This window comes from Actinoplanes solisilvae, assembly GCF_003999975.1.
GTDB lineage: Bacteria > Actinomycetota > Actinomycetes > Mycobacteriales > Micromonosporaceae > Actinoplanes > Actinoplanes solisilvae.
The window spans coordinates 1-56,516 of the sequence record NZ_RJAC01000002.1; the positions used below are offsets into that span (position 1 = coordinate 1).

A 56,516-nucleotide genomic window follows, 5' to 3' on the forward strand; every position below is an offset into this window, starting at 1 on the left:
CCGAAGACCGGCTTGCGGCTGAAGACCGGGATGACCTCGGTGATGATGCCGAAGAACGGCAGCGCCACGATGTACACCTCGGGATGGCCGAAGAACCAGAAGAGGTGCTGCCACAGCATCGGCCCGCCCGTGTCCACATCGAAGACGTGGGCGCCGAGCACACGGTCGGCGGCGAGGGCGAACAGCGCGGCCGCCAGGAACGGGAAGACCATGATCACCAGAAGGCTGGTGACCAGGATGTTCCAGGTCATGATCGGCATGCGGAACATCGTCATGCCGGGGGCGCGCAGGGTGAGCACAGTGGTGATCAGGTTGACGCCACCGAGGATCGTGCCGAGACCCGAGAGGGCCAGGCCGACGACCCACATGTTGCCGCCGACGCCGGGCGAGTGCAGCCCGTCGCTGAGCGGGGTGTAGGCGAACCAGCCGAAGTCGGCCGCACCACCGGGGGTGAAGAACCCGCTGATGGTGATCGTGCCGCCGAACAGGTACAGCCAGTACGCGAACGCGTTCAGACGCGGGAAGGCCACGTCGGGCGCGCCGATCTGGATCGGCACCACGAAGTTCGCGAACGCGAACACGATCGGCGTCGCGAAGAACAGCAGCATGATCGTGCCGTGCATGGTGAAGAGCTGGTTGTACTGCTCGGGCGAGAGCAGCTGCATGCCCGGGCGCGCCAGCTCGGTGCGCATCAGCAGGGCCATGAGCCCGCCGAGCATGTAGAACACGAAGGCCGTGATCATGTACATGATCCCGATCTGCTTCGCGTCCGTCGTGCGCAGGATTCGGGCGAGTGCCGAACCCTTGACCTGCCGCCGGACCGGATATGGCCGGGTCACGATCGGCTTAGGCGCAACGGTCGTCACGAATAGCCTCCGTCGTCTCGTTCGTCCCGCTCAGTACGCCGGAAGTGAAAGGCGTACCTCGCAGGCAGAATAGTCCCCCGTCGGGCTACCGCGGGCGGGGGGTGTCGAAACAGGTCAGCCCGTGTTTGTGCCGACGCTCAGACGGGTTGGATCAAGGGACGGTAGTGATCCGCGAAGATCCGCAGGCCACGCCTGCGAAGCATGGGGTCACGCAGAGCGGGCGGCACGTCGCGGGTGCGGTCGCGCTCGCGGGTGCGGTCGCGCACCTCGGTGCAGCGAGGGCGGCGGCGAACTTCCCACGCCCGCAGGGCGGCGGGAATGTCGGAAGGCTGTTTGCGCAGCTCTTCGCCGAGCACGACGGCGTCTTCAAACGACATGGCGGCGCCCTGCGCCAAGGTTGGAGCGGTGGCGTGGGCAGCGTCACCCATCAGCACCACGGGACCGCGTGACCAGGAGTCGAGAACGACCTCGTCGGTGCGCGCGACCTGCACTTTCTCGATCGCGGCGAGGATCGCGGGGGCCGGGCCGCCGAACGGGGCGAACAGCTCGCGCACCCGGGCGATGGGATCGTCGGGGTTCGGGGCGTCGGGGGCGGTCTCGTCGGCGTGGAAGTAGAGCTTGCGACCGCCCATCGGCATGGCCACGAGGCTGGAGCGGCGCCCGAGCAGGGCCGTCCAGTCGCTGAGCGGCGGGCCGCCGGTGATCACCGAGCGGTAGACGATCTGGCCGGTGGGCACGGCCGCGCCGCCCAGGCCGGCCTTGGCCCGCACCGTGGAGCGCCGGCCGTCGGCCCCGACGACCAGGTCGTATTCCGCCACGGTGCCGTCGCCGAACTCGACCTTGGCGGTGGCGTCGAAGATCTCGAGGTCGCGGACGACCGTGTCGTAGCGGACCTCGCCGCCGACCCCGGTGAGCAGCACCTGCTGCAGGTCGGCACGGGACAGTGCCCGCGACTCGCCGACCCCGGCCCAGAGACCGGCCACGTCGAGCTCGAACAGCTCGCGGCCGCGGGCGTCGAGGAAGACCTGCCGGAAGATGAGGTCACCGAGCGGGCGCAGCGGCGCGTCGAGGCCGAGCTGGCGCAGGGCGCGCGACGCGTTGCCGGGCAGGTAGATGCCCGCGCCGGGCAGCATGGTGGCGGGAAGTTCCTCGACGACGTCGGGCCGGAAACCGGCGAGCCGCAGGGCCCGCGCGGCGGCCAGCCCGGCGATTCCGGCGCCCACCACCAGGATGCGCAACGTCATCGCAGCCTTGCCTCCCACCCGTCGGACACGCGTCGGAGCCAAGACACTACCCCGAGCCACCGCCGGACGAAACCCGTGATCATCGAGAGACCCGAATTGTTCGCCCGGCTTCCATGCCCTCACTCTCGCACACACGTATGACGAATTACGCGCGTGTATTTTCGCCCCGGCCGGGCAGACAATGGGGTCATGGCGGACCGTCTGACGGAGTACCGGCGTAAGCGGGATGCGGCCCGCACGCCGGAACCCGTACCGGAGAAATCACCGGAGAAGACGGATCAGAACAGGTTCGTCATCCAGCAGCACCACGCACGCAGCCTGCACTGGGACGTGCGCCTGGAACGCGACGGCGTACTGGTCTCGTTCGCCGTCCCGCGCGGACTCCCCCGCGACCAGGGCCGCAACAACCTGGCCAAGCACACTGAGGACCACCCGCTCGAATATCTCGAGTTCTCGGGCGAGATCCCGGCCGGCGAGTACGGCGGGGGCCGCATGACGATCTTCGACAGCGGCACCTACGAGACCGGCAAGTGGCGCGACGACGAGATCGGCGTGACCTTTCACGGCGAGCGCACCACGGGGCGATACGTCTTCTTCCAGACCGGCGGCAACGACTGGATGGTCCGCCGGATGGACCCGCCCGAGCCGGGCTGGGAGCCGATGCCCAAGTTCGTGGCCCCGATGATCTCGACCAAGGCCGCGAAACTGCCGGGGGACGACGCCGAGTGGGGCTACGAGCTCGCCTGGGGCGGCCGGCGCGTCATGACGTACGTCTCGGGTGGCCGCGTGCGTCTGACCGATGACAGCGGCGAGGACGTGACGAAGTGGTATCCCGAGGTGCGCGGCCTCGGCCCGGCCCTGGCCCCGACCGAGGCGGTCCTCGATGGCGAGATCGTCGCCTTCGACGGCCCGGCGCCGATCGCGACCCTTCTCGATCGGCGCAAGCAGCCGAAGGACGCCGCCGCGGCCAAGCGGGCGTCGGAGCGGACTCCCGTGCACTTCCTGGCGTACGACCTGTTGTGGCTGGAGGGGCACAGCACGGTCGAGGCACTGCGCTACGCCGAGCGGCGCGAGCTTCTGGAGGGTTTGGCGGTGGCCGGAGACCACTGGCAGACCCCGCCCTATTTCCCCGGCGGCGGCGAGTTCGCCCTGGAGACCGCCCATGCCCAGGGCCTGACGGGCGTGGTGGCCAAACGGCTCGACTCGCCCTATCTGCCGGGCCGCCGGAGCCGCCTATGGCTGAATATCTCGCGGTAACGGGAAATCCGGACGTTGCGTCCGTGCCCCCGCCGCCGTGGAACGGTCTTCTGATTAGATGCACGCCGACTGTCCCAGCACACCGAACCGATGGCACCCATGACCGAGATGTCCGCCGAACTCTGGAACTCCGCCGCCCGCGTCCTCGAGAGCAACTGGGCGGGCGACCACATGGTCCCGTCCCACCGTCTCTACCCCCATCAGTGGAGCTGGGACACCGCCTTCATCGCGATCGGGCTGGCCTACGTCAACCCCGCCCGCGCCTGGCGTGACCTGCGCAGCCTCTTCGAGGCGCAGTGGCCGGACGGCCGGGTGCCGCACATCGTCTTCGACCCCGCCCTCGCCGAGACCGATTACTTCCCGGGGCCCGCTTTCTGGGGCGTTCCCGCGTACGGCACCAGGCCCGTCCACGGAAGCAGTGGGATCGTCCACCCTCCGCTGCACGCCGTCGCCGTGTGGAAGGTCTATCGGCGCGCTCTCACGCACGGGGCGTCGGGCATCCACCAGGCCCGTACCGAACTCGAATGGCTCTATCCCCGCCTGGTCGCCCAGCAGCAGTACCTGAGCACCCGCCGCGACCTGGGCGGCGCCGGGCTGGCGAGCATCGTGCACCCGTGGGAGTCGGGGCTCGACAACAGCCCGGCCTGGGACGCCGCGATGGCCAACGTGCCGGCCGACATGTCGCTGCTCACCACGCACCGCCGGCACGACCTCGACGTCGTCGAGGCAGCGCACCGCCCGACCGATCACGACTATGCCCGGTACGTCGGCCTGGTCCTCAGCTATCAGGCCGCCGGCTATTCCGACACCGGCCTGCTCGACCGTCATGCGTTCGCCGTCGAGTGCCCCTCGTTCAACGCCATTTACGGTACGGCGGAGCTGGCCCTGGCCCAGATAGCCGGGGTGCTCGGGCACACCACCGAGGCGACCGCCCACCGCGAGCGCGCCCAGCACATCACCGCCGCGATCGTCAGCCGCCTGTGGAACCCGCGGACCGGCATGTTCCACGCGCGCGACGTTCGCACCGGCACGCTCAGCCCGGCCCGGTGCGTGAGCGGGTTCCAGCCGCTTTTACTGCCCGACCTGCCGGCCGAGCAGGTCACGGGGGTCCTCGCCGAGATGCGCTCCGAGCGTTTCGGGCTGCCGTCGCCGAGCTATGACCGTACGGCGCCCGACTTTGACACTCTGCGCTACTGGCGCGGCCCTGTCTGGATCAACATGAACTGGCTGCTGCGTCGGGGCCTGTTGGTGCACGGCCGTCGCGCCGAGGCCCAGGAACTGCGCAAAGCAATGGTGCGTCTGGTGCACGACAACGGTCACTACGAATACTTCGACCCCGACACGGGCAAGGGCCTGGGCGCGCCCACCTTCAGCTGGACCGCCGCCCTGGCCCTCGACCTGCTGGCCGACCGTTCCGTCCCGGCCTATGCCCGCGCCACCTGAAACGCCTAGAAAACGACGACCGAGCGCAGCACCCCACCGGTGTGCATCTTCCCGAAGGCCTCCTCGACCTGGCCCAGCCCGATCTCCTCGGTGACGAACGCGTCGAGGTCGAGCCGGCCCTGCAGATAGAGCTCGGTGAGCATCGGGAAATCGCGGCTCGGGAGGCAGTCGCCGTACCAGCTCGACTTGAGGGCGCCACCACGACCGAAGATCTCCAGCAGGGGCAGCTCGATCTTCATGTCCGGGGTGGGCACGCCGACCAGCACCACCGTTCCGGCCAGGTCGCGGGCATAGAACGCCTGCTCGTAGGTCTCGGGCCGGCCGACCGCCTCGATGACCACGTCGGCGCCGAATCCGCCGGTCAGCTCCTTCACGGCGGCGACGACGTCGGTCCCGCGGGCGTTGACCGTGTGGGTCGCCCCGAAACCGCGCGCCCACTCGAGTTTCTGGTCGTCGGTGTCGATCGCGATGATCGTGGTGGCGCCGGCCAGCGCCGCTCCGGCCACCGCGCCGTCGCCCACTCCGCCGCAGCCGATCACCGCGACCGAGTCGCCCCGGGTCACGCCGCCGGTGTTGATCGCGGCGCCGATGCCGGCCATCACGCCGCAGCCGAGCAGCCCGACCGCGGCGGCCCGGGCCCGGGGGTCCACCTTTGTGCACTGTCCCGCATGGACGAGCGTCTTCTCGACGAAGGCGCCGATGCCGAGCGCGGGCGACAGCTCGGTGCCGTCCTCGAGCGTCATCTTCTGGGTGGCGTTGTGGGTGTTGAAGCAGTACCACGGCTTGCCCTTGTTGCAGGCCCGGCAGTTGCCGCAGACGGCGCGCCAGTTCAGCACGACGAAGTCGCCGGGCTCGACCCCGGTGACGCCCGCGCCGACCGACTCGACCACGCCGGCCGCCTCGTGCCCGAGCAGGAACGGGAAGTCGTCGTTGATGCCGCCCTCGCGGTAGTGCAGGTCGGTGTGGCACACCCCGCACGCCTGGATCGCGACGACGGCCTCGCCGGGGCCCGGATCAGGAACGACGATGGTGGTGAGCTCGACGGGGGCACCCTTGCTGCGGGCGATGACGCCCTGCACTCGCTGACTCATCAACACAGCGTAGGGCCGCGCGGTGTCGGCGTCAGCGGTCGGCCGGAACGCGGACCTCGAGCGGCTCTTCGAGCAGGGTGTCGGCCAGCTTCGCGAGCTGGCGCACCTGGGCCGGGGAGAGCCGGTCGAAGACGAGTTGCTGCACCGCCTCGACGTGGCCGGGCGCCGATTCCCTGATCTTCTCGAACCCCGCGTCGGTGAGCACGGCGATCTGCACGCGGCCGTCCTCGGGGTCGCGTTCGCGGTACACCCAGCCGTGCCCCTCGAGCCGGGCGACGACGTGGGACAGACGGGAGAGCGAGGCGGTCACGGCCTTGGCGAGCTTGCTCATCGAGAGCCGCCGGTCGGGCTGCTCGGAGAGCCGGACGAGCACGATGTAACCCATGTGCGTCAGGCCGGCGTCGCGTTGGAGCTGGGCCTCGAGCGCCGCGGGCACCTTGATCAGCACCTCGATGAACCGCCGCCACGCGTGCTGCTGTTCGTCGGTCAACCACCGTGGCACAGCCAGGTCAGCGGGCTCTGTCATGAAGGAAGGTTAGTGGCGGTTCGCCGTCAGGTCACGATCCGGGTCCAGGTTGCCCCGGACGGGTACTCAATCGATCGACGAGTGACGTTGTCCCTAGTACGCTGCGCTGGAACTTCCATCCGGGGCCGTCCAATAGCGGCATGGCGCCGGCACCGATTCGGCTGGGGGGCCACGTCCGGTGCCGGCGTCGTGCTCAAAGACGCGTCGTACTCAAGAATCAGGCGGGCGGCTCGTCCTTGCCGGCCTCCTCGGCCGCGTCGGCCTCCTTCTTCGTCTTGTGCACCGCGCCGTCGGCGTGCTCCGGCGGGCCGTAGACGGTGTAGAGGACCAGCGGGTTGGGCCCCGAGTTGACGAAGTTGTGCTTGTGCCCGGCCGGGACCACGACCAGGTCACCCTGGGCCACGTTGCGGGTCTGCCCCGACACGACGGCCTTGCCCGTGCCGCTGACGAAGGTGAGGATCTGGTCCACCTCGTGGACCTCCTCACCGATCTCCCCGTCCGGCGGGATCGTCATGATGACGAGCTGGGTGTGCTTCCCGGTCCAGAGCACGCGGCGGAAATCCGGGCTCTTCTCGGCGACAGTGGCGATCGTGAAGTGCTCCATGCCAGCCGTATACCCCGGTTACGACGTACGCAACCGGCCTTCGACGACCGGCGCCGGGCGCCCGATCAGGTAGCCCTGCACATAGTCGACGCCCAGCTCGCGCAGCAGCCGCAGGGTCGGCTCGTCCTGCACGAATTCGGCCACGGTGTGGATCCCGTACGCCTGGCACACCTGCACCAGCGCACGTACCAGCACCTGGTCCTGGGGGTTGTCGACCAGGTCGACGACGTACTCCCCGTCGATCTTGACGAGGTCGATCGGGAAGATCCGCAGGTAGCGGAACGACGCGTAGCCGGAGCCGAAGTCGTCGAGGGCCAGTTCGCAGCCGAGGTCGCGGACCCGGTCGGCGAACCGGCGGGCCTCGCTCAGGTTCCCGATCAGCGCGGTCTCGGTGATCTCGAAGGTGAGCTGCTGAGGCTTCACCCCGTAATGGTCGATGAGCCGGACGACCTCGTCGGTGAGCCGAGGGTCGCCGACCGAGCGGCCGGACAGGTTGATCTGGAAGCAGGTGCCAGGCCGGTCGGCGGCGAGCTGCATGGCCCGCTCGACCACCCACAGGTCGATGTCGAAGACCGCGTCGAGACGCTCGGCGATGTCGAGCACCTGGATCGGCGACTGCGGCCCGTCGGCCTCGTCGAGCACCCGCAGCAGGAGCTCGTGCCGGGTGATCTCGTTGGTCTGCAGCTCGAGGATCGGCTGGGCGTAGAGCGTGAACCGGTCGGTGTCGAGCGCGTCGGCGACCCGGCTGCGATAGGAGCCCTGCCGGTCGCGGGCCGGCACCGGGTGGGCGATCACGGTCACCGGCGCGCCGCTCTCGCGCGACTGCCGCCAGGCGTGCTCGGCATCGATCAGCAGCTCGTGACTGCCGGCGTCGCCGTCCGGGGTGAACCGTACGAGGCCGCCCCACACGTGCGCGCGCAACCAGGTGTCGGGCAGCACGAAGGTCTGCGAGCGCAACGCCTCGACCAACAGCTCGGACTCGCGGCGGGCCATCGGCCAGGAGGTGCCGGGCAGCAGCACGGCGATCTCGCTGGGCCCGACCCGGCCGAGCAGCGCGCCCTGCTGCATGACCCCTTCGAGCACGCGGGCCGCCCGGTGCAGCAGGTCGGCGTTGCGGTCGGGCCGCACGCCCTCGCCGTCCACGCCGGACTGCTCGGGCTGCACCCGCACAACCAGCACCGCCCCGCCGCCGCGGCGCTGCTCCCGGTCTATCTCGTCGGCGAAGCGCGGGCGGGTGAGCAGGCCGGTCGCCGGGTCGGGCTCGACGATCGTGGCCTGCACGGTCTCGCCGCGCCGCACCAGCCGGTCGGACTCGCGGCGGGCGCGCTCGCGATCGGACACATCGGTCACCGCGCCGCGGATGCCTCGAACCGTACCGTCGGGGCTCTTGACCGGGTCGAGGCGAACGTCCACGTCGAACCAGCCGCCGTCGGCGCGCATGAGCCGGATCGTCATGCGTACCTGGGCGCGGCTGGTCCACGACTTGGTGATGGCCGAGAGCGCCTCGGCGTGGTCGTCGCGGTGCACGTAGCGGGCGAGGACCTTGCGGCTCACCTCGTCGCGGGCGGGCGGGGCGCCGAGCATCTCGCGCAGGGCGGCCGACCAGACGATCCGGTCGCCGGTGGCCGTGTAGGAGAACCAGGCGTCGCGGTCGTCGACGGGGGCACGCTGCCCGGGCAGGCGCGGCAGAGGGCCGCGCTGATGCTCCTCGGGTGCAGCCATGCGCCCGCCACCTCCCCCCAGAGTGTCCCCACGCCCCTGGACTATTACGACCCGTCACGGGGTCGAGATAACAGTGGACGTCCGCCCCAATGTTTCGGCCGGCCGTGCCCCAGAGCGTGGAGCAGCGAGTGCTCCTCTGATCAGACTAGGGAATTACCTGATCGGTTGACCACCGCGCTGCGTAGTTCCTCCCCGGAAATAGCGTCTTTTCCATGACGGACAGTCACTACCCGTACTGATAGTGAAACCTTCCGCGATTTGTACCCAGCCGGACAGTGCCCCATGCACACCGGGCCGCGCTGTGCTTCCGGATCAGTAACGGCTGGATATGGTGACGATTGGAACAGCGAGCTAGCGAGGATGAGGCATGGGGATCATTCGGGACATGCAGCGCGTGCACGCCACCCAGGCGGCCGCGGGCCAGCGGGCCAACACGGCCGCCGCGCAGCAGCGCGACCTGATCCGGCGCAACGCGGATCTGGCGATCGCCGCCGCTCAGCAGGCCGCGAACGACGCCGACCGGCGACGCGAGCACCAGCGGCTCTACGTCGAGGCCAAGACGGCCGGCGCGGCCGCGTCCAACGCCGAGATCCGCGCGCGGCTGAGCGACCTCGACACGCTGCTGCACTCGTCGCTCGACGTCGACGACCACATCGACCTCCAGCTCTTCAAGAAGCCGGTCGAGGCGCCCTCGTTCGACCCGGGACCGCTGGGCCGGCCGACGCCCGAGCCCCGGTGGGAAAGCTACGTGCCGCCGCAGCCGCGCGGTGTGGGCAAGATCCTCGGCGGCGACCGCCTGCGGCAGCAGCAGGCGGCGGGCGCTCAGCGGGCGTTCGACGACGCGCGGTCGCGATGGGCCGAGGCCGAACAGCGCCGCAAGCACCAGCTCGTGGTGCGCCAACGGGCCTACGACGAGAGCCTTCGCAAATATGAGGAGCGGATCGCCGCCTACAACGCCGAGGTGGACCGTTTCGCCGCCGCGGTGGCCGGCGCCGACCCGGCCGCGGTCGTCGAGTATTTCGCGATGGTGCTCGGCAACTCCGTCTACCCCGACGACTTCCCGCAGCACTTCCGTCTGGCCTACCTGCCGAAGCAACGCCACCTGCTGGTCGAGTACCACCTGCCCCCGATCGAGGTGGTGCCGCACGTCAAGGAGTACCGCTACGACCGGTTCCGTGACGACCTGACGGCGACCCCGCGCGACGAGGGCGAACTCCGCAGCCGCTACGTCGAGGTGATCGCGCGGGTGACCCTGCGGACCATCCACGAGATCGTCGAGGCCGACCGCGGCGGCCTGGTCCAGCAGATCTCGTTCAACGGCATCGTCGACACGATCGACCGTCGCACCGGCCGTTTCGTGCGTCCCTGCCTGGTGTCGATCCAGACCACGCGCGACACGTTCGCCGCGATCAAGCTGCGCCGGGTCGACCCGGTCGCCTGCGTGAAGCACCTGGAGGGCGCGATCTCGGTGGCGCCCGACGAGCTCACCGCGGTCCCCGAGAAGATCGACTTCGAGCGCGACGCCGACCGGGACTTCACCGAGGAGTTCAACGTGCTCGCCGAGATCGACGAGCGGCCCAACCTGCTCTCGCTGACCGACGCGGCGTGGGAGCAGCAGCTGGCCGACCTCTTCGGCATCATGGGCCTCGAGATGGGCGCGGCCACCCGCGGCGACCTCGGCACCCGCTGGCAGGCCACCGACCCGCGGCCGATCTTCGGCGGCCCGGTCGTGATCTTCGCGGTGCGGGGCGGGTCGTCCGGCTCGGCGGCGGTGCACGCGCTCGCCGGCGCGGTGTCGGCGGCCGGGGCGACCAAGGGCATCCTGGTCTCGCTCGGCGGCATCGACTCCGAGGCGTACGACGCGGTGGCCGGCCGCCCACTCGAACTGATCGACGGCCCGGCCCTGGTCACGCTGCTCTCGAACTACTGCCGCGTGAAGGCCCGCATCGAGCGCACCGGTTAGAAGATCTCGCGGATCAGGCCGACCAGCACGTCGCGGTCGGCCGGATCGCCGGGCTGATATTCGGTGATGCCCAGCCCGGCCAGGGGGAAGCGGTCGGTGAGAGCACGGACCGCGGCGGCGAGCCGGTCCGGGCGTACGCCGTCGGGCTCGGGAAAGCCCAGCGAGCTGAACCAGGCCGGGTCGAGGACGTCCAGGTCGATGTGGACATAGACCGCCCGGGCGCCCGCCGCCGCGACCACCGACGGCAGCGAGTCGAGGTCGGCCACCTCGACGGCGTTGTCCGAGATGTATTCCTTCTCGGCCGCGTCCAGGGCCCGTACGCCCGAAAGCACCACCTGGGCCGGCCGAAGCGTGCGGCGCGGCGCCAGCTCGGGCGGCCCCTCGCCGAGCAGGGTGCGCAACACCATGCCGTGGAAGGCGCCGGACGGGGACGACTCGGGCGTGTTGAGGTCGCCGTGGGCGTCGAGCCAGACCACGACCAGCCCGTCGCCGTGCCGTTCGAGCGCGGCCTCGATCGGCGCCAGCTCGACGCCGCAGTCGCCACCGACGGTCACCGTCGACGGATCGGTCATCGCCGAGCGGATCGCCGCGAGGTTGCCGGCCAGCGTCTCGATCGAGGGCGGCCCGTCGGCTATCGGCACCCGCACCCGGCGGTCGGCCGGGACCAGCGAGGCCAGCGCGGCCGCACCCTCGATCAGCCGGCGGGCGTCGGGCGAGCCGGAGCCCTGCCACTGCCCGATCTCGAGCACGGTGCGTCGCGGCGGCGGGACGATGCCCAGCTCGCCGATGCGCTGCCAGACCGGGTGCATGGCCGCCTCGGGCTCGCGGGCGTAGATGCTGCCCCGGATGCGCACGAACACGCAGTTGCCGACCCGTTCCAGCACCGCCTGGCGGCGCATGTCGCTCTCCCACTGCTCGGGCCCGTGATAGGCGTCGCCGTCACACTCGATGGCGAGGCGCCGGCCGTCGGGGGCGTTGAGCACGAAGTCGATGCGGTAGGCGCCGATCCGGAACTGCGGGATCGGCCGGAACCCGCGGTCCAGCAGCCGCTGCAGGACGTCGCGCTCGAAGTCGCTCTCGCAGCGCCCGGCCAGGTCGGCGGCCTCTTCGGCCGGGGTGAGGTTCAGGGCGTACGTCAACAGGAGCGCCCGAGCGTCGTCGGCCAGCAGCGATCCCGGCCGCACCGAGTGGAAGATCCAGAGCTGGTCGCGGGCCCGCGAGGCGGCGACGTTGATCCGCCGGTGGTACTCGCGCTTGGTGAACGCCGCGACCCGCGGGTCGTTGTCGGAGACCACCATCGTCACCAGCACGATGTCGCGCTCGTCGCCCTGGAACGTGTAGGCGTCACCGACCCGCAGGCGACGGGCCTGGATCTCGTCCTCGCCGATCGTCTCGCGCAGCCGGTGCAGCAGGTAGCCGGCCTGGCCGCTGGTGCTCAGCAGCGAGATGACGCCGAGGGTGCGGCCGTCGTAGCGCGGGTCGCGCACGATCTCGGCGACCTGGCCGACCAGCGCCTCGGCCTCGGCCCGGTTGACGTCGCCGAAGCCGGAGAGCGGTTGCCGCACGCCGTCGGGCAGGAACACCGTCCGGATCGGGGTCAGCGCCGGCCGGTCGGCCCGCAACGGCATGATCTTGCCGTCGTAGTAGTGCCGGGACGAGAACTCGATGATCTGCGGGACGCAGCGGAAGTGCTCGGTGAGCAGGATACGCTCGGGCGAGCGGCGTACCGCGTGGTCGTAGAGCGAGGATTCCGGGTCGAAGTGCTCGGCCGACGGCACGTCGCCCAGGTGACTGTGGATCAGGCCGGCGACCGAGCCGACGAAGCCGAGCTGCGGACCGATCTGCTGGTCGTCGCCGACCACCACGGCCCGCTCGGCCAGCGACAGCACGGGCAGCGCGAACAGGTCGGCCTGCGACGCCTCGTCCACGATCACCACGTCGAAGCGGGCGCCGCCGGCGAACTGCTCGATCGCCCGGTCGACCGACATGACCCAGACCGGCACCGCCTCGACAGCCGACTCCATCGCACGCTGCGCATGCGCCTGCCAGGCGGCCGCCGTACGCCCCGTGCCTTTGCCGATCTTGCGGAGCGCGGTGGTCCAGTCGGCCAGTGCGGCCCGCCGCCGATCGTCGAGGCCGCGGGACACCTCGAGCCACGCGGACGCGACCACCAGCTCGGCCGTGCGCCGCCGGATCTTGTCGCGGGCCGCCTCGACCCGTTTGACCAGCACCGCCGGGTCGACGCTGCCGATCACGTCGTCGAACCACGTCTGCGCCCGCCGCCACTGCCACGCCTCGACGCAGGCCCGGCCCGAGACCGGCGGCACCAGGCCGGCCTCGATCAGCGCGGCCCACTCGGGGGCGTCGGCGGCGACGCGGTCACGCAGGCTGACATATTGCTCGGCGGCGGGACGCAGGCCGGTCAGGCAGCGGACCTCGGCGATCGCGTCGTCCCAGCCGGCCAGCGTCGCCCAGGCCGCGGCGAGGGCGGGCCACTCGGCCAGACGCGCGGTGACGCGGCGCTCGTCCTCGAGCTTGCGATCGAATGCATAGACCGCGGGCGCCGCGTCGAGCAGCGACGCCACCCCGGCCAGGCTTGCGGGGTCGAGGTCGAGGTCGTGTTGCGGTACGAGGGTGGACAGCCGCTCGGCCAGCGCGGGCCAGTGCCGCACATCCCAGTCGAGGGATTGTCCGGCGTCGGCCAGCAGCGCGCCGGCCCAGATCTCGGGGTCGCCGTCGGCCGGGGCGGGGATGTCGAGGCGCTGCCGCCACTCCGACCAGTGACCGCCGAGCCTGCGGCGGGCCTGGGCGCGCCGCACCCACGCGGCGGCGACGTCGACGTCTTCGGTGGTGCGCAGCGGTTCGTCGTCGACCCGCACGTCCTCGGCCAGGCGGAACAGCGCGGCCTGCAACAGCCGGCTCAGCCCGCGGCCGCCCGCGAACCGCTGCCGCATCTCGGCGAGCTGCGCCAGCAGGCGTTTCGGCTCCCCGGCGTACGCCTCGGGGACGCTCACGCGGTGGCCGGCGAGCGTGCGGGTGAGCGCGGCCAGCTCGGTCAGCAGCGCCTCGGTGGCCGCCACATGATCGACCCAGACCGTGCGCCAGTGGGGGTCGGTGAGCAGACGGCCGAGCCGATCGGTCCATGTGCCCTCGCGGCGGCGCAACCAGGTCAGCGCGTCGTGCAGATCGTCGCGGACGGCGGCCACGTTCGCACCCCGTACGGCGGGGAGGTCGAGGCCCTCGGCGGCCAGCCCGGCCACCCGGTAGGCCAGGGCGTCGCGCTCGGCCCTCGCCACGGTCGCCTCGGCCGCGCTCGGCAGATCGCCGGTTTCCGGCCAGGACCTCAGGGCGGCATCGCGGTCGGCTGCCGGCAATGACGAGGCGAGCTCGAGCAGCCGGGCGAACTCGGCCGATTCCAGCGGCGGCGGGCCCGACACCGGGTCGGGGATGCCACCCTGGGCGGCCGCTCGCTCACGCAACCACGAGCCCACCTCGATCGGGGTCAGCGGGGCGCCGTCGATCACATAGGTGACCGCCTCGTTCTCGGCCGTCGCCCGCAGGCCGCGCAGTGCGACGGCCAGTTCACGCTCGGCCTCTTCGAGCAGGTGGGTGAGGCGGTCGACGCGGCGGGCCTCGGCCACCTTGTCGAGCGTGGCGGCGCGGTCGGAGAGTTCGCGCGCGGCCAGCTGCAACTGCACGAGTTGGTCGGTGGTGCGGCCGAGCACAGCCAGGCAGAGCGACCGGATCTCTTCCGGCAGGCCGTCGCGGAGCACCCGCAGCGGATCTTCCTTCTGGGCGACGACGAGCACCCGCTTGCCGTTGGCCATGAGGTGGCAGATCAGGTTGCGGATGGTGTGGGTCTTGCCGGTGCCGGGCGGGCCCTGAACGGCCACGTTGCGGTGCAGGGCGAGGCGGCGCGCGATCGATTCCTGCGCCTCGTTGGTCGGCAGCGGCATGAGCAGGCGTTCGCCGACCCGCTGCCAGCGGTCCGCGTCGTCGCCGGGCATGACCAGCCGGCTGGGTTCGTGGGCGACGATCGCGGCCAGGGCGCCGGTGGCGGTGGTGTCGCCGGTCAGCAGGCGGTCGCGCAGGTTTTCGAGAAAGCCGCGCAGGAGTCGCTGCCGGGGCCGGGCGAAGAGCACGCCGACGTCCTTGACGTGCGGCCGGGACGTGTCCTCACTGGTGATGAGCCGGTCGTAGCCGAGGCGCCCGAGCGCCCGCTCGAACAGCTCGCGACGATCGAGGTCGTTCCACAGGTCGACCTCGATCGTGCCGGCCGGGCCGGCGAGGGCGACGAGCTGACTGAGATAACGGTCGTCGAGGCCGTTCAGCGCGTCGGTCTGGAGCCGGGAGGGACCGGCCGGCGAGACGGTGACCAGGGAACGGTCAGGCTCGTATTCGATCAGGACCGGCGTGGCCACGAGCGGGTAGCGCACGCGATCGCCGTTGACCGTGGTCTCGAGCAGGCCGTGGCCCCAGACCAGCTCGGTGGTGGCGGCGGCCATGTCGATCTGGTGCATGAGGTCGAAGAGCCGGCGGTGCAGCTCGCGGGTCTTCTCGGCCTCGGCGGTGGCCCGCGCCCAGGGCCGCCACACCTGTTCGCGCCAGGCGACGAACTCGTCGTCGGCGGTGGACGGGTCGTCCTCGGGCTCGGCGGTGGCGGTGATGTCGGCCCGCAGGCGGCGGCGCAGGGCCGCGGGCACCGGCACCGGCGGCGGCAGCTCGGGCAGGCCGACGCGCAGCCAGGACGTGCTGTCACCGACCGGACCCAGCTCGCAGGCCGGATGGTCGGGCAGGGCATCGGTGCCGAGCGCGTCGACGGGCACCGTGCGGGCGGGACGCTCGAGTTGGGCCCGCACGGCGAGCAGGTAGTCGGCGACTGACACGGCCCGGTCGCGGATCGTGGTGGGCGACTCCGGCTGGTCGGGCATCTTCCGAAGTTTAGGGGGCCTGGTCTCGTCGCAACGGGCCTGTGGATATCAGACCTCTTCGGGGTCGCGGCCCACGGCGGAGCGGCCTCCGTCCACCGGGAGGATCGCGCCGTTGACAAAAGAGGAGCTGTCGGAGAGCAGGAAGGCGGCGGCCTCGGCGACCTCGCCGGTGCGGCCCAGGCGACCCAGCGGCTGCAACAGGCTGATCTCACGCTCGAAGCCGTCACGCGCCGCGGGATCGAGGGCGGCCAGGTGGGCGTCCGACCGATCGGTGGCGATCGAGCCGAGGGCCAGGGCATTGACCCGTACGCCGTGACGCCCGTAATCGACGGCGAGAGCGCGGGTCAGTCCCTCGACCGCGGCCTTCGCGGTCGCATAGGCGAAGGCGCCCCGGACCGGCCGTTGTGCCTGGTGGGAGGAGATGTTGACGATCGACCCCGGGACGCCGGCGGTGAGGAAGACGTTGATCGCGGCCCGGCATCCGGCCACTACCGAGTCGACATTCCTCGCGATTCGGGCGCTCGCCTCGGCGGCGGGCAGTTCATGCAGCCAGCCGTCGGGGAAGAAGGCGGCGTTGTTCACCCAGCCGCGCAGGTCACCGGCCGACTCGACGGCGCGCGCGACGACACGCTCGTCGGAGGCGTCGCCGATGACGGGCACCAGGCGGCAGTCCGAGATCCATTCATCGGCCCAGTCGAGCGCCCGCGGGTCGAACTCGACCACGACGACCGAACCGGCCTGGTCGGCCAGCAGCCGCTCCACGATCGCACGGCCGACCCCGCGCCCGCCGCCGGTCACCACCACGGAACGTCTCATGAACCGGTCATACCGCGCCGGGCCGGGGTTCGCAGCGGTTCACCGGCCGAGGGCGTGCCAGATCTCGACGACGTTCCGGAACATCTGGTCGTCCGGCAGGCTGTCGAGGTCGGCCAGCACGTCGTCCGGCGCGTCGAGGTTCTCGGCACTGTGGCGCAGCTTCGCGCGGTCGCCGGGAAACGCGGACAGGCCGATGTAGCGGCCGAACCGGCTGAGATCACGGTCCTCGAACTCCTCTAGGACGCCGCTCACTTCGGGCTGGTCCTCACCCGACGGCTCAGCCTCGCGAAACTCCTCGACGCGGCCCCCGGTCACACCCTGAACGATGCCGCGCACCTCATCGGCCATCTGGTCGTCGATGCGCGCTGCGTGCTTATTGCTGCCTCGGTCCATGTTCGCGGGATTCCCAGCCGCTCCCCTGGCAAACCGCGTTCCCACTGTCACGCACGCCACCAAAACAGCCCGACGCGCACCTCCCCACAAGCCCTCACCCCCACCGAACAGCACGACGCGCACCTCCCCGCGAGCGGAAGATGCGCGTCTGACGATTGGGTGATCAGGGGAACTGCATGCGGCGCGGGCGTGGGATGACGGGCGGGGGCAGCGGCAGGTCGTCGAGGTGGCTCCAGTTGAGCGAGCCGTTGTCGGTCGATTTGATCTCGCCGAGGCAGGCGCGGAGCAGGCCGAGGTTGGGCGCCCCGGCGAAGCCGGCGATGACGACCTCGGGTTTCGGTGAGATCTGAGCGATCGCCGCGCAGATCTTGGCTACCTCGCGCTCGTCGACGGCGTCGAGCGGCAGCGGTTGCTCGGCCTGGGAGCGGCGCCACGGCGGGCCGAAACGGCGCAGCAGCTCTCGCGCGAGACGGCCGAAGGAACGACCGACGGGTGCGTCGATCATCGAGTCACGGGCGGACTGTCCGTAGCACCACGGCACGACCACGTGGCCGTTGATCACGACCAGCTGGTAGACCGATTTCGGAATCGTGATGATCTCGGCACCGGGGAGCGTGCCCAGGAAGAGCACGAGTTCCTCGTAGGGAAGCGGCCACCGCGGATTCGCGATCACTCGTTCCATGGTCTGCGTCATCGCGGGGTGAGCGTGAATCTCACGCTCGATCGCGGTGCTCAGCGCCTCGGGCACCCGGGTCCACAGCTCGCCGGCAACCTTGTCGCCGAACTGTTCGACCACCCACTCGCTCGGACCGACCAGAACGTCTGGGCGCATTCGTTACCACCACCGTCCGTGTCGCTGGCGTTACTGCTGGCTAGAAGAGTTTCACTTCCGGTGATCGACTGGAAGGGTCGACTTTCCTAGATCCCAAAAACGCCCGTGAATGAAATCCAGCGAAACGATCAGAACCTCGCCACGACGATGGAGCAGCAGGTCGCGAACTTGCGAAACATGCAACTTGCACGGCGAACCGCACGTGCAAGTTGCATGCCGGTCTCGCTATTCACCCCGTGGAACCAGTAAATCACTCAGATATTTCAGTGCGATGACCACGAAGCAAACATCCACTCACAGTGACGATCCACAATGCCCTCACCTGCGGCTCCCCAAGCGCAGGCCACGCATCCACCTCCGTGATCCGCCCCACTGAGAAGATCGACAGACCGGAGGCGTCCATCCACCGGCTCCGGCCCGTACCGCGGAGATGGACCGCGCCAGCGCTTCCCCGACCAGACTGCTGTCAGATTTCTGTCAGTGCCAGGATTCGCAGAACCGATACGCGACATAGGCGCCTTTCGCCCGCTCCCACCAAGTGGACCCCTCTCCCTGGGGTCATTTGTCCACACTCGACAAAGGAGCGGTTGGTAACGCTCCGAAATCAAGGAGTGGGGCGAGGTGCCAATAATGCGAATACTCCGCGCAATCGCCCGAACACGGAAAGCAAGGCTCTTTCGCCACTCGTCGATGGGTGCCGACCCGAACTGCTTGCGCCCTCAATCAAACAAGAACGCCGTCAACCCGAGGACGGAGGCCGACGGCATTCATTCAAGCGATCCGCGACCGGCGATATCCTCTCCGGACGGGCGATCAAGGACGCGGCGACGGATAATCCAGTCGGCGCCACCGAGATTGGAATCGTTCAGATTCCCATCGCTGCCCTCGCCCGCACAGAACCGCCCGGCGCGACCGCGCCGCCCGCGGGAAATCTTTCCGAGCCCACGGCACGACCCGCGCCGCCCGCGAAAACCGGCCCAAGCCCACGACCCCCGCCGCCCGCGAAAACCGGTGCAAGACCACGACCCGCGCCGCCGGCAGGAGACCGGCCGAGCCCGTGGAACTCGCGGAGACCGCAACGGTCAGCCGGAACTGTCGGGCCCCCGCGCTACCGTGCCCCGGTGAACTCGCAACCGCTGCTCAGCCCGTCCGCCGAGGCGGGTCTCGTCGTCGACGCCGTCCTGCGCGACCTGCTCGAGGGCGACCACCGCGGCGTGGTGGTCGACTCGCCGCCCGGCGCGGGCAAGTCGACGCTGGTGGTGCGGGCGGCCGGCGAGCTGGCCGCGACCGGCGACCCGCTGATGATCGTGGCCCAGACCAACGAGCAGGTCGACGACCTCATCGCGCGGCTCGGCGCCCGCTCGCCCGAGATCGCCGTGGGCCGCCTGTCCGCGGTCGACTACGAGGCGAGCGACCGTGTCCGCGACCATCCGGGCTGCCGGGTCGGCGCCAAGGTGGCCGACCTGGGTTCGCCGCCCGTCACCATCGGCACCGCCGCGAAGTGGGCCACTGTCACCGACGGCTCCTGGCCGTGGGCGATCGTCGACGAGGCCTATCAAATGCGGTCCGACGCGCTGCTCCGCGTGGCGCCGCGGTTCCTCAGGGCGCTCTTCGTCGGCGACCCGGGCCAGCTCGACCCGTTCTCGACGGTCGAGGTCGACCGCTGGACCGGCCTGTCGTGGGACCCGATGCAGAGCGCCGTCGCCGTCCTCCTGCGGCACAATCCCGAGTTGCCCGTCCACCGTCTGCCCGTCTCGTGGCGCCTGCCCCACACCGCCGCGCCCGTGGTCGCCGAGGCCTTCTACCCCTTCACCGGTTTCCGCTCCGGCACCGGCCCCGGCGATCGCAGCCTGCGGTTCACGAGCGGGCCGGCCGGCCCGCTCGACGACGTGCTCGACGCGGCCGCCGAGACCGGCTGGGGCCTGCACGAGCTGCCCGCCCGGTTCACGATCCGCACCGATGCCGAGGCCGCCTCGGCCTGCGCCGAGCTCGCCGTCCGCGCGCTGGCCCGCGAGGCCGTGACCGCCTCCGAGTCGGGCGGGGGCCCGCTGAGCGCCGACCGCATCGCCATCGGCGCCGCCCACCGTGACCAGGCCGCGGCCATCCGGTCGTTCCTGCCGCCCGAGGCCAGGGGCGTCACGGTCGACACCGCCAACCGGCTCCAGGGCCGGGAGTACGACCTGACCATCGTGCTGCACCCGCTGTCGGGCCGGCAGGACGCGACCGCCTTCCACCTCGAGTCGGGCCGCCTCTGTGTCCTGACCTCGCGCCACCGGCACGCCTGCGTCGTGGTGGCCCGCGAGGGCATCGCCGACCTGCTCGACGCCCACCCGTCCACCGAGCCCGTCCATCTCAACGTGCCCGTGAAGTTTCCGGACGGCTGGGAGGCCAACCAGGCGATCCTCTCCTATTTGCACAAGGGAGTGTCGCTTAGCCGACACGAGCCGCTACTTTGAGTAAATGGCGGTCTACACCACGGCGGGGTCCATGCGGGACGGCGTCTATCGGCCGATCCTGCGACCGCGCCGTGGTGAGATGGCGGCACTCACCCACCTGACGGCGGACGAGGCCGCCCTGGTCCTGCCGATCCTCGAGCTCGACCCGGGCACCGACCTGCTGCCGCTGGTCCGCGAGCTGCCACCGCGCACCGGCGTGCTCGCCGTCGACTTCGGAGAGATCGAGGAGCCGGCCGACCCGCTCGTGGCCCCGTCGCTCGACCTCGCCGAGGGGCTCGCCGATCTCGGCGTGGCCATGTTGCCGGTGCTCAGGGCCCACGAAAGTCGCCGCCGCCTGGCCGCCCACGGGCTGGCCGCCCGCATGCATCTGCGCCGCGCGTTGCTGCGGCTCCAGCCGCATGTCGACGCGGCCAACCCCGCGCAGGCCGATGTGCTCGTCGACCGTCTGCTGCGCGGCGCGGGCCTCGAGGTCGAGGAGGTCGACCTGCTGATCGACCTCGCCGAGACGGCCTGCGTGGCGCACGCCGACCGGTTCGAGGAACAGCTCCGGCGCATCCTGCGGTGGGCGCGCGGCCGGCCGTGGCGCTCGGTCAGCGTGGCCTCGGGCGCCATGCCGGCCAACCTCGACGATCTGCCCACCGATCAGCCGGTCACGATCGACCGGCACGACGCGCGGGTCTGGACCAGCATCGGCGTGCCCGGCATCGGCTACGCCGACTACGGCGTGACCTCACCGGTGCGGCGTCGTGGCGTCCAGCGCCACCGCCAGTTGCCGACGCTGCGCTACACGGCCGAGCACAACTGGTGGATCTACCGCTGGTCGCGACGGGGTGGGCGCAGCGACGACCGTTGCCACGACCTGTGCCGCACGCTGGTCACCTCGCCGCACTGGCCGGCGGCCGGCGCCCGCTTCTCGTGGGGCGACGCCGAGATCGCCCGGCGAGCGCGCACCGCCCGCGGCGGCGGCAGCCCGGCGAGCTGGATGTCGTGGAGCACCTCCCACCACATCGCACACGTCCTGCGAACGCTGAAGCCATGAGGCCGTGAAGCCCGCCAAACTGTCGTACGCTTGTTCTAATGTCGCTGACAGCCGCGTTGGCCTACGCCCGGCACGGGATCCCGGTCCTGCCGGTGCACGAGCCTGATCCGCGCGGTGGCTGTTCCTGCGACAAGGGAGTGTCATGCGAGCGTCCCGGCAAGCATCCCCGGCTGCGTCACGGCCTCACCGAGGCGAGCACCGACCCGCGCCGCATCGACCTGTGGTGGGCCCGCTGGCCGGCGGCCAACGTCGGCCTGCGCACCGGCATCGTGATGGATGTCGCCGATGTCGACTCCGCCGAGGGCTGGCTCGGGTTGCGTCACCTGCTCGGCGGCGAGCTGCCGGGCGGCCCGCGCGTGCGCACCGGCGGCGGTGGCTGGCATTTCTGGTTCCGGCCGCTCGGCTTCGGCAACCGGGTTCGCGTGCTCCCCGGGCTCGACTGGCGGGGCAGCGGCGGCTACGTGATCGCCCCGCCGTCGCGCCACGCCTCGGGCGGCGACTATCGCTGGGTCCTGCGCCCCGGCGGCGTGCTGCCCGAGAGCCCCGGGCCGTTGCGCGCCCTGGTCGAGGGCCCTCCCCCACCGCCGAGCCACGGCCCGATCACCCACCCGACGCGCTATGCCCGCGCGGCTCTCACCGCCGAGGCCGACCGGGTCGCCCGGGCCCCCGTCGGCGCCCGCAACGACACGCTGAACCGGGCGGCGTTCGCGCTGGGCCGCCTCGTGGGCGCGGGCCTGCTCGACGCGGCTGAGGTGACCCGCGAGCTCGACGAGGCAGCCCGCGAAGCGGGCCTGGGCCGCGCCGAGACCCGGGCCACCCTCCGGTCGGGTCTGTGGGCCGGCCGTCGGTTCCCGTTCGATCCCGAACTGATACGCCACGTGGCGTGAAACCCGTCCTGTCCCCAAAGATGGGGTCATGACCGACTGCACCGGAATCATCGACGTCGTCGCCGGACCGACCCGAAAGCCGTCGCACCGAAAGCCGTCGACCCGAAAGCCGTCGGCTGGAAAGCCACGGAACCGAAGTGAACGGAACCCACGAAGTGAACCCAGGGCCGCGCCGGGCATATTCATGACCGAGGAGACCGACGCACGCGCAGCCGGAGGCCGGGAATGACTCAGGGACGGGAACTGAAACCCTACGACGTGGAGATCTCCGTGGCGGCGGGGCGGGACGAGGCCTGGGAGTCCGTCACGCAGCCGGCCGTCCTCCACCAGTGGTTCGGGTGGGACTACGACGGCCTCACCGCCGAGATCAAACAGATCTTCGTCGACGAGGCGACGTTGTGGGCGCCCGAGCAGATGGGGTGGGCCGACGGCTCCTATCTGGAGGTGACCGGCGGCGACGACACCGCCCGGGTGCGGGTCGCCCGCGACGGCGACGGCCGAGGTGGACACGAGGTCTACGACGCGATCGAGGAGGGCTGGCGGTCGTTCCTGATCCAGTTGCGGTTCCTGCTCGACCAGCGGCCGCAGGGGCGGCGGCGCACCCTCTACCTGACCGGCGAGACCACCGGCGGCCAGGCGCTCACGCTGGCCTCCGGCGAGTGGAAGCGGTTCGGGCCGCGCGTCGCCTGGACCGTCGACGGCGACGACAACCTGGTCGTGGTGTCGGGCCGCACCCCGCTCGACAGCCACGCGGCGGCCCGTGTCGAGGTGACGGTGTCGCTCTTCGGCGCCGACGACGCCACCTTCGAGGCGGCCCGCGAGACGTGGGTCAAGCGCTGGGCCCCGATGGCCGCCGACGCCAACGTCACCACCGCCACCGACCCGGCCCCCGGCAGCTGAGCGGCCCGACGGGCGGGCGGCGGGCTGGCGGACGGGCAACCACCACCGCCCGTAGGGGCAAACGGGAGGGTGCGGCCGGTCACACCTTCGAGCCGGGCGGGCGCGACGAGCGAGCAGGCGGGCCGCCGCGACGCCGCGCGTCATTGGCGGGCTTTCGCGGCTTTGGTCCGCGAAAGCGCGCGGTGGGATTGTGGATTGTCGGTGGATGCCGGACAGGGCGTGCGGGGGTCGTTCACATCACCGGCAGCCCGGTAGCCTGACAGCTCTGACCTGCCGGGGAGCGACTTTGCTGCGGGGTGACTTGGCTTCGGAGGCGCCGACGAGTGCCCTTTCCGATGCCGCACGCCTGCGATCAGTCGGCCGGCTGCGGCTCGGCCCGGGTGGCGACGCCGCCTTCGACCGGATCGCCGGAATCGTCGAGCGGCTCGTCGACGTGCCGGTCGCGGTGGTCACCGTGCTCGGCGCCGACCGGCAGCACCTGCCCGGCCAGGTCGGCCTGCCCGAGCCGATCGCGAGCGGCCGCGAGATGCCGCTCACCCACTCGTTCAGCCGGCACATCGTCGAGTCCGGCGCGGCGATCGCCGTGCCCGACGTGCGCGACGATCCCCGCATGCGCGACAACCGGGTGGTCCAGGAGCTCGGCGCGATCGCCTTCGCCGGGGTGCCGCTCACCGATTCCGACGGCCTGGTGCTGGGCACGCTCGCCGTCATGGATCGCGAGCCCCGGGTCTGGACCAGGAGCGAGATCGTGCTGCTGGACGAGCTCGGCGAGGTGTGCAGTTCCGAGCTGCGCCTGCGCATCGCCCGTGAGATCGCCGAGGAGGCCCGCCGCGCGGCTGAGTCGGCGCACGGCCAGCTCACCCTGCTCGGCGAGCTCACCGACACGCTGTCGACCACGATGGACATCGACGAGGCCCTGCACCGGCTGGGCGGCATGGTCGCCGGCCGCATCGCCGACTGGTGCCTGATCGCGCTGGCCGACCAGTCCGGCGTCGTCCGCCACGTCTGGGCCGCCCACCGCGACCCGGCGCGGGACGCCGCCGCGCAACGCCTGGCCGAGGAGTCCCGGGCCGCCGGGCTCGACGCGCGATCCCTGATCAAGGCGGTGCGGCACGGAAGTCTGGCGCACCACGCCGACCGCCTGGGCTTCGCCTGCCACCTCGTCGTGCCGATCACGTCCCCCGGCACCTACGGCGTGCTCGGCACGGTGCTGCTCGTCAACGGCCCCGGCCGGCCGGCCTTCACCGACGCCGAACGCGGCACCGCCGCCGAGGTGGGCCGCCGAGCGGGCATGGCCGTCGACAACTCCCGCGTCTACGGCCGCCAGCGCCACGTCGCCGAGGTCCTGCAACACAGCATGCTGCCCACGCTGCCCCACGTCGACGGCGTCGACCTGCACGGCCGTTACCTCCCGGCCCAGGACGGCGCCTCCGTCGGCGGCGACTGGTACGACGCCTTCGCCCAGCCCGACGGCAGCCTGATGCTGGCCGTCGGCGACGTCTCGGGGCACGACATCGAGGCCGCCGCCACCATGGGCCAGGTCCGCAACCTGGTGCGCGGCGACGCCTACGGTCGCGAGGACGAGCCGGGCCCCTTGCTGGCCCAGCTCGATCGCGCGCTCCACGGGTTGCAGGTGCCCGCGGCGGCCACCGCCGTGCTGGCCCGTCTGCGCCGCGACCACGACGACTATCTGCTCTCCTTCGCCAACGCCGGGCATCCCCCACCGGTCCTGCTGCGCCCCGACGGCGAGGTTGAGATCTGGTGGGAGAGTCCCGAACCGTTGCTGGGCCTGTTCCCCCGAGCCGAACGCACCACCCACCACCGTCGCGTCCCCGCGGGCAGCACCCTGCTCCTCTACACCGACGGCCTCGTCGAACACCCGGCCCACCTCATCGACCACGGCATCTCCCGCGCCTGCGCCGTCCTGCGCGGCAACGCCGGCCTGCCTCCCGACGACCTCTGCACTCGCCTCCTCGACTCGGCCCCCCGCCGAGCCGACGACATAGCCCTTCTGGTCGTCGGTTTGCACTGAGAGCCAACAGCAGGAAGTACGAGTCCTCCAACGCGCGCTACCCAGCAGTCCCGCCGGGTGCCTGGTCACCCTCCTCACGCCGCTTCCGGGCTGTCCCGGCCCATCCGCCCCGGGTTCGCTCGCGGACAGTCACCGGCTGGACATGTGCGTGGGTAAAGCACCCCGACCGCTACATTTCCAATATGGATCTTGCTGTGTTGCAGAGGCGGGCCGCGCAGATCGCGGCGCTCTACGACCGGGGTCACGTCGCGGCGGGGCGGCGGGCCTGGGACCCGGACGAGTTCATGATGGGGTTCGTCGGGGACGTCGGTGATCTCGCCAAGGTGGTGATGGCCGTCGACGGGCGGCGCGACATCCCCGACGCGCGCGACAAGCTCGGGCACGAGCTGGCCGACTGCCTCTGGTCGGTGCTGGTGCTGGCGCAGCGCTACGGCGTCGACCTCGAGGAGGAGTTCGTCCGCATGACGGCCGGGGTCGAGCGCGACCTGGAAGCTCAACGGAACTGACTGTCCTGCAGCGCCCGGTTCAGCGCCCGGCAGACCTTCGCGAACGACTCGGCGTCCGTGGTGGAGCAGAGTTCCGTCTCCACGCCCTGATAGGTCGCCTGCAACGAGTACGTCAGCCGGCTGCGCGACAACACGACCACGGCCCCCACCGCGATCGCGGCCACCACGACCCAGGCCCAAGGGCGCTCGACGGACAGCGCCAGGATGGCCGCGGCCGCGACCGCGGTGACGGCGCCGACGACGACCGGCACGAAGTAGGCGTCGCGGCGCTGGACCCGCCCGACATCGCGCAGGCCGTCGAGGGAGAAGAGCCGCCCCTCGACCCGTACGAAATGGGTCTCGGTGACGAGGCCGCCGGGTCCTCGATAGTAGGTCCTCATGGCGGCCACCCCCGATATCACTCCACCGCTGAATCTCCATGATGGAGCGGCGGGCCGCCGTGGGTCCACGGCGTGTCAGCGGGGTCAGGGAACGCCGCGCCCGGCCGGTAGGCCTCGCTGAGCGTCGTCAGCAGGAGCTGCTCGCCGATCGCGGGGACGCTGCCCGGCTCGGCGACGAGCTTGCGGCCCATCCCGCCGGAGAGCTCCAGCACGACATCGGCGCCGGTCACGGTGGGGCTGACAGAGATGACCTTCGCTTTCTGGGCCGGTCGCGAGGGTGATGTGAGCGAGGCGCCGGGCTCGACCCGTACGGTCTCGGTCGTGGCCACCATGATCCGTGGACGCAGCACCGGGCGCTTGCCACTGTCGTCGATCCGATCCGCCTTGGCCAAGGTCACCACTCCGCCGAAGGCCGCTCCGGTCAGCCGGTGCTCGGCCATCACCAGCGGGTCGTCGAAGGCCCGCTGCACCGCGTAGCGCGCCGCCGCGTTCTCGAGCCGCTGGAGCCGGGCCGCCGCGGCCACGGCGCCGTCCCGGCGAGGCTGCGGTGTGCCGTCCTCGGTCAGGTGGGCGACGTAGGCGGAGTAGGCGTCGCGGTCGCTGTCCCAGCGCGACCCGACCCGTTCGCCGACCGGCAGGTCCCGCAGCAGCGCGATCGACCGCCACATCCGGTCCCACGTGGGCATCAGAAGGGCCCGAAGCTCCGGCACGAGCGCGGGCGACGCCGAGGCGATCAGTGGAGCCAGCACCTTGTTGTCGAACTCCGGGTCGGTGGCGGGCCCCGCGACCGGCCCCGTCTCGGCCGATCGGGCGGCGGCCGGGCCGTCGGTGATCCAGGCGAACAACGATCCGAAGTGGGCGTCCTCGGCCGCGCTCTGCCCGGTGACCCAGTGCAGCCCGAGCGCCTGCACCGCGTTGACCAGCAGTGCCGACCCGGGCACCTCGGCCGACGAGGCGAGGAAGGTGAGCCACTGGCCCAGCAGCGGAACCGCCGCAGGCACGGGATGGTCGCCGTCGGTGCGGCGGAACCGGGTCGACCGTCCGAGGAGCCGCAGGAAGTCGGCCCCGCCCGGGTTGGGCACCCACACCTGGGGCGCGTCGACGAACCGGTGCCGCACGTCGCGCCCACGGTCGACCGGCACCGCCTCGGTGGCGTCGGCGAACGAGTCGAGATAGGGAACGATCACCTCGGCGAGGCCGGCGAAGAACGCGAACCGCTCGTCGCGGTTGCGGGGCTGGTTCACCACCAGCAGCCGTGGTGCGGCCGGGTCGTCCCCGACGAGGGCGGCCAGCGGGGCGTTCGCCTCGCCGGCCATCGCGAGCGGGATGAGCACCAGCGGCTGGTCGTGCACGTGCAGGTGGCGCACGGTGGCGATGGGCTGGGCCCGCCCGGCGGCGAGCGCCTGCGCCCGGGCCAGCGCGACGAGCGTGCTCACCGGCCGAGTGCCTCGTCCCGCAGCCGCTGGGCCGCGCGCAGCAGGGCGGCCGCCTCGGCCTGCTCGGGCCGCGGCGACTGTGTGCCGGCGGCCAGGGCCAGCACCTCGTCGACGGTCTCGACGCCGCCCAGGGCCTCGCGCACGGGACGGCCGAGCACCTCGGTGCGTCCGGTCGCCTCGTGCCGGCAGTAGACCGACATCTCGCAGGTGGACAGGCACTCGGGCGCGTAGCGGGCGGTGAGCGTGTCGAGCGACGACAGCAGCGAGGGCACCGGCTGGGCGTCGTCGAACGAGACCTCGGCCGGCAGGGCCTCGATCAGCGACGACACCGAGGCCAGCCGGGAGAGCTGGCGGCGCAGCGTGGAGAGCTGTTTGCGCACGTCGATCACGACGGCGACCGGCTGCATCGAGAAGTTCTCGGGGCAGACCAGCACGACCTCGTGGCTGACCCGGTCGTCGCCGAGCAGCCGCCGCAGCGCGAGCACGTAGACCGCGGCCTGCACGGCGGCGGCCGACACGGCAGCCCCGTCGGCCTGGCCGTCGATGATCGCGAACGACTTGATCTCGACGACCTGCAGCTGGGTGCCGTTCTGGTAGGCGATCAGGTCGGGTTCGAGGAAGACCGTCTGACCGGCGACGTCGAGCGTGAGCAGCGGATGGTCGAGCAGCCCCTCGGCCCCGGCGGCGAGGACGGCCCGGGTGCGGGCGTTGCGGACGGTGAGAGTGTCGTCCTCGTCGGCGCCGAGGTCTTCGTAGCCGCCGACGTAGGCGCCCAGGGTCGTGCGCAGCAGCGCGCAGTCGTCCGCCTTGAGCATCGCCTCGAACGCGTTGCCCCGGGCCAGCGCGAACCGGGACTGCCCGAACGCGCCCGGGAAGCCGATCCGCTCGGCCAGTCGCACCTTGTCGACCCCGGCCGCGTCGAGCACCGCACGCCGGGTGCATCCGGGGTTCCCGGTGAGCGCGGCGACCGTACGCGCGTTGTGCCTTTTGCCGGGGGCGGAGCCACGGAGCCGGTCGGTCTGGCTCACTCGCCGTCCCTCTGGTGAGGCACGGTCGGCAGGCCGAAGACCTGCTGCGACTCGGGAAGGGCCCGGGCCCGCAGGATCGCGGCCGCTCGCACCGTCTCCTCCTCGGCCAGGGCGGTCACGAGGTCGGCTGAGGCGAGCCCGGCCCGCGCCGCGTCGGCCAGGTCAACCGCCTCGACCCCGTGCGGTACGCCGTCGGCCAGCGAGCGCAGCAGCAGATGAGCCGCCCGCCCCGCCCCCGGACGAATCGCCACGAACTCGGCGACGCGGATGACGGCCGCCAAAGCAGCGGCTCGCGCGCCCGCCGGGGTCACGATGCGCCGCTCGATCGGCCAGTCGGCCAGCGCGATCAAGCCCCGCGCCGGGGTCAGCGAGGCGGTCAGGGCCGCGCAGACGCCGGAGCCCGGATCGCGCAGCAGCCCGGCCAGCGTGGCCGCCGACAGATCGCCGTCGAACAGTGCGCTGTGCACGTCGACGACGAGGCGCGGCGATGCGGGCGCGCCGAGCAGCAGCAGCGCGTGGCGTGCCTGCTCAGCGCTGGTCGGTAGGGTGCTCAGACCGTTCACCGGGCCGCTCTCCCTGGGGGTAGGAGGGTCGCGATCGACTCTAGATCTTCTTACACCAGCTCGGCAATGTGGGGACGAGTCATCAGCTTTCACTCCCGATGACTATTAACCCTCGCATATCGGACGCCCGGCTTGGCGCGCGCTACGTTCGTACTATGCCGAAGGCCATCTGGAACGACGAAGTCATCGCCGAGAGCGACGACACCGTGATCGTCGAGGGAAGGCACTATTTCCCGCGCGAGTCGCTGCGCGAGGACGTGCTGGTCCCCTCCGACACCCACACCGTCTGCCCCTGGAAGGGCAAGGCGTCGTATTACAGCCTGTCCGCGAACGGGCACACGACGCCCGACGCCATCTGGTTCTATCCCGATCCGAAGCCCGACGCCAAGGTGGTGCGCGACCGCGTCGCCTTCTGGAAGGACGTCCGCGTCGAAGCGTGACCCCGGCCGAGTGACGGGCCCGCTCACGCGATGCGCGGGTGGGCCTCCTCGATCGAGGTCACCTCGAGATAGTCGAGCATGTCGCGCTGCTCCTCCACGTCGAGCGCGCCGAAGGCCTCGTAGGCCGACGCCCGCGAGTGCTCGGTCTCGGCCGCGAGCAGCGCGATGATCCCCGACCAGGCCAGCGACACCCGGTCGAACAGACGCGCGCGCCGCAGCGAGGTCAGCCGGCTCAGCATCGCCACCTTGGTCGCCGCGTCGTCGTCGAGCGCGATCCGGTCGGAGAGTTCGAAGAGCGCCTTGCCCCGGTACGGGTGCTCGGCCTCGACCATGCGGGCCAGCTCGGCGTTCGACATCTGCTCGACCGCGGGGGCGGGGCCCCGCTGCGGAAGCTTGGGAAGCTCAGCGGGCACGGCTGTCACGCCCGCTCTCGAAGCCGTTGCCGGGCGCCTGATGGGGCAGCGTCGGCGTGTTGCGGAAGCTCGGGAAGGGCGGCGCCGACGGCATCACCGGCGCGGGCGCCTCCTCGGGGCCCAAGAATCGTTCGTTGTAGCTGTTCAGCACGGCCCGCCCGTCCGCGGTGTCGGCGCCGACCGTCTCGTCGACGGCCTCGGCCACCCGCTCGGCCAGCGCGGCCTGGGCCTGGCGCATGGTCCGCAGAATGTCGGCCGAGAGCGTCGCCCCGGTGAGCCGCTGCACCCGGTCGTCGAGCTGTAGCCCGGTCACCGCGCCGGAGCTGCCCACTGTCACCGTGACTACGCCGTCCTCGTCGGTCGCGGACGCGCTCAGCGTCGCGAGCCGGTCCTCGAGATTTCCACCCGGCACTGCTTTGTCCTCCGTTGCCGACTTTTGTGCTGTTGGCGTCCTATGAGATCACGGTCGGCGTCCGGCCCGCCGCACACCCCGTCGCCCGCACCAGCCGGTCACCCGACTTGACGACCACCGTAACCCGCACGCAACACATCGACCGTGCACGACGTAATTCAAGGATTCACAGGGGAGGAAGGTCGAGATCGGTCTCGAGCCGGTCACCCAGGGCCACCCTCGCCAGCACTGGGTGGCCTTCCCCGTACGCCTTCGTGAGCGCCGCCGAGACCTGGTGGCGTGCCTCCTCGTCGCCGCCGTCGAGCACCGCGTTCCAGGCACAGGCCAGCGTGTCGGGGTGTTCGGCGCCCCGGATCAGGCGCGAGCGCTGCCACGTGTCGGCCGCGAGCTGCTGGGCCTGCTGCCGTTCGCCCAGCCCGAACAGGTCACCGGCGTAGCCGTTCGCGCAGCTCATCGTGAACGGGTGGTCGGGGCCGACACTGCGCCGCAGACCGCTGAGCGCCTCCTCGTCGATGCGGCGGGCCTCGTCGTGGCGGCCCGTCGCCCGCACCACGCCGGCCAGCACGGCTGTGGCGGCCAACGTGAAGGGATGGTCGTCGCCGAGCACCGAGTGGTAGCGGATCACGGCCCGTTCGAGCAGCTCGTGGGCCCGCTCGAAGTCCTCGGCCTCGCGTACGGCGTTGGCCAGTGACACAACCGCGGCGAGCGTCTCGACGTGCAGCTCGCCGAAGCGGCGCCGGGTGAGCTCGACGACCGTCTCGGCCATCGGCACCGCGGCCGGACGGCCCCGGCGGCGGGCCGCCATCGCGGCGAACCGGGCCGCCCAGAGCGCGAACGGGTGGTCGTCGCCGACCGTGCCCGGCCGAACGAAGGCCATTTCGGCGGCGGCCGGGTAGTCGCCCAGTCCGAACAGGTCGAACGCGAGCTCGGCGCGGGACGACAGGATCTCGGGATGGCCGTCGGCCAGGATCGCCTGGCGGTGCCGCAGGGTCTGCTCGTCGAGCGTGCGGGCGCCCCGGAAGTCGCCGAGCAGCCGCAGGTCGGCCGCGAGATTGTTGGCGCAGCGCAGCGCGGTCGGGAAGCTCTCGCCGAACAACCGTCGGTAGCGCACCAGGTTGTCGGCGTCGAGCTGGCGGGCCTGGCCGAAGTGGCCGCGGATGCGCAGGTCGGCGCCGACGCCGTTGGCGGTGGCCAGGGTGGTCTCGTGGTCGGCGCCGAGCACCGCGCGCTGGGCTCGCAGGGTCTGGGCGTTGAGGGCGCGTGCCTCGGCCGTACGCCCGACCGCCCGCAGCGCGTTGGCCAGGTGGAACGATGCGAGCAGGGTCTGCGTGTCGGTCTCACCGAGTGACTCGGTCCACCGGGTCATCGCGGCCGCGGCCAGGTCGCGGCTGGAGTCGTAGTCGCCGCGGGCGAAGTGGTAGCGCACGCAGTTGATGACGAGCTGGCGGATCTCCTCGGCACCGGCGCCCAGCACGTCGGAGTGGATCAGGTGCGGGGTCAGCTCGGCGTAGCGGGAGCGGGTCGCCGGGTCGTCCGGGTCGCCGGGGTCGGCCGCGGCCAGCATGGCCCGCACCGTGCCGAGCAGCGCGGCGTGCCGCTCGGAGCTCAGCTCCTGACCGAGCATGCCGCGCACCAGCGGATGCACCAGCAGGTGCTCGCCGGGCGGGTCGAGCTCGGCCAGGCCGTACCGTCCGATCAGGCGTAACGCGGCCTTGAGCCGCCGTTCGATGCGGACGGTCGGGGCCAGCTCGGGTGGCACCAGGGTGCGCGCGCCCCAGAGCAGCCGCCACGAGACGGGCGCGCTGCCCAGGAAGGCGCAGAACTCGAGCAGCTCGAACGCGGCCGGCGAGACAGTCCGTAGCTCGGTGGCGGCCAGGCCCCAGGCGACCCGCACGGGCGTGGGAAAAGCCAGCTCCTCGGCCCGGGCTTCGTATCGGGCCAGATAGTCGTCGACTGAGCGGCCCGTGGCGGCCCGCACGGCGGCGGCCAGGTCGAGGGCCATCGGCACGTCGGCGAGCCGCTCGGCCAGGCGTTCGGCGTCGGCCACGGGCAGCTCGGGCGCCCGGCGGCGCAACAGGTCGACGCTGTCGGCCCGGTCGTAGACGCCGATCGGCATGGCCTGGGCGACCTCGCCCGACCAGCGCGGGTTGCGGCTGGTGACGAGCACGTGGCCGGCGCCGCTGGGCAGGTAGGGCTTGATGTCCTCGGGGCGGTTCGCGTCTTCGAAGACGACCAGCCAGTTGCGGAACGGCTCGCCCCGGCTGAGCGTGTCGCGAACCGCGGCGAGCGTACGGTTGATGTCGCCCGACTCGGGCAGGCCGAGCCGATGGGCCAGGCCGATCAGCGCCGAGCGGGTGCCGGCGGCCTGCTCGGCGGGAATCCACCAGACCAGGTCGTAGGTCTCGGCGTAGCGGTAGGCGTATTCGACGGCGAGCTGGGTGCGGCCGGTGCCGCCGAGTGGATGCTCGTCGCTCGGCAGCAGCACCACCGGGCCCATGCCCAGGCTGGTGCGAAGCTGGGCGAGAAGATCCTCACGTCCCACGAAACGGGTATTACGCGGCGGCAGACCGCCCAGGACCGGCACGCCACGCTCCTCACGTGTTTGATGATGCCGATTACCGTACGTGGAATCATCGCCACAGTGGAAGAAGGCGGCCTTGTCTGACGAGTTCGTGACGAGCGTCGACCGTGACGGCTCCCTGGTGACCGTCCGGTTGCGCGGCGAGGTCGACGTGCTCACTGTCGACCGGGTGCGGGGCGCGCTGGCCGAGGCGTTGCAGGCCCAGCCGCACGAGATCGTCGTCGACCTCTCCGGGCTCGTCTTCATCGACTCGACCGGGCTGGGCGCGCTGATCTTCGGGTTTCAGCGCGCCCGCGACACCGGCGTCCGGTTCCGGCTGGCCAAGGCCTCCCCCGCGGTGCGTCAGGTGCTGCAGTTGAGCGGCGTGCTCGAGGTCGTGGAACTCACGCCTTGACCGGCGCGACGGCCAGGCCGATGCCCGGGGCGATCGGCTTGATCCGCTTGCCCGCGAAGAGCATCAGGCTCAGCAGGCTGGCCAAGATCGCGAGCGCGCCCGCGCCGTACCAGGCCCAGGTGTAGCTGCCGAGCTGGTCGCGGACCAGGCCCGCTGCGGTGGCGGCGATCGCGGCGCCGATCTGGTGCGAGGCGAAGACCCAGCCGAAGACGACCGCGCCCCTCTCGCCGAAGTGTTCCCGGCAGAGCGCGACCGTGGGCGGCACCGTCGCGACCCAGTCGAGGCCGTAGAAGAGGATGAACAGCAGCATGCTCGGGTGCGTGGTGGCGGCGAAGAGCGAGGGCAGCACCAGCAGCGAAAGCCCCCGCAGGAAGTAGTAGCCGCCGAGCAGGATGCGGCTGTCGACCCGGTCGGTCAGCCAGCCCGAGGCGATCGTGCCGGCGATGTCGAACACGCCGACCAGCGCGAGCAGGCTCGCCGCGGTGGTCTGGCCCATGCCGTGGTCGTGGGCGGCCGGGATGAAGTGGGTGCCGACCAGCCCGTTCGTGGTCGCGCCGCAGATCGCGAACCCGCCCGCCAGCAGCCAGAAGGCCCGGGTGCGGGCGGCTTCCCGCAGCGCGCCGAAGGCCACGCGGACGGCGCCCTGCGGCGCGATCGGCTTGGGCTCCTCGTACTCGCCGCCGAACGCGCCGACGCCGAGTTCGGACGGGTGGTCGCGCAGCCGCCACAGCACCAGCGGCACGACCAGCAGGGCCGCCCCGGTGACGGTGAGCGCCGCCGTACGCCAGCCGGAGTGCTGGGTGAGCTGGGCCAGGACCGGCAGGAAGACCAGGTTGCCGGCCGCGCCGCCGGCCGTCAGCACGCCGGTCACCAGGCCGCGCTGCTTGACAAACCAGCGGCCGGTGATGGTGGCGACGAAGCCGAGCGCCATCGAGCCGGTGCCGACGCCGACGAGCACGCCCCAGAGCAGCACGAGCTGCCAGCTCGCCTGCATGAAGACGGTCAGGCCGGAGCCGGACGCGACCAGCAGCAGGGCCACGGTGACCACACGGCGGATGCCGAACCGTTGCATCAGGGCGGCCGCGAACGGCGCGGTCAGACCATAGAGGAGCAGGTTGACCGAGACGGCCGACGAGATCGTGCCGAGCGACCAGCCGAACTCGTTGTGCAGCGGGTCGAGCATGACGGACGGTGTGGCGCGGAACCCGGCCGCGCCGACCAGCGCGACGAACGCGACGACGGCCACCAGCCAGGCGGGATGGATGCGGGACTTGGTCACGAAGAGATTCTGCGAACATTTACCGGCCTGAACGAGTGGCCGGAAGGCCATCATGCGCAAGAATCGGGCCATGAAGGTAGCGGTTCTCATCCTGGAAGGCGTCGTCGCCTTCGACCTCGGCACGGCCACCCAGGTCTTCCGGGCTGCCCGCCGCGACGGTCGCCGGCTCTACGACGTGCGCGTCTGTGGCCCCGGCCCGGTGCGCAGCACGGCCGGCTTCACGGTCACCCCCGACCATGACCTGAGCCTGCTCGAGACCGCCGACACCGTGGTCGTCCCCGGCGTCGACGACGGGACGACGGTCACCGACGGCTCCCTGCGCGACGACGTCCGCGTGGCCCTGCGGGCCGCCGCCGCCCGGGGCGCCCGCATCGTCTCGATCTGCACCGGCGCCTCCGTGCTGGCCGCGGCCGGCCTGCTCGACGGCCGCCCGGCCGCGACCCACTGGGCCTGGGGTGAAGAGATCGCCGCCCTCTATCCGCGGGTGCGCTGGAACCTCGACGTGCTCTTCGTCGACGACGGCGACGTGCTGACCTCGGCCGGGGTCGGCGCCGGGGTCGACCTCTGCCTGCACATCGTGCGCGCCGACCACGGCGCTGAGGTGGCCAACAGTGCGGCCCGCCGCTGCGTGCTGCCGCCCTGGCGAGACGGCGGCCAGGCCCAGTTCATCGAGCGCCCGGTGCCCCACTCCGAGGGGGCGAACACGGCGCCGACCCGGGCCTGGACGCTCGACCGGCTGACCGAGCCGGTCAGCCTGGAGGAGATGGCCGAGCACGCCCGCATGAGCGTGCGCACCTTCACCCGGCGCTTCCGCGAGGAGACCGGCACGAGCCCACGGCAGTGGCTGTTGCAGCAGCGCGTCGCCCACGCTCAGGTGCTGCTCGAGTCGACCGATCTGGGGGTGGAGACCGTGGCCCGCCGCTCGGGGCTGGGCACGGCCACGGCACTGCGGCAGCACCTGCACGCGGCGATCGGTGTGGCGCCCTCGACGTACCGCCGAACCTTCCGTCAACCCGCGCAAACCGGATCATAACTCAGTAAAGTCGCGTGACGTCCGATGGGCAGAGTGAGCACTCTTGCCGACCCGAGGACGACATGGACCAGACCTTCCGCCCGCTGCTGGACGCGCTGAAGCAGATCGGGATCGATCCGCTCGCCGTCGACGCGGCCGCGGAGGAGGCGCAGCGCAGCGGCCGGTCGGTGCGCGCGGTCCTGATCAACGACCAGGTCGTCACCGAGGAGCAGCTCACCGCGGCGGCCGCCCAGGCCTTCGGCATCAACACGGTCGACCTGGTCAGCTTCGTCCCCGACCCGGCGGCGCTGAAGAAGATCCCGCTGCCGGTCGTGCTGCGTCACCGCGTGCTCGGCCTCTCGATGTCCGACGGCGAGTTGGTCGTCGGCGTCACCGATCCCGGCGACGTCGTCGCGCTCGACGACGTGCGGGCCGCGACCGGCATGACCGTACGCCCGGTGGTGGTCGCCCGCAGTGAGGTGCGTCGGATCATCGAGCGGCTCCAGCGGGAGTCCAGCGACCTCGGCGAGATGGTCGACGGCGAGACCGAGGCGCAGGCGGCGATGGCCGCGCAGGCGCAGAGCGCCGACGACGCCCCGATCGTGCGCTACGTCAACAACCTGATCGAGCAGGCCGTCATGAACCGCGCCTCCGACCTGCACCTCGAGCCCACCGAGGACGACATGCGGGTGCGCTACCGCATCGACGGCGTGCTGCACGAGGTGGACGTGGTGCCGCGCGGCGTGATGGCCGCGCTGACGTCGCGCATCAAGATCATGTCGGGCGTCGACATCACCGAGAAGAGGGTGCCGCAGAACGGCCGCATCACCGCGCTCATCCGCGAACGCACGGTCGACCTGCGTACGGCCACACTGCCCACGGTGTGGGGCGAGAAGATCGTGCTGCGGGTGCTCGACACCGGCGGCATCGACCTCGACATGAACAAGCTCGGCTTCACCCAGTACAACCTCGACCGGTTCGCCGCGTCGTTCACCAAGCCGCACGGCATGCTGCTGGTGACCGGCCCGACCGGCTCCGGAAAATCGACCACGCTCTATGCCACGCTGGGCCGGATCAGCAAGCCGGAAGTCAACGTGATCACCGTCGAGGACCCGGTCGAGTACCGGCTTCGCGGCGTCAACCAGGTGCAGGTCAACGTCAAGGCCGGCCTGACCTTCGCCGCCGTGCTGCCGGCGATCCTGCGCTCCGACCCTGACGTCGTGCTGATCGGCGAGATCCGGGACAGCAATACGGCGCAGATCGCGGTGGAGGCGTCGCTGACCGGTCACCTCGTGCTCTCGACGCTGCACACCAACGACGCGCCGGGTGCGGTCACCCGCCTCACCGAGATGGGCATCGAGCCGTTCCTGGTCGGGTCGTCGCTCGACTGCGTGCTGGCCCAGCGGCTGGCGCGCCGGCTCTGCGACTGGTGCAAGGAGGCCTACAAGCCGGCCGAGGAGGAGCTGCTCGGCGCGCGCTGGCCGTTCGAGGACCTGGTCGTGCCCGAGGCGCTCTATCGCCCGGTGGGCTGCCGCAACTGCGCCAACACGGGCTACCGGGGCCGGATCGCGTTGCACGAGGTCATGCCGATCTCACCGGAGATCGAGGCGCTGACCATCCGGCGGGCCTCGACCAACGAGATCCGCGAGGTGGCGCTCTACCAGGGCATGTACGACCTACGCGCGGACGGCCTGGCCAAGGCGTCCGGCGGGCTCACCTCCGTACGGGAGGTCTCTCGGGTCGCGATCTGAGGCACCCTATCGGACCTTCGTCCGGACTGCCCGAATATGGGCAAAACGGCCCTCAACCGGTCTCGGAAGGAGCCGAATACAAGAGGGTCCAGACCGTTGAACGAGATTGCCGGTGGAGATGAGCCAGACCGACCTTTTGGCGCCGCAGCAGCAGGGGGAGCACCACGAGCCGGCCACGACCGGCGACCTCGCCGTGCTCAACCAGATGCTCGTCACGCTGGTCGAGTCGCGCGGCTCCGACCTGCACCTGACCGTCGGCACGCCGCCGATGATCCGGGTCAACGGCTCGCTGCGCCCGATCGAGGGCTACGGCAATCTCAACTCCGACGACACCGCGCTGCTCTGCCGTGCCGCGATCTCGTTCGAGCAGTGGGAGACGTTCCGCGCCAACCAGGAGCTCGACTTCGCGCACAGCATCGTCGGCGTCTCGCGCTTCCGCGGCAACCTCTACGTGCAGCGCACCTCCTGCGGCGCGGTCTTCCGGGCCATCCCGCACGAGATCAAGCCGCTCGACGAGCTGGGTATGCCCGAATCGGTGGCCCGCTTCGCCCACCTGCCCCGCGGCCTGGTGCTGGTGACCGGCCCGACCGGTTCGGGCAAGACCACGACCCTCGCCTCGATCCTCGACCTGGCCAACCGCAGCCGGGCCGACCACATCGTGACCATCGAGGACCCGATCGAGTTCCTGCACCCGCACAAACGCAGCGTGGTCAACCAGCGCGAGGTCGGCACCGACACCGAGACCTTCGCCTCGGCCCTCAAGCACGCCCTGCGCCAGGACCCCGACATCATCCTCGTCGGCGAGCTGCGCGACCTCGAGACCACGGCCACCGCGCTGACCGCCGCCGAGACCGGCCACCTCGTGCTGGCGACCCTGCACACGCAGAGCGCCACCCAGACGATCGACCGCGTCATCGACATCTTCCCGCCGCACCAGCAGCTGCAGATCCGGGCGCAGCTGGCCGCCTCGCTCCAGGGCGTGATCACCCAGGCGCTGGCCCCGCGGGCCGACAACAAGGGCCGGACCGTGATCTGCGAGATCCTCACCGCGACCCCGGCCATCCGCAGCCTGATCCGCGAGGGCAAGACGCACCAGATCCCCTCGTTCATGCAGGCCGGCGCGGGCGACGGCATGCTCGCGTTCGACCAGCACCTGGGCGAGAAGGTGCGCGAACAGGTCGTGACGATGCAGGCCGCCCTCGAGCTCTGCCACTCCGCCGAGGAGCTCAAGCGACTCGTGGGACGGGGGTGAGGTCATGCCGGCCACCAAGGTCTTCCGGTACAGCAGCATCGACGGCGCCGGCCATCGCGGCAAGGGCACCGTCGAGGCGCCGAACGAGGCCGCGGCCACCCACCTGCTCAAGCAGCGCGGCGAGACGCCCCTCGAGCTGACCGAGACCGGCAAGGGTCTCGACATGGAGATCAAGATCCCGGGCCTCGGCGGCCGGGTGAAGCTCAAGGATCTCGCCGTGTTCGCCCGTCAGTTCGCCACGATGACCGCGTCCGGCATGTCGTTGCTGCGCTCGCTGTCGATCCTGGAGGAGCAGACCGACTCGCTACCGCTCAGGAAGGCGATCGGCGACGTCCGTACGGATGTGGCCGGTGGTGGCTCACTGTCGGCCTCGATGGCCAAGCACGACCGCATCTTCCCGCGCCTGATGATCGCCATGATCCGGGCCGGCGAGACCGGCGGCATGATCGACCGCGCTCTCGAGCAGATCGCGGACAGCCTGGAGAAGGACACCACGCTCCGCGGCAAGATCAAGAGCGCGATGACCTATCCGGCGATCGTGCTGGGGTTCACCTTCATCCTGATCGCCGCGGTGCTGATCTTCATCGTGCCGATCTTCGAGCAGATGTTCGCGAACCTCGGCGGCGAGCTGCCGGCGATCACCCAGTTCCTGGTCGACGCGAGCCACAACATGTGGTGGATCGGACCGTTGATCATCACCCTGGGCGTCGGCGGGTCGATCACCTATCGGCACAAGACGCGCACCAGTGCCGAGTTCCGACTCAAGGTCGACCGCATCAAGATCCGTACGCCCGTCTTCGGCCCGCTGTTCCGCAAGCTCGCGATGAGCCGCTTCTCCCGCAACCTGGGCCTGCTGCTCAACGTCGGCGTTCCGGTGATGCATGCCCTGACCGTGGTCGGCGAGACCACGGGCAACGAAATCATCAATGTCGCCATGAAGGACGTGCAAGCCGCCGTACGGGACGGCCAGCCCATGTCCTCCGGTCTGCGTAACCATCCGATCTTTCCGGCCATGGTCACCCAAATGATCGAAGTCGGCGAAGAAAGCGGCCAAATCAGTCAGATGCTTGACAAGGTTGCCGATTTCTATGACAGGGAGGTCGACGCTGCCGCCGACTCCCTGACCGCATCGATCGAACCGATCATGGTGCTCGTCATGGGCTCCGTGGTAGGCGGAATGGTGATCTGTCTCTACCTACCGATGTTCACCATTTATCAGAACATTCAGAGCAACTGAAAACGCGAACCGCCGGACTCCCGCCGGCCATCACCGGGCCCCCCAGCCCGCTCACCCGACGCCATGGAGGCACCCCCATGCACGATGTCATCACCCGGCTGCGGACCAAGAAGGACGACGAGGGCTTCACGCTCATCGAGCTCCTGGTCGTCGTGGTCATCATCGGCGTGCTCGTCGCGATCGCCGTGCCGGTCTACCTGAACTACCGCAAGGGTGCCGCGGACAAGTCCGCGCAGTCCGACGTGCGCGGGGCCGTCAGCACGATCGAGCAGTTCTACACGGACAACAGCAACTCGTACCCGAAGGCGGACCAGAAGGAGATCAAGGCCAGCTTCAACATCTCCTCGGGCTCGACCGTCGCCGCCGCCACCGCGCCGGCCGGCTGGATCACGCTGTCCGACAAGACGACGATGACCTACCTCATCGGCACGTCGACCGGCACCGCACCGAACAACACCGTCTCGACCTACAAGGTCTGCGCCGTGAACGCCAACGGCAGCGGAAAGCTGTACCTCTACGACAGCGCCGTGGGCGGCTCGGTCAAGACGCTGGACGGCGGCAAGATCGCCGACTGCACTCCCTGATCCTTCGACACCCACCGCCGGCGCCAAGGAGGTAATCCCGATGCCGCAGCCCGCGCTGCTGATCGTGGTGGCCCTGCTCGGCCTGGCGGTGGGTTCGTTCCTCAACGTCGTGATCCACCGCGTACCCCGCGACGAGTCGCTGCTGCACCCCCGGTCGCACTGCCCGGCCTGCGGCAGCGAGGTTCGCAACCGGCACAACATCCCGGTGCTCGGCTGGCTGCTGCTGCGCGGCCGGTGCGCCGACTGCGATACGCGGATCAGCCCGCGCTACCCGCTCGTCGAGACCGGCACCGCCGTCCTCTTCGTCGCGGTGGCGGCCCGGTTCGGCCTCTCCTGGGAACTGCCGGCCTACCTCTACCTGGCGGCGATCTCGGTGGCCCTGGCGGTGATCGACCTCGACGTGATGCGCCTGCCCGACAAGATCGTCCTCCCGTCGTACTTCGTGGCCCTGGCCCTGCTGGCCCCCGCGGTGATCGCGGAGCAGAGCTGGTCGGCCGCCGGGCGGGCCCTGCTCGCGGCGGCGGTGCTCTACGTCGGCTACTTCATCCTGGCCGCCATGCCGCGGGGCATGGGCGGCGGCGACCTCAAGCTGGCCCCGCTGATCGGCTTCTACCTCGGCTGGCTCGGCTGGAGCTCGGTGGCGATCGGCGCCTTCGCGGCGTTCCTGCTCGGCGGGCTGGCCGCCGGTCTGCTGATGCTGCTGCGCCGGGCCGGTCGCAAGTCGCGCATCCCCTTCGGCCCCTACATGCTCGCCGGCGCCTTCCTCGCGGTCTTCGCCGGAGCGCCGATCGCGCAGTGGTACTCCTCGCTCATCACCCCCACCGTCTGATTTTCGCCAAGGAAGGAGACCGATGGCTGGCGTCATCCCGATCGGGCTGGACATCGGCACGTCCTCCATCCGGGCCGTCGAGGTCCGGCGCACCAAGGACGACTACACGTTGTCCAACTTCGGCCAGGTTCCGCTGCCGGCGGGCGCGGTGACCGGCGGGGCCGTGCAGGACCCGGTGCTGGTCACCTCGGCCCTCAAACAGCTCTGGGCGGCCTGCAAGTTCAGCACGAAGAGCGTCAACCTCGGCGTGACCAACCCGCAGCTCGTCGTGCGTGAGATGGCGGTGTCGAACCTGCCCGCCAAGGAGATGCGCCAGGCCCTGCCCTTCCAGGTCAGGGACGCGTTGCCGCTGGCCGTCGAACGCTCGCTGCTCGACTTCTATCCGCTCGAGACACCGGGCGACAACCCGACCGTACGCGGTCTGCTGATCGCCATGCCCAAGGAGGCGGTGATGAACGCCGTCGACGCCGTCGAGAAAGCCGGCCTGCACGTGAAGAACGTCGACCTGGCGTCGTTCGCCCTGCTGCGGGCCGCGTCCCGGCTCGACACCCAGATCGAGGCGATCGTCGACATCGGGCTCGACGTGACCAGCCTGGTCGTGCACGCCGACGGCGAGCCGCTGATCGTGCGGACCGTGCCACGCGGCGGGCAGGAGATCACCGACAGCATCGCCACCCGGCTCGGCATCCCGCGGCCCGAGGCCGAGGAGCTCAAGTGCCGCTTCGGCCTGCACGGCGACGGACGTCCCGACGCCGTGAAGGCCGCCGAGGAGGCGGTCCGCCCGCTGGTCAGCGAGCTGCGCAGCTCATTCACCTACCTCGCCTCGAGCGAGCGTCACCAGCAGGTCACCCGGCTCGCGCTCTGCGGCGGCAGCGCGCTGATGCCCGGCCTGGCCGAGCACCTGCAGAACCAGCTTCGGATCACCGTGATGTACGCCGACAGCGCCAGCCGCCTGCGGGACACGCGCAAGGGCCGCGAGCGGGGCTTCGACAGTTTCGTGCCGTCGGCCGCGGTGTCGATCGGCCTGACCCTGGGAGCGGCAGCCTGATGACCACCACCCCGACCGCGCTGATGCCGATCGACCCGGCGGTCTCCCCCGCCCAGGTCTCGCGGGTCCTGACGATCCGCGCGAACCTGCTGCCCGACGAGATCCGGGCCGGCCGCAACGCCCGCCGTACGAAGGTCGGGCTGATCGGCGCCGTGGCCGCCGTGCTCGCCGTGCTGGCCGGCTGGTACGTCTACGCGGTCCGGCAGGTCGACATGGCCAACGAGAACCTGACCTCGGCCACCGACCAGGTGCGGCGGGCGCAGAACGACAAGAAGAAGTACTCGGGCGTGCAGCAGATCATCGACGACCGGGACGCAGTCACAGCCGACCTCAAGACGCTGCTGGCGACCGACCTGCCGTGGGCGACCAACATGGACAGTCTGCGCGTCGACGCCAAGGCCACCGAAGTCAAGATCGACACGATCGCCGGCACCATGATCCAGGACGACGGCACGGTCAAGGGAACCGAACCCCCGGTCGCCACGCTCTCGATCACCGGCACGGCGCCGGACAAGAAACACGTCGCCGCGTTCCTCGACAGGCTGGCGAACCACAAGGGCGTCACCGACCCGTACGTGACAACGGTCTCGGGCGGAGGCGGCGTCACCTATGCGCTGACCGCCAAGTTCACGAAGGCCGCGCTCTGCGGCCGCTTCACCACCGCCTGCGCCCGCACCGGAGGAAACTGATGGACGCACGGCGTACCGACCGCATCTGGCTCGTCGGCGGGATCATCACCATCGTCGTGCTCGTCACGGCGGCCTGGCTGCTGGTCATCTCGCCCAAATTCGTCGAGGCCGACGGCGTGCAGGCCGAGGCGGACGACACCACCCTGCAGCTCACCCGGCTCAGGAAGGAAGTGGCCGACCTCAAGGACAAGAACGAGAAGAAGGCCACCTATCAGGCCGAACTCGACACCCTCGTGACGAACCTGCCCGAGACCTGGGGCATGCCGGTCTTCCTGCGCTCGCTGCAGGACTCGGGCACGAAGACCAACGTCGCGGTCACCGACCTCAGCGTCGGCGGCGCGGTCACCTCGGTCAAGGTCAGTTCGGCGATCACCATGCCGATGTCGCTCAACGCCACAGGAACGGTGACCGACATCAGCCGGTTCATCGTGCGCCTGCAGCAGACCCAGAGCCGCGCCGTGCTCATCGACGCGGTCACGGTCGCCGGCTCGGGAGGGGCCGACCGGGTCACCGCCAACCTGACCATTACCGGCTTCTGCACCACCGCGGATCTCGGGGACAGCGCGGAAGCCGACCGTAGGGATCTCTGCGCCGTGAGCTGAGGGTGAACCGCCCGGGTAGGGAGAACACTCCATTGTCACCCTGAGTACTCTGCCCGTATGTCTTACGCGGTCCCACCGACCCGTACCGCAGCGGTCGTCCACCAGTTGCGCAACGAGATCGTCACCGGCGAACTGTCGCCGGGCACGCTCATCAAAGACGCCGAGCTCGCCGCTCGCCTCGGGGTCAGCATCACCCCCGTGCGCGAAGCCATCGCTCAACTCAGCGTCGAGGGCCTGATCGACATCGCGCCCAACCGCACCCGCCACGTCACCCGGGTCACCCAGAAGAACGCACTCGAACTGATCGACGTGATGACCGTGCTCGCCTGCGCGGGCTTCGAGTGGGGCGTCGACAACCTCACCGGCACCCACGTCACGCTACTGCGTCAGCGGCAGACCGAGTTCGTCGAGGCACTGGCCGCGGGTAACGTGCTGGCGGCCGGCGCGGCGGGCTCCGACTTCAGCTCGATCGTCATCCTGGCCAGCGGCAACCGCGAGCTCCAGTCGATGGTGGACCTGGTCGTGGCCCGCACGATGCGCATACTGGCCATGACCGCCGAGAGCAACCTGTGGAGCACGTGGATCGAGGGGCACGAGGCGATCCTGGGGCTGCTCGAAGAGGGTGACCGTCAGGGGGCGGCGGCCCGCTACCGCCAGATCTACGTCGACTACCGCGCGCAGGTCGAGCGGGAGCTCTTCGTCGACCAGTGAGTTAGCGTCGCCCGGATTCGCCGTCGCCCGGATTCGCCGTCGCCGGATTCGCCCTCCCGGATTCGCCCTCGGGCGGATTTGCTGTCGCCCGGTGAATCAGCACGGCGGTTTTCCTTGTGCCGGGGCCGGGTCGGTCGATGGTCGGGGTGCCCGAGCACGAAGGGACCCCGATGACCCCCGACCTGATCCTCGTCGCCGAGGACGACAGCGACATCCGTGACCTGCTCACCGTGGCCCTGGAGTCCGCCGGGTTCCGCGCGGTGACCGCCAAGGACGGGCACACCGCGGCCCGGATCCTGACCGTTGCCCGCCCGGCCGGGCTGATCACCGACGTCCGCATCCCGGCTGTCAGCGGCCTGGAGCTGTGCCGGCTGGCCCGGCTCGAACCGGACGGTCGCGACACGGCGATCGTGATGATCTCGGCGAACACGCGGGCCCACGACGCCGACGCGGGGTTCAGCGCGGGCGCCGACCGTTACCTGCCCAAACCGCTGTCGCCCCGGCGCCTCGTGGCCGAGCTCCGCGACCTGCTGGCCGAGCGGGCACTGAACCGCACCGCCCCCGCCGGCCGTTTCCCCACCAGCGCCTGTCCCACTCACGCCTTCCCCACCAGCCCCTGTCCCACTCGCGCCTTCCCCACCAGCGCCGGCCCCACCAGCGCTTTCTCCCGGAGGTAACTCATGACCGCGCTTATCACGGACCCCTTCACCCGGGCGATGTCGTCCGCGCCGGTGATGGCGCCGCTGTCACCCAGTGTGCTGATCGCCGACGACGATGACGACGTGCGTGATGTCATCGAGTTCCGCCTGCAGGTGGCCGGCTATCGCACGATGACCGCGGACAACGGGCAGTCGGCGCTCAGCCTGGCGATCGAGCGCCGGCCCCGCGTGATCATCCTGGACGTCACCATGCCGCAGCTCGACGGTCTGACCGTCTGCAGCCGCCTGCACGCCAGCCCGGTCACGGCCGAGATCCCGGTGCTCATGGTCAGCGGGAACTGCGGGGAGTACGACCGGCAACTCGGCTTCGCCGCGGGCGCCGACGACTATCTGCCGAAGCCTTTCAGCTCGCACGAGATGATGCGCCGGGTCAACTGGCTGCTGCTCTCGGCCGGCCGGATCTAGCGCCCGCGCGACCGGGGGCGACCGGGGCGACCGGGGGCGACCGGGGCGACCGGGGCGACCGGGGGCGACCGGGCTCGATCGAGGTCAGGCCGAGCGGGGTCCGGGTCCGGGTTCGGCCGAGGGCCGGGTTCGGCCGGCGCCGGGCTCGGCCGAGAGCCGGGCGGGGCGCTACAGCTCGGTGAGCAGGCGTTCGACGACGTCGGCCGTCTCGTTCCAGTCGTGGACCGCGATACACTCGATGCCCATCGCCTTGACCGGGTAGTCGTTGCCGCCCTCGTCGAGCCGGTCGCCGATGAACAGCACGTCGTCGATCTTGACGTCGAGGGTCTCCATCAGGCGCTTCATCCCGTACGCCTTGTCGACGCCCTGCCGGGTGACGTCGATCGACGTCGAGCCGCCGCTGCGGACCTCGAGGTCGGGGACCTGCTCGGCCACCCACGCCCGCAGCCGCTGCTTCTTGCTGCCGTCGGGGTCCCAGGCGTACTTGGCGGCGGGCGGCGCCTTCTGCCCGAGGGCGGAGAAGGTGATCTGGCTGCCACGGTCCTCGATGATCTCGCCCCAGGTCTCGTCCTCCCAGAGGCCGAGCTCCTTCGCGCCGGCGATCAGCGCGGCAGTGACCCGCTCCTTCTGATCGTCCGACAGATCTTCGGCGTAGATCTGGCCCCAGTCACCGGCCGTCGACCAGCGCAGGTAACGCGTGCCGCAGGTTGGCATGAGGTGCATGTGGGCGCGGCCGGCCTCGCTCAGCTCGAGATGGTGCAGCACCTGCGTCTCGAACTGCTCGAAGCGCCCGCCGGAGATGATGCAGACCTCCACCTTGTCGGCGAGGCGTGCGAGCAGCCCCGCCATGCGGGAATCGATCTGCGACTTCGACACCGCGAGGGTGTCGTCCAGATCGAACGCGACGACACGGTAACGATTCACTGAATGTGCCAATCCATATCAGGGAAGTTAATTTTCGAGGTCAGGCGCGGCCCAACGGCCGATCTTGCGTGGCAAATCTTACCATCGGCGGTCACCACCGCACTGACGAACGACGCGACGAGGACGGGCTGCCCGACCGGGCCCTCGCCGGCCCAGGAAGCGGCCGTCGGGCCACGCCCATCACATTTTCGACAGGCCTACTTCCATTCTCCGAGTGGCATATCCGTAATCGCGGAGATGCTCGCCGTGAGGGGCTGATCGCCGCCGCCCGACGCCAGATTGTCAACGCCTGGTCAGGGCGGCCGGCGTGCGTCGGCTCCGACCGGAGTAGGCCGTCATCCTGCGTAAACAGGTCGATGCTTCCGCTGCCGCCGACGAGCCGCTTCGCCCTCGGACCCGACGCGCCGCCCCGAGGACGATTTCCGCCTCGGTCTACCACCGACACCGGCAACCAGATCCTGGTTCGCACTCCCGCCGCGATCGTCCACGCCGGATATTAATCGCCCACTATGGACAATTGAGGTAACGCATCACTCCAGAAACATTACGAGAATATTCTCGGCACGACTTCGATGCGATCATAGAAACTGGAATGCCGCCAAGCTTGAACCGGAATCGTTTTCTCCTCTTTCCGAAAAGGCGTGGAGTGCCAGTCTTTCGGCGGGCCGATGCGTCATTCGAGGTTCGACGCCTCGGCGTTTGGACAAAAGGGTCAAATCAAGCCTGGACGACAACGGCCGCCGAGTACGGGTGGGCAGCACGAGCGCGCCACGACGCGCCCCGGAGTGACGCCGCGGCATGACAGCGAACGGGACCCGGCGGGCTGCGCCACGGCTTAACGCCCTTTTCGACCGAATCATGAACCCGCCGGCCGCGCCCAACGCTGTTTCCCTTCTGCGAAGTCGACCCTTGAGGAATCGCAGTCCCCGCGAAGTCCTGCCCCGACGAATAGCAAAGCGGACGCGTTATATCCCACCCCGCCCCATTGCCGCCCGCATCGTCAGTACGGAGCGTGCTCTTCCGAGCGAACCCCCACCGGCCGATCACTATCCGCCGCACCCAGCGCCCTTCCATGATCGATTCGGCGCGGCCCTCACATGGCCCCGCTCAGTTTATGCCAAATCCGATATTTCCGAACGTCCCCTGTCCAACCTCGTCTTTCACGCCTCGGGATGGCCGTTCGGGCAGGGCGATCCATCCGGTCGGTGTCGTAGATCGACCAGGTCGAGACATTGAGCTATGTCTTAGCGACGATTAAGGTGAGGGCCCGTCCGAAAAGACAGCCGTTACCGAAAGTGACTGCGCCGAAACGTTTCCGCGGTCACCAGGAACCATCTGCGATGTTTCCGGTGAATACGGGCGCTCAAGCCGCCCGATAAACACGCCTGGACATTTCACCTGTGCCTCCTTTCTCGGGACGTCGGCGAAGGGACTAATAGCATGCGTACGCGTCGTAGGCTCACCGTTTCCGGAGTGGCCGTCGCGTTGTTGGCCCTCGGCACGTCCCTCGTCGCCCCGGCCGCGGCCGACGTCGGCGCCCCGCCGGCCCAGGTCGCCGAGCACGGCCACGACCATGCCGCCGCGCACCTCGACGACCCCACCAACGCCGAGCACCTGGCCCAGGACCTGGTCGGCACGCCGATGACGACCATCGAGAAGCGCACCGCCGAGAACGCGGCCCGCATCCAGAAGGCGACCGGCGTACGCCCGGGAAGGTTGCAGGCGAATGAGCGGGTCAACGCCGATCCGTGGACCGGTGGATCGTGGAGCCCGGTTGTCGACCTGCCCATCGTCCCGGTGTTCGCGGCAACCCTGCCGAACGGCAAGTCACTGATGTGGGACTCGGTCGGCGACAACTCCTCCGAGTCGTACCCGGACCACAGCTTCACGCGGGCGGTCGTCTTCAACCCGGCCGACGATTCGTCCAAGCGGGTCGACCTGCAGGGCTCGAACATCTTCTGCGCCGGCTTCGCCCACCTGCCCAACGGCAACATCCTGGTCGCCGGCGGCAACGCCAACGCCAAGATGGACGGCATCGTCCGCACCTATGTCTTCGACTGGAAGACCGAGACGTGGACCCGGGGCAACGACATGGCCGCCCAGCGCTGGTACCCGTCCGTGGCCCAGACGGCGAACGGTGAGAACGTCATCATCGGCGGCGGGCCGGCGAGAGCCGAGGTGCGACAGGCCAACGGCACCCTGCGCGTTCTGCCGAACTTCACCCAGTACGGCGCTCGGATCTATCCCTTCATGGGCTCGCGCCCCGACACCCAGCTCGCCATCTTCGGCCCGAACCAGGTCGGCTACACGCTCAACACCGCGGGCCTCGGCACGATCACGGCGACCGGCACCCGCGACGTCATCTGGCGTGACTACGCCAGCTTCGCCACCTACGACATCGGCCGGACCGTCGTCGTCGGGGGCGGCAACTTCACCGAGGGTGGTGTCGCCAAGGTCCCGAGCAGGACAGCCGTGACCCTGAACAGCAACAGTGCCGTGGGCTTCCCGGCCGTCGCGGCAACCGGCTCGATGTCCAGACCACGCAAGCAGCACAACGCCACGCTCCTGGCCGACGGTTCGGTGCTGGTGACCGGTGGTCTGACCAGCACGGCGGTGTCGAGCCTGATCGACCTGAAGCACCCGGCGACGGCGGCGGAGCGGTGGGATCCTGCGACCGGAAAGTGGACGGTGCTCTCGAGCGCGAGCCGCATCCGGCAGTACCACTCGATGGCCATGCTGCTGCCGGACGGGCGGGTCATGACCGGGGGCGGCGGCATCTGCGGGGACTGCGTGAAGGCCGGCTACCTCGAGAAGAACGTCGAATACTTCACGCCGCCCTACCTTTTCAAGAAGGACGGTTCCAACCAGCTCGCGGACCGGCCGGTCGTGTCCACCGCGCCGGCCACCGTCGGGATCGGCGCGAACTTCGCGATCACGTCACCGCAGGCGGCCGGCATCCGCAAGGTCGCGCTGGTCGGGCTGGGCGACGTGACCCACAGCGTCGACCAGGGCCAGCGCTACGTCCCGTTGAAATACACGACCTCGGGCACGACGCTGACGGTCACCGGCCCGCCGACCGGTGGGGTCGCTCCGCCCGGCTACTACATGCTCTTCGTCATCGACGCCGCCGGTGTGCCCTCGGTCGCAAAGATGGTGCAGGTCGGCAAGGGACCGAACCCACTGATGAGCCCGGTGCGGAATAGCACGGGACGGTGCCTGGACGTACCGGGCTCCACGGCAGTGCCCAAGGCGCTGCTGAACACGTACACCTGCAACAACAGCAAGGCGCAGGCGATGACCCGGCTCACCAGCGACAATTCGCTGCGCATGCTCGGCAACTGCGCCGACGTGCCCGCGCAGAAGTTCGTGAGCGGCACCCGGATCCAGACGTACAGCTGCAACACCACGCCCGCCCAGAAGTGGCGGTTCGGAACCGACGGCACGATCCGGCCGATCTCCAAGACGACGCTGTGCCTCGCCGCGGCGTCGGCAGCGGAGAAGGCCGCCGTTTCCATCGTGACGTGCAACGGCAGCGCGCTGCAGAAGTGGACCTGGTAACCGGCACCTCACCGACGAACTCGGCGCACTCGCGCGGCAGGTCTTCCTCGCGCGCCGTAGGTCAGTAGTGGCCGTTGCTCTGGAAGTAGCCGTAGGCGCCGCACGGCGAGTCGTACTTGCCCTTGACGTAGCCCAGCCCCCACTTGATCTGGGTGGCCGGGTTGGTCTTCCAGTCGGCGCCGGCTGAGGACATCTTCTTGCCGGGCAACGCTTGCGGAATTCCGTACGCTCCGGAGCCTTTGTTCTCCGCCCGGTAGTTCCAGCCGCTCTCGGCCTTCCACAGCTTGTCGAGGCAGGGGAACTCGGCGATCGGGAAGCCCTTGTCCAGCATCAGCGCGCACCCGATCTTGCGGCTTCCGCTGTATTCGTTGCACGAGCCCGGGATCTTGCCCGTGTACGGAACGGGGCCGCCGGTCTCGGCTTCCTTCTCTTCCTTCTTGCGCTGCTCGTCGGCCTTCTTGTCCGCGGCGACCTTGCCCTCGAGCTTGTGGGCGCGCCCGGCGGTGGTGTCGGCCGCCGCGGCCGCCTTGTTCGCGGCCTGGCCCTCGGCCTGACGCAGCCAGGAGCGGGCGGCGGCGTGCTGACTTTCGTGCTGTTTCAGCAGTTCCATGTCGGCGTCGGCCTGCATGGCGTTCACGATGGAGTCGCCGCCCGTCGACGACAGACGGTTCTGACCGAGATAGACGCCGCCGATCAGACCCGCGACGAGGACGCCGACCGACGCGGTGCGCACACCCACGCGGCTCCAGAGCCGATTCACGAGCATCCCCTTCGTCGCTGCTCGGAACACATTGGCCTAACGACGCACGGGTTTCATCAGAGTGTGGCGTGTGTCACAGTGGCCGCCTGATCGAGTAACTGAACGACACCAGCCCGTCGATCACCAGCACGACAGTCCACACGCGCAGGACGCTCCACAGCGCCGCCGAGCGGTCCGCATCCCCGATCAAGAGCGTGAAGAGACCCAGGATCAAGACCGCGATCCCGTACGCCACCAGGTGCCGGACCCATGAGCGGCGCTCGTGCACAGCGCGTTCCCGCGTGCCCTTCGCCGGCGGCCCGGCCGGAGGGGGACCACCGGCGAAGCGATAGGCGAACCGCTCGTCGGCCCAGCGCACCATGCGATGGCCGAAGGCGACCGACACGCCCAGATAGACCGCGGCCAGCGCATGACCCACCCCGGCCTCGCCGCCGCGCCGCAGGTCGATCACCGAGAAGGCGAGCAGGGCCACGTCGACCAGCGGCACCGACACCAGCAGCACCGCGCTCAGCGCCCGCGCCTTGAGCAGATAGCGCGCGGCGAGCCCGGCGACGAGCAGCACCCAGAATCCGATCTCGCACGCGACGATCGCGACGACCATGACGCCCTCCCGCATTTCGCACGACTGTGTCAAATCCTTTGTAACACGACCGTGCGATAATGGGGTGTGCCGAAAATCGTCGACCATGGCGCTCGCCGCCAGGAGCTGGCCGCCGCAGTTGGCCGGGTCATCACCCGAGAAGGGGTGGCCGAGATCTCCATCCGCTCGGTCGCGGCCGAGGCGGGCTGGTCCTCGGGCGCGCTGCGGCACTATTTCGCCACCCGGGGCGAGCTGCTGGCCTTCGCCTGCGAGCAGGTCATCGACGAGGTCACCGAGCGCATCGTCAACCGGCGGCCGCCCGAGGGCGTGCACGAGGGGGTGCGGGCGCAGGTGCGGGCGATCCTGCTCGAGACCATGCCGGTCGACGAGCGGCGCTACGCCGAGGCGGCCATCGCGTTCTCGTTCCTGGCGCTCGGCCTGGGCGACCCCGCCCTGGCGAGGGTGCAACGGCTCCACTTCACCCGCATGCACGAGCTGTGCCTGAGCCTGGCCGGCCACCTGACCCCCGGCGACGACACCGGCGCCGTCGCGGCCCGCCTGCACGCCCTCGTCGACGGCCTGACCGTCCACGTCCTGGCCGGCCACCTGAAAGCCCCCGAGATGGTCAACCACCTCGACGCCTACCTCGACGAGCTGACCGCCTGACCGCAGAGCCTCCGCCGGGGCCCGACCGGCTCCCGCCCCGGGCCGCCGCGGACTCAAGCCCGCTGCGATTCGGCGGGGTCAGGCTTTCTGCCAGGTGGCGATGATTTTGGTGCTCTCGCTGGTGAACGGGGTACGTGACCAGGAGTCCCAGCGGTGTTCCGGGCGCAGGCCGGCGAGCCGGGCCATCAGATCCATCTCGGCCGGCCACGCGTAGCGGAACGGGATCGACTGGAACTCGCCCCGGCCGTCGTCGTGGAGAGTCACGTAGTTGGAGCTCATCTGCTGGGTGGCCACGTCGTAGCGGTCGAACCCCCAGCGGGCGGGCGTCACCGTGAACGGCACCAGCGTCTGGCCGGCCGGCAGTTTGCGCAGCTCGGGCTGCATGACCTCGATCAGGAAGCGACCACCCGGGCGCAGGTGGGCGGCCGCGTTGCGGAAGCACTCCACCTGGGCGTCCTGCGTGGTCAGGTTCATCACGGTGTTGAAGACCAGGTAGACGAGGTCGAACTCACCCTCGGCGCCGGCCCGGACGGTGGCGATGTCACCGATCGTGACCCCGATCGCGGCGTTCTTGGCCCGCAGGCGGGCGACCATCGCGCGGGACATGTCGATGCCGTGCACGGTCACGCCGCGCTCGGCCAGCGGCACCGCCACCCGCCCGGTGCCGATCGCGAACTCGAGCGCCCGGGCGCCCGGACCGCCGGCGAGGTCGGCCAGCAGGTCGGCCGTCGCGGCGAGGACTTCGGGCTGGAACTCGTCGCCGGTCGAGTCGTCGTACGTCTCGGCCACGCGATCGCCGAAGTAGCCGTCCGGATCGTTCATGAACCGCACGGTATCGACGGACGCCGAACACCGCCTTCGATTTACGGGAGGTCGAACGGCAGCTTCAGCCCGTCGAGCGCGGACGCGCACGGGCAGGTGCGCTCGCCCGGCAGGCGGGTGACCGCGTCGAGCAGGACGCCGCGCAGGCGTTCGGTGTTGTCGGCGAAAACCCGGAACACCTCTTCCTGGGTGACGCCGTGCTCGCCTTCGACCCCCGCGTCGAGGTCGGTGACCAGCGCGATCGACGTGTAGCAGAGGCCCAGCTCACGGGCGAGAACCGCCTCGGGGTGGCCGGTCATGTTGATCACCGCGCCGCCGATCGCGGTGAACCAGCGGGACTCGGCGCGGGTGGAGAAGCGCGGACCCTCGACCACGACCATCGTGCCGCCGTCGACCGGGGCAACGGGCTGGGCGGCGGCCAGGACGGCCCGGCGACCGTGCGGGCAGTAGGGGTCGGCGAAGTTCACGTGGACGGCGCCGGTGTCGTAGAACGTCTGCACGCGGCCACTCGTACGGTCGATCAATTGGTCGGGGACGACGAACGTGCCCGGGCCCAGCTCAGGACGCAAGCCACCGACGGCGCAAGGGGCCACGATCTGCCGTACGCCCAGAGCGCGCAGCGCCCAGAGGTTGGCCCGGTAAGGGATCTTGTGGGGCGGGTAGCGGTGATCACGGCCGTGGCGCGGCAGGAAGGCCACCCGGCGGTCACCCACCCGGGCGACGGTCACCGGGTCGGACGGCGGACCGTAGGGCGTGGACACCTCGTGCTCGACGGCCTCGTCGAGCAGGGCGTAGAGCCCTGAACCACCGATGACGCCGATCTCCGCCGCTGGGTTCATGGACAGACCTTATCGAGGGCCGGAATCTCGGGCTAATGTGCGATGCATGGCGTTGGTGGGGACGGCTTATGTATAGCGAGGGCCAGCGGATCGGAGGCCGGTCGATGGAGTCCATGACCGGCCGGCTGCTCGTGGCGACACCCACGCTGAAAGATCCGAATTTCGACCGTACGGTCGTGCTGCTCGTCGCGCACGAGACCGGCGGGGCGCTCGGCGTGGTGCTCAACCGGGCGACCGAGGTGCCGGTCGCCGACGTGCTGGGCGGCTGGGGCGAGCTGGCGGGCGACCCAGCGGTGCTCTTCGAGGGCGGCCCGGTGCAGCCCGAGTCGGCGATCTGCCTCGCCCGCACCCGTCCCGAGGTCAAGAAGCGCATCTCCGGCTTCCACCAGGTCGCCGGTTCCCTCGGCACGGTCGACCTCTCCGGCGACCCCGACCGGCTGCGCGAGAGCATCTCCGGCATCCGTGTCTTCGCGGGCTACTCCGGCTGGTCGGCGGGCCAGCTGGAAGAGGAGATCTCGGCCGGCTCCTGGTTCCTGCTCGACGCCCTGCCCGGCGACCCGTTCATGACCCGCCCCGACGACCTGTGGGCGATGGTCCTGCGCCGCCAGGGCGACATCCTGGCCGCGGTGGCCCACTTCCCGCCCGACCCCGCCCTGAACTGAGCCCGCTCTGAACTGAGCCGGCCCTGAACTGAAACCCGGGCCCCGCGCTGAGCGGAGCCCGGGTCGCGCGCTGAGCGGAGCCCTGGCCCCGCGCTGAGCGGAGCCCGGGTAGCGCGCTGAACTGAGGGGGTCCCGACACCCCCGCCGCCGGGGTGTGTAGTATTTCCTCCGTGCCCGGGCGACCGGGGACGGGTAAGGGGCTGTGGCGCAGCTGGTAGCGCACCACACTGGCAGTGTGGGGGTCAGGGGTTCGAGTCCCCTCAGCTCCACCCTTCCAAAAACGCTCGGACCTCCAGGTCCGAGCGTTTTTGTATCTCCACCGGGCTCGCCGTCAAGTTCTGTTCAGTTTTCTTCCTTGTTCAAATGAACTGAACAGCATGCGAAACCGAACGGTCGACGCGGAGCGGTTTCTGCGTGTCGCACGGCAGCGCCTAAGCGAGTTCGGCGTCGCCTCGAGGTGGACCCGCACACGCCGCCTCCCGGCAGCGGTGTCGACTCGGTCGTCCACCTGCCCCGGAAGCCACGGTCAGGAACTCCTTACCCAAGAGGGTCTTGACGACGCGGCTGCGGCGGTCCGCATCCTGGGGAACGACATCGTGACCATCGTCGGCGCGGAGCGCCTCGCCGAGATCGCTGCCCGATGGCCAGGTTCGCCGAAGCACCTGCTCGTTCACTACATGTCGGTTCCGAATGCTCCCGATTGGCCCAATTCCAACGACCGTCGGCTGGAATTGGTCCTGGCCATGGAGCGAGGTCTGCGGCTGAGCTGATCAAGCTCGCTCAGCTGACCTTGGTCACCGAGGTGCACTGCGGTGGCGCGGAGGGCGTGCCGGCTGCGGCAAGAGCCTGGTTGAGCTCGGTCGGGGTGACCAGCCGGGCGGCGAAGCCCGGGCCGATGGTGAGGTCGACCGTGTCCCCGTCCCGGGCCGGTTCGAAAACCATTTCGGCGTCCTCGCGCAGTTGTGCCCTCAGCAGGGCCGCCGCGCCGATCGCGCGTGGGCCGTAGCGCAGCGTGGCCGGATTGTGGACAGTCGTCGTGCGAGTGGTGCCATTCACCGTGTAGGAACGGTCGCGAAGGCCCGCGACGGTCGCCGCGGCCGATCCGGCTGGGGCTCCGCCGTCGAGCACCTGGATCCGTACGGCCGCGGGGCTGCTCGGCAGGCTGACGACGCAGGCTACTTCCGACGATCCGGCCGCACTCTGAACTGGCGGCTCGTCCGAGCTTCTCGTCACCGTGACACCGACCGTGGTCGCCACGACCGCACCGGCGACCAGGGTGACGGCCAGTTGCCGGCGTCCCCGGCGACGGCCTCGGGCGCGAACGTCGGCAGCCGGCAGAACCTGGAGGTGCCGCACCTCCGACTCCAGTTCCCGTAGTTGCTCACGCACTGGTGACCTCCTTTTCTGCGAGATGTTCGGCGAGGGCGGCGCGGGCCCTCGAGAGCCGGGCCTTGACCGTCCCGGCGGGGGCGCCGATGCTGACGGCGATGTCGTTGACCGACATGTCGAGCAGGTAATGCAGGGCGATGACCTGTCGTTGCGCTTTCGGTAGCCGTTGCAACGCGTCGGCGACGGCCACCCGGTCGGGCGTCGGGCTGTCGACCGAGCCCGGCGGGCCCAGCCGGGCCAGGGCGGCGATCCGGCGTTTCAGACCCCGCCAACGGTTCGCCATCAGCCGCCAGGCGACCTTGCGCACCCAGGCCTCCGGATCGTCGTACGCCGAGACGCGCGGCCAGTGCTGCCAGGCGCGGGCGAAGGCCTCCTGGGCGAGGTCCTGGGCCTCGGCCCGGTCACCGCACGCGGCGTAGAGGTAGAGCACGACCCGCCGGACCGCCGCGATGTAGAACGTGTCGAATTCGGCGCTGTCGCTGCCCGCCATGGTTCCCGCTTCCTGTCAGTGCCTGCACACGGAGGAACACACCGCTTCCGGCCGCCCGGTTGCATATATCGCGGGCGTATCGAAAATCGCATACGGCGTCGCAACGACTCGTCGGCTCCAATGGCGTTGTGAAGTCTTTCCGCACGGTCGTGCTGGCAAGCCTGGCCGTGGTCGCCGGTTATGTCCTGCATCGCCCGCTCCTGATGTCGGCCCCGAGATGCTTCGCCGGGGAGTGGCACGGCTGCTACGACACCGAGAACGGCGTCGTCCTCATGACGCTGGTCGGGCTGCCCGTCGCGGCCCTGGTGGCGTGGGTGCTGACGCTTTCCGGGCGGCCCTGGCGGCTGGCGGTGGCCGAGGTGGGCCTGGTCTACGGCACAGTGCCGATGGTGTGGCTGACCCTGATGCCCGGGAGCGGGGCCGGTGTCGTACCCGGCCGGTTGAGCCTGATCCCGCTGGTCGACCTGGTCGCCATGGGTCCGCTCGGCATCGCCGGCAACCTGCTGATCTTCGCGGCGCTCGGGTTCTTCGCCCCCATGCGGTTCGCGACGCT

53 protein-coding genes and 1 tRNA gene (1 of these 54 running past the window's edge) are annotated in these 56,516 nt (G+C 70.4%); 29 read left to right on the top strand and 25 right to left on the bottom strand.

What is annotated here, in order from left to right:
- Together EER30_RS06790 and EER30_RS06795 are read right to left on the bottom strand one after the other, a co-directional pair.
- Window positions 1-866: cbb3-type cytochrome c oxidase subunit I (locus EER30_RS06790; RefSeq protein WP_205650130.1), on the bottom strand; the 866-nt coding region annotated here is incomplete at its 3' end.
- Window positions 867-1,003: 137 nt separating this feature from the next.
- Entirely contained in the window at window positions 1,004-2,110 is a 1,107-nt protein-coding gene (locus EER30_RS06795) for an FAD-dependent monooxygenase (protein ID WP_127499477.1), read from the bottom strand.
- 189 nt (window positions 2,111-2,299) lie between these two features.
- Here EER30_RS06795 and EER30_RS06800 point away from each other — a divergent pair, with 189 nt between their 5' ends.
- A complete protein-coding gene (locus EER30_RS06800) occupies window positions 2,300-3,367 on the top strand; it encodes a DNA polymerase ligase N-terminal domain-containing protein (RefSeq protein ID WP_127499479.1) in 1,068 nt (355 codons plus the stop codon).
- Between the two features lie 99 nt (window positions 3,368-3,466).
- Window positions 3,467-4,810, top strand: coding sequence for an amylo-alpha-1,6-glucosidase (locus tag EER30_RS06805; RefSeq protein WP_240669867.1), 1,344 nt, complete (start codon window positions 3,467-3,469; stop codon window positions 4,808-4,810).
- Window positions 4,811-4,815: 5 nt separating this feature from the next.
- Here the strand turns inward: EER30_RS06805 and EER30_RS06810 are convergent, their stop codons facing one another.
- From EER30_RS06810 to EER30_RS06825, 4 genes are all read right to left on the bottom strand, one after another.
- Window positions 4,816-5,901, bottom strand: coding sequence for an S-(hydroxymethyl)mycothiol dehydrogenase (locus tag EER30_RS06810; RefSeq protein ID WP_127499481.1), 1,086 nt, complete (start codon window positions 5,899-5,901; stop codon window positions 4,816-4,818).
- 31 nt (window positions 5,902-5,932) lie between these two features.
- Window positions 5,933-6,427, bottom strand: coding sequence for a MarR family winged helix-turn-helix transcriptional regulator (locus EER30_RS06815; protein ID WP_127499482.1), 495 nt, complete (start codon window positions 6,425-6,427; stop codon window positions 5,933-5,935).
- Between the two features lie 217 nt (window positions 6,428-6,644).
- Window positions 6,645-7,031, bottom strand: a complete 387-nt coding sequence (locus EER30_RS06820) for a cupin domain-containing protein (RefSeq protein WP_127499484.1) — start codon at window positions 7,029-7,031, stop codon at window positions 6,645-6,647.
- A gap of 18 nt (window positions 7,032-7,049) precedes the next feature.
- Window positions 7,050-8,753 carry an EAL domain-containing protein gene (locus EER30_RS06825; protein ID WP_127499486.1) on the bottom strand — a complete coding sequence of 568 codons (1,704 nt, stop codon included), beginning with the start codon at window positions 8,751-8,753 and terminating at the stop codon, window positions 7,050-7,052.
- Window positions 8,754-9,120: 367 nt separating this feature from the next.
- Here EER30_RS06825 and EER30_RS06830 point away from each other — a divergent pair, with 367 nt between their 5' ends.
- Entirely contained in the window at window positions 9,121-10,716 is a 1,596-nt protein-coding gene (locus tag EER30_RS06830; protein WP_127499488.1) for a restriction endonuclease, read from the top strand.
- On the opposite strand, the gene EER30_RS06835 is transcribed toward EER30_RS06830, so the two are convergent.
- The 4 genes from EER30_RS06835 to EER30_RS06850 form a co-directional block, all read right to left on the bottom strand.
- Window positions 10,713-15,647 carry an arginase family protein gene (locus EER30_RS06835; protein ID WP_127499490.1) on the bottom strand — a complete coding sequence of 1,645 codons (4,935 nt, stop codon included), beginning with the start codon at window positions 15,645-15,647 and terminating at the stop codon, window positions 10,713-10,715. The two genes, EER30_RS06830 and EER30_RS06835, sit on opposite strands and share 4 nt — an antisense overlap.
- Window positions 15,648-15,695: 48 nt before the next feature.
- Window positions 15,696-16,463, bottom strand: coding sequence for an SDR family NAD(P)-dependent oxidoreductase (locus EER30_RS06840; RefSeq protein ID WP_127499492.1), 768 nt, complete (start codon window positions 16,461-16,463; stop codon window positions 15,696-15,698).
- A 39-nt stretch (window positions 16,464-16,502) separates the two neighbouring features.
- A complete protein-coding gene (locus EER30_RS06845) occupies window positions 16,503-16,811 on the bottom strand; it encodes a DUF2795 domain-containing protein (protein ID WP_240669868.1) in 309 nt (102 codons plus the stop codon).
- A gap of 208 nt (window positions 16,812-17,019) precedes the next feature.
- Window positions 17,020-17,688: a hypothetical protein gene (locus EER30_RS06850; RefSeq protein ID WP_127499496.1), complete on the bottom strand. Its 669-nt coding sequence runs from the start codon at window positions 17,686-17,688 to the stop codon at window positions 17,020-17,022.
- Between the two features lie 1,121 nt (window positions 17,689-18,809).
- Between EER30_RS06850 and EER30_RS06855 the strand changes: the two genes are divergently transcribed.
- The 6 genes from EER30_RS06855 (at window position 18,810) to EER30_RS06880 (ending at window position 25,508) form a co-directional block, all read left to right on the top strand.
- A complete protein-coding gene (locus EER30_RS06855; RefSeq protein WP_240669869.1) occupies window positions 18,810-20,144 on the top strand; it encodes an AAA family ATPase in 1,335 nt (444 codons plus the stop codon).
- A 4-nt stretch (window positions 20,145-20,148) separates the two neighbouring features.
- Window positions 20,149-21,183: a beta family protein gene (locus tag EER30_RS06860; protein ID WP_127499498.1), complete on the top strand. Its 1,035-nt coding sequence runs from the start codon at window positions 20,149-20,151 to the stop codon at window positions 21,181-21,183.
- A 38-nt stretch (window positions 21,184-21,221) separates the two neighbouring features.
- The gene (locus EER30_RS06865; RefSeq protein WP_127499499.1) at window positions 21,222-22,070 is read left to right on the top strand and encodes a bifunctional DNA primase/polymerase; all 849 of its coding nucleotides are present in this window, start codon (window positions 21,222-21,224) and stop codon (window positions 22,068-22,070) included.
- 225 nt (window positions 22,071-22,295) lie between these two features.
- The gene (locus EER30_RS06870; protein ID WP_127499501.1) at window positions 22,296-22,970 is read left to right on the top strand and encodes an activator of HSP90 ATPase; all 675 of its coding nucleotides are present in this window, start codon (window positions 22,296-22,298) and stop codon (window positions 22,968-22,970) included.
- 301 nt (window positions 22,971-23,271) lie between these two features.
- Complete coding sequence (locus tag EER30_RS06875) at window positions 23,272-25,002, top strand: GAF domain-containing SpoIIE family protein phosphatase (protein ID WP_240669870.1); 1,731 nt, start codon at window positions 23,272-23,274, stop codon at window positions 25,000-25,002.
- 182 nt (window positions 25,003-25,184) lie between these two features.
- Window positions 25,185-25,508 carry a MazG nucleotide pyrophosphohydrolase domain-containing protein gene (locus tag EER30_RS06880; protein WP_127499505.1) on the top strand — a complete coding sequence of 108 codons (324 nt, stop codon included), beginning with the start codon at window positions 25,185-25,187 and terminating at the stop codon, window positions 25,506-25,508.
- Here EER30_RS06880 and EER30_RS06885 read toward each other — a convergent pair.
- Genes EER30_RS06885 through EER30_RS06900 form a run of 4 tightly spaced genes read right to left on the bottom strand, consistent with a single transcriptional unit; the run spans window position 25,496 to window position 28,915 of the window.
- The gene (locus EER30_RS06885; RefSeq protein ID WP_127499507.1) at window positions 25,496-25,888 is read right to left on the bottom strand and encodes a DUF6232 family protein; all 393 of its coding nucleotides are present in this window, start codon (window positions 25,886-25,888) and stop codon (window positions 25,496-25,498) included. The genes EER30_RS06880 and EER30_RS06885 overlap by 13 nt on opposite strands.
- A gap of 17 nt (window positions 25,889-25,905) precedes the next feature.
- On the bottom strand, window positions 25,906-27,324 hold the full coding sequence (locus tag EER30_RS06890) for a hypothetical protein (protein WP_127499509.1): 1,419 nt from the start codon (window positions 27,322-27,324) through the stop codon (window positions 25,906-25,908).
- Complete coding sequence (locus EER30_RS06895) at window positions 27,321-28,352, bottom strand: hypothetical protein (protein WP_127499511.1); 1,032 nt, start codon at window positions 28,350-28,352, stop codon at window positions 27,321-27,323. The genes EER30_RS06890 and EER30_RS06895 overlap by 4 nt, the downstream gene beginning before the upstream one ends.
- Window positions 28,349-28,915, bottom strand: a complete 567-nt coding sequence (locus tag EER30_RS06900; protein WP_127499512.1) for a hypothetical protein — start codon at window positions 28,913-28,915, stop codon at window positions 28,349-28,351. The genes EER30_RS06895 and EER30_RS06900 overlap by 4 nt, the downstream gene beginning before the upstream one ends.
- A 155-nt stretch (window positions 28,916-29,070) precedes the next feature.
- Here EER30_RS06900 and EER30_RS06905 point away from each other — a divergent pair, with 155 nt between their 5' ends.
- On the top strand, window positions 29,071-29,355 hold the full coding sequence (locus tag EER30_RS06905) for a DUF427 domain-containing protein (RefSeq protein ID WP_127499514.1): 285 nt from the start codon (window positions 29,071-29,073) through the stop codon (window positions 29,353-29,355).
- A 23-nt stretch (window positions 29,356-29,378) separates the two neighbouring features.
- Here the strand turns inward: EER30_RS06905 and EER30_RS06910 are convergent, their stop codons facing one another.
- The 3 genes from EER30_RS06910 to fxsT form a co-directional block, all read right to left on the bottom strand.
- On the bottom strand, window positions 29,379-29,768 hold the full coding sequence (locus EER30_RS06910) for a hypothetical protein (RefSeq protein WP_240669871.1): 390 nt from the start codon (window positions 29,766-29,768) through the stop codon (window positions 29,379-29,381).
- Window positions 29,758-30,180 (bottom strand): YbaB/EbfC family nucleoid-associated protein, encoded by a 423-nt coding sequence (locus EER30_RS06915; protein ID WP_127499516.1) that lies wholly within the window; start codon window positions 30,178-30,180, stop codon window positions 29,758-29,760. The genes EER30_RS06910 and EER30_RS06915 overlap by 11 nt, the downstream gene beginning before the upstream one ends.
- 166 nt (window positions 30,181-30,346) lie before the next feature.
- Window positions 30,347-32,764 (bottom strand): FxSxx-COOH system tetratricopeptide repeat protein, encoded by a 2,418-nt coding sequence (gene fxsT, locus EER30_RS06920; RefSeq protein ID WP_127499518.1) that lies wholly within the window; start codon window positions 32,762-32,764, stop codon window positions 30,347-30,349.
- Window positions 32,765-32,837: 73 nt separating this feature from the next.
- Between fxsT and EER30_RS06925 the strand changes: the two genes are divergently transcribed.
- A complete protein-coding gene (locus EER30_RS06925) occupies window positions 32,838-33,155 on the top strand; it encodes an STAS domain-containing protein (RefSeq protein WP_127499520.1) in 318 nt (105 codons plus the stop codon).
- On the opposite strand, the gene EER30_RS06930 is transcribed toward EER30_RS06925, so the two are convergent.
- Entirely contained in the window at window positions 33,145-34,485 is a 1,341-nt protein-coding gene (locus EER30_RS06930) for an MFS transporter (protein ID WP_205650162.1), read from the bottom strand. The genes EER30_RS06925 and EER30_RS06930 overlap by 11 nt on opposite strands.
- Window position 34,486: 1 nt before the next feature.
- Here EER30_RS06930 and EER30_RS06935 point away from each other — a divergent pair, with 1 nt between their 5' ends.
- The 12 genes from EER30_RS06935 to EER30_RS06990 all read left to right on the top strand — a co-directional run bounded on the left by EER30_RS06935 (window position 34,487) and on the right by EER30_RS06990 (window position 45,273).
- Entirely contained in the window at window positions 34,487-35,467 is a 981-nt protein-coding gene (locus EER30_RS06935) for a GlxA family transcriptional regulator (RefSeq protein ID WP_127499523.1), read from the top strand.
- Window positions 35,468-35,529: 62 nt separating this feature from the next.
- Window positions 35,530-37,197, top strand: coding sequence for a GspE/PulE family protein (locus EER30_RS06940; protein ID WP_127499525.1), 1,668 nt, complete (start codon window positions 35,530-35,532; stop codon window positions 37,195-37,197).
- A 118-nt stretch (window positions 37,198-37,315) separates the two neighbouring features.
- Entirely contained in the window at window positions 37,316-38,449 is a 1,134-nt protein-coding gene (locus EER30_RS06945; protein WP_127500210.1) for a type IV pilus twitching motility protein PilT, read from the top strand.
- 4 nt (window positions 38,450-38,453) lie between these two features.
- Window positions 38,454-39,686, top strand: coding sequence for a type II secretion system F family protein (locus EER30_RS06950; protein WP_127499527.1), 1,233 nt, complete (start codon window positions 38,454-38,456; stop codon window positions 39,684-39,686).
- A gap of 77 nt (window positions 39,687-39,763) precedes the next feature.
- Entirely contained in the window at window positions 39,764-40,270 is a 507-nt protein-coding gene (locus EER30_RS06955; protein ID WP_127499529.1) for a prepilin-type N-terminal cleavage/methylation domain-containing protein, read from the top strand.
- Between the two features lie 40 nt (window positions 40,271-40,310).
- Entirely contained in the window at window positions 40,311-41,099 is a 789-nt protein-coding gene (locus tag EER30_RS06960) for a prepilin peptidase (RefSeq protein WP_127499531.1), read from the top strand.
- Window positions 41,100-41,121: 22 nt separating this feature from the next.
- Complete coding sequence (gene pilM / locus EER30_RS06965; RefSeq protein ID WP_127499533.1) at window positions 41,122-42,147, top strand: type IV pilus assembly protein PilM; 1,026 nt, start codon at window positions 41,122-41,124, stop codon at window positions 42,145-42,147.
- On the top strand, window positions 42,147-42,836 hold the full coding sequence (locus EER30_RS06970; RefSeq protein ID WP_127499535.1) for a hypothetical protein: 690 nt from the start codon (window positions 42,147-42,149) through the stop codon (window positions 42,834-42,836). The genes pilM and EER30_RS06970 overlap by 1 nt, the downstream gene beginning before the upstream one ends.
- Window positions 42,836-43,438 carry a type 4a pilus biogenesis protein PilO gene (locus tag EER30_RS06975; RefSeq protein ID WP_127499537.1) on the top strand — a complete coding sequence of 201 codons (603 nt, stop codon included), beginning with the start codon at window positions 42,836-42,838 and terminating at the stop codon, window positions 43,436-43,438. Before EER30_RS06970 ends, EER30_RS06975 begins: the two co-directional genes overlap by 1 nt.
- A gap of 57 nt (window positions 43,439-43,495) precedes the next feature.
- Window positions 43,496-44,149, top strand: coding sequence for a GntR family transcriptional regulator (locus EER30_RS06980; RefSeq protein WP_127499539.1), 654 nt, complete (start codon window positions 43,496-43,498; stop codon window positions 44,147-44,149).
- A 170-nt stretch (window positions 44,150-44,319) separates the two neighbouring features.
- On the top strand, window positions 44,320-44,826 hold the full coding sequence (locus tag EER30_RS06985; protein ID WP_205650131.1) for a response regulator: 507 nt from the start codon (window positions 44,320-44,322) through the stop codon (window positions 44,824-44,826).
- Between the two features lie 3 nt (window positions 44,827-44,829).
- Entirely contained in the window at window positions 44,830-45,273 is a 444-nt protein-coding gene (locus tag EER30_RS06990) for a response regulator (RefSeq protein ID WP_127499541.1), read from the top strand.
- A 168-nt stretch (window positions 45,274-45,441) separates the two neighbouring features.
- Here EER30_RS06990 and EER30_RS06995 read toward each other — a convergent pair whose 3' ends face one another.
- A complete protein-coding gene (locus EER30_RS06995) occupies window positions 45,442-46,197 on the bottom strand; it encodes an HAD-IIB family hydrolase (protein ID WP_127499543.1) in 756 nt (251 codons plus the stop codon).
- Between the two features lie 1,440 nt (window positions 46,198-47,637).
- Between EER30_RS06995 and EER30_RS07000 the strand changes: the two genes are divergently transcribed.
- Window positions 47,638-49,755, top strand: coding sequence for a galactose oxidase-like domain-containing protein (locus EER30_RS07000; protein ID WP_127499544.1), 2,118 nt, complete (start codon window positions 47,638-47,640; stop codon window positions 49,753-49,755).
- A gap of 61 nt (window positions 49,756-49,816) precedes the next feature.
- On the opposite strand, the gene EER30_RS07005 is transcribed toward EER30_RS07000, so the two are convergent.
- Together EER30_RS07005 and EER30_RS07010 are read right to left on the bottom strand one after the other, a co-directional pair.
- Complete coding sequence (locus tag EER30_RS07005) at window positions 49,817-50,515, bottom strand: aggregation-promoting factor C-terminal-like domain-containing protein (RefSeq protein ID WP_205650132.1); 699 nt, start codon at window positions 50,513-50,515, stop codon at window positions 49,817-49,819.
- A 73-nt stretch (window positions 50,516-50,588) separates the two neighbouring features.
- Entirely contained in the window at window positions 50,589-51,131 is a 543-nt protein-coding gene (locus EER30_RS07010) for a hypothetical protein (protein ID WP_240669872.1), read from the bottom strand.
- Window positions 51,132-51,182: 51 nt separating this feature from the next.
- On the opposite strand from EER30_RS07010, the gene EER30_RS07015 reads away from it, so the two are divergent.
- Window positions 51,183-51,761 carry a TetR/AcrR family transcriptional regulator gene (locus EER30_RS07015; RefSeq protein WP_127499546.1) on the top strand — a complete coding sequence of 193 codons (579 nt, stop codon included), beginning with the start codon at window positions 51,183-51,185 and terminating at the stop codon, window positions 51,759-51,761.
- A gap of 78 nt (window positions 51,762-51,839) precedes the next feature.
- Here EER30_RS07015 and EER30_RS07020 read toward each other — a convergent pair whose 3' ends face one another.
- Together EER30_RS07020 and EER30_RS07025 are read right to left on the bottom strand one after the other, a co-directional pair.
- The gene (locus EER30_RS07020; protein ID WP_127499547.1) at window positions 51,840-52,583 is read right to left on the bottom strand and encodes a class I SAM-dependent DNA methyltransferase; all 744 of its coding nucleotides are present in this window, start codon (window positions 52,581-52,583) and stop codon (window positions 51,840-51,842) included.
- A gap of 41 nt (window positions 52,584-52,624) precedes the next feature.
- Window positions 52,625-53,422, bottom strand: coding sequence for an S-methyl-5'-thioadenosine phosphorylase (locus EER30_RS07025; protein ID WP_127499548.1), 798 nt, complete (start codon window positions 53,420-53,422; stop codon window positions 52,625-52,627).
- Window positions 53,423-53,490: 68 nt separating this feature from the next.
- Here EER30_RS07025 and EER30_RS07030 point away from each other — a divergent pair, with 68 nt between their 5' ends.
- The 3 genes from EER30_RS07030 to EER30_RS46930 all read left to right on the top strand — a co-directional run bounded on the left by EER30_RS07030 (window position 53,491) and on the right by EER30_RS46930 (window position 54,854).
- Complete coding sequence (locus EER30_RS07030) at window positions 53,491-54,084, top strand: YqgE/AlgH family protein (protein ID WP_164842247.1); 594 nt, start codon at window positions 53,491-53,493, stop codon at window positions 54,082-54,084.
- A 196-nt stretch (window positions 54,085-54,280) separates the two neighbouring features.
- A tRNA-Ala gene (locus EER30_RS07035) sits at window positions 54,281-54,353 on the top strand.
- A gap of 327 nt (window positions 54,354-54,680) precedes the next feature.
- Window positions 54,681-54,854 carry a hypothetical protein gene (locus tag EER30_RS46930; protein WP_164842248.1) on the top strand — a complete coding sequence of 58 codons (174 nt, stop codon included), beginning with the start codon at window positions 54,681-54,683 and terminating at the stop codon, window positions 54,852-54,854.
- Window positions 54,855-54,864: 10 nt separating this feature from the next.
- Here the strand turns inward: EER30_RS46930 and EER30_RS07040 are convergent, their stop codons facing one another.
- Both EER30_RS07040 and EER30_RS07045 read right to left on the bottom strand, forming a co-directional pair.
- Complete coding sequence (locus tag EER30_RS07040) at window positions 54,865-55,473, bottom strand: LytR C-terminal domain-containing protein (protein WP_164842249.1); 609 nt, start codon at window positions 55,471-55,473, stop codon at window positions 54,865-54,867.
- Window positions 55,466-55,963, bottom strand: a complete 498-nt coding sequence (locus EER30_RS07045; protein WP_127499551.1) for an RNA polymerase sigma factor — start codon at window positions 55,961-55,963, stop codon at window positions 55,466-55,468. Before EER30_RS07045 ends, EER30_RS07040 begins: the two co-directional genes overlap by 8 nt.
- A gap of 128 nt (window positions 55,964-56,091) precedes the next feature.
- Here EER30_RS07045 and EER30_RS07050 point away from each other — a divergent pair, with 128 nt between their 5' ends.
- A protein-coding gene (locus EER30_RS07050; protein WP_240669873.1) for a VanZ family protein crosses the window boundary here: on the top strand, window positions 56,092-56,516 show its 5' portion. It continues 202 nt past the right edge of the window; the window shows 425 of its 627 coding nt (coding positions 1-425); its start codon is at window positions 56,092-56,094; the stop codon falls past the right edge of the window.

Excerpts from the sequence above, each read along its gene's own strand:
- EER30_RS06850 (WP_127499496.1), bottom strand. The coding sequence starts at position 17,688 with ATGCGCCCAGACGTTCTGGTCGGTCCGAGCGAGTGGGTGGTCGAACAG.
- EER30_RS07000 (WP_127499544.1), top strand. The coding sequence starts at position 47,638 with ATGCGTACGCGTCGTAGGCTCACCGTTTCCGGAGTGGCCGTCGCGTTG.
- EER30_RS06970 (WP_127499535.1), top strand. The coding sequence starts at position 42,147 with ATGACCACCACCCCGACCGCGCTGATGCCGATCGACCCGGCGGTCTCC.
- EER30_RS06930 (WP_205650162.1), bottom strand. The coding sequence starts at position 34,485 with ATGGCCTTCCGGCCACTCGTTCAGGCCGGTAAATGTTCGCAGAATCTC.
- EER30_RS06975 (WP_127499537.1), top strand. The coding sequence starts at position 42,836 with ATGGACGCACGGCGTACCGACCGCATCTGGCTCGTCGGCGGGATCATC.
- EER30_RS06885 (WP_127499507.1), bottom strand. The coding sequence starts at position 25,888 with ATGAGGACCTACTATCGAGGACCCGGCGGCCTCGTCACCGAGACCCAT.
- EER30_RS06990 (WP_127499541.1), top strand. The coding sequence starts at position 44,830 with ATGACCGCGCTTATCACGGACCCCTTCACCCGGGCGATGTCGTCCGCG.
- EER30_RS06880 (WP_127499505.1), top strand. The coding sequence starts at position 25,185 with ATGGATCTTGCTGTGTTGCAGAGGCGGGCCGCGCAGATCGCGGCGCTC.
- EER30_RS06945 (WP_127500210.1), top strand. The coding sequence starts at position 37,316 with ATGAGCCAGACCGACCTTTTGGCGCCGCAGCAGCAGGGGGAGCACCAC.
- EER30_RS06805 (WP_240669867.1), top strand. The coding sequence starts at position 3,467 with ATGACCGAGATGTCCGCCGAACTCTGGAACTCCGCCGCCCGCGTCCTC.
- EER30_RS07010 (WP_240669872.1), bottom strand. The coding sequence starts at position 51,131 with ATGCGGGAGGGCGTCATGGTCGTCGCGATCGTCGCGTGCGAGATCGGA.
- EER30_RS07030 (WP_164842247.1), top strand. The coding sequence starts at position 53,491 with ATGTATAGCGAGGGCCAGCGGATCGGAGGCCGGTCGATGGAGTCCATG.
- EER30_RS06845 (WP_240669868.1), bottom strand. The coding sequence starts at position 16,811 with ATGGCCGATGAGGTGCGCGGCATCGTTCAGGGTGTGACCGGGGGCCGC.
- EER30_RS06815 (WP_127499482.1), bottom strand. The coding sequence starts at position 6,427 with ATGACAGAGCCCGCTGACCTGGCTGTGCCACGGTGGTTGACCGACGAA.
- pilM (WP_127499533.1), top strand. The coding sequence starts at position 41,122 with ATGGCTGGCGTCATCCCGATCGGGCTGGACATCGGCACGTCCTCCATC.
- EER30_RS06800 (WP_127499479.1), top strand. The coding sequence starts at position 2,300 with ATGGCGGACCGTCTGACGGAGTACCGGCGTAAGCGGGATGCGGCCCGC.
- EER30_RS07045 (WP_127499551.1), bottom strand. The coding sequence starts at position 55,963 with ATGGCGGGCAGCGACAGCGCCGAATTCGACACGTTCTACATCGCGGCG.
- EER30_RS06960 (WP_127499531.1), top strand. The coding sequence starts at position 40,311 with ATGCCGCAGCCCGCGCTGCTGATCGTGGTGGCCCTGCTCGGCCTGGCG.
- EER30_RS06830 (WP_127499488.1), top strand. The coding sequence starts at position 9,121 with ATGGGGATCATTCGGGACATGCAGCGCGTGCACGCCACCCAGGCGGCC.
- EER30_RS06955 (WP_127499529.1), top strand. The coding sequence starts at position 39,764 with ATGCACGATGTCATCACCCGGCTGCGGACCAAGAAGGACGACGAGGGC.
- EER30_RS06935 (WP_127499523.1), top strand. The coding sequence starts at position 34,487 with ATGCGCAAGAATCGGGCCATGAAGGTAGCGGTTCTCATCCTGGAAGGC.
- EER30_RS06835 (WP_127499490.1), bottom strand. The coding sequence starts at position 15,647 with ATGCCCGACCAGCCGGAGTCGCCCACCACGATCCGCGACCGGGCCGTG.
- EER30_RS07020 (WP_127499547.1), bottom strand. The coding sequence starts at position 52,583 with ATGAACGATCCGGACGGCTACTTCGGCGATCGCGTGGCCGAGACGTAC.
- EER30_RS06980 (WP_127499539.1), top strand. The coding sequence starts at position 43,496 with ATGTCTTACGCGGTCCCACCGACCCGTACCGCAGCGGTCGTCCACCAG.
- EER30_RS06865 (WP_127499499.1), top strand. The coding sequence starts at position 21,222 with ATGTCGCTGACAGCCGCGTTGGCCTACGCCCGGCACGGGATCCCGGTC.
- EER30_RS06825 (WP_127499486.1), bottom strand. The coding sequence starts at position 8,753 with ATGGCTGCACCCGAGGAGCATCAGCGCGGCCCTCTGCCGCGCCTGCCC.
- EER30_RS06840 (WP_127499492.1), bottom strand. The coding sequence starts at position 16,463 with ATGAGACGTTCCGTGGTGGTGACCGGCGGCGGGCGCGGGGTCGGCCGT.
- EER30_RS06905 (WP_127499514.1), top strand. The coding sequence starts at position 29,071 with ATGCCGAAGGCCATCTGGAACGACGAAGTCATCGCCGAGAGCGACGAC.
- EER30_RS07025 (WP_127499548.1), bottom strand. The coding sequence starts at position 53,422 with ATGAACCCAGCGGCGGAGATCGGCGTCATCGGTGGTTCAGGGCTCTAC.
- EER30_RS06950 (WP_127499527.1), top strand. The coding sequence starts at position 38,454 with ATGCCGGCCACCAAGGTCTTCCGGTACAGCAGCATCGACGGCGCCGGC.
- EER30_RS06860 (WP_127499498.1), top strand. The coding sequence starts at position 20,149 with ATGGCGGTCTACACCACGGCGGGGTCCATGCGGGACGGCGTCTATCGG.
- EER30_RS06810 (WP_127499481.1), bottom strand. The coding sequence starts at position 5,901 with ATGAGTCAGCGAGTGCAGGGCGTCATCGCCCGCAGCAAGGGTGCCCCC.
- EER30_RS06820 (WP_127499484.1), bottom strand. The coding sequence starts at position 7,031 with ATGGAGCACTTCACGATCGCCACTGTCGCCGAGAAGAGCCCGGATTTC.
- EER30_RS06985 (WP_205650131.1), top strand. The coding sequence starts at position 44,320 with ATGACCCCCGACCTGATCCTCGTCGCCGAGGACGACAGCGACATCCGT.
- EER30_RS06795 (WP_127499477.1), bottom strand. The coding sequence starts at position 2,110 with ATGACGTTGCGCATCCTGGTGGTGGGCGCCGGAATCGCCGGGCTGGCC.
- EER30_RS06940 (WP_127499525.1), top strand. The coding sequence starts at position 35,530 with ATGGACCAGACCTTCCGCCCGCTGCTGGACGCGCTGAAGCAGATCGGG.
- EER30_RS06870 (WP_127499501.1), top strand. The coding sequence starts at position 22,296 with ATGACTCAGGGACGGGAACTGAAACCCTACGACGTGGAGATCTCCGTG.